The sequence below is a fragment of the Pseudomonas sp. 1912-s genome, assembly GCF_029269205.1.
Lineage (GTDB): Bacteria > Pseudomonadota > Gammaproteobacteria > Pseudomonadales > Pseudomonadaceae > Aquipseudomonas.
In genome coordinates this window covers 226,051-282,031 of record NZ_JARIXR010000007.1, presented here as the reverse complement: position 1 = coordinate 282,031, position 55,981 = coordinate 226,051, and the positions used below count along the sequence as shown (strand labels likewise).

Genomic DNA, 55,981 nt, shown 5'->3' with positions numbered 1-55,981 from the left:
GCCACGGCCTCTTCGCGCTTCAGGCGGTTGATGGCCTTCACACCCATGAAGATTGCAAACGCGACGATCACGAAGTCGATCACGCTCTGGATGAACTTGCCATACGCCAGCACCACTGCAGGCGCATCGCCCTGGGCGGCCTTGAGTGTGACGGCCAGGTCGCCGAAGTCCACACCACCGATCAACAGACCGATAGGGGGCATCACTACGTCGCCTACAAACGAGGAAACAATTTTCCCGAAGGCGGCGCCGATGATAATACCGACGGCCATGTCGACCACATTACCTTTGACCGCGAAGGCCTTGAACTCACTTAACACGCCCATAGGTTATTCCTTGTTACAGATGAGGAGGTAGAAGCCAGTGTAAGACAGTGTGGCGAGGCTTGCTCGACACAACTGCTAACAGTGTCCGTTTTTATCGACACATTAAAACGCAAATAGTTTGCAAAGTGCCACCAATCGCGCGCGGAATACCCGCTATTTCAGGGGGTTACCACACTATTTTCTTTATCGGGGTGGTACGGCTTTTCTATTTATCTTCTGACTCGCGGGTCACTAGCCTCTGGCAAGCACAACTCAATGTGCACTAAAAAAACCAGAGGATACCTCGATGAAAAACCCTATTAGCCGCGGGCCTGTTTCTGCGCGACGGGTGCTGCTTGTAATGGGCGCCAGTCTTCTTTCGCTGTCCGTACACGCCGCCAACCTCACCCGCGATAATGGCGCGGCGGTCGGTGACAATCAGAACTCGCAAACTGCCGGGGCCAATGGCCCGGTGCTGTTGCAAGACGTGCAACTGATCCAGAAGTTGCAGCGCTTTGACCGCGAACGCATTCCGGAGCGTGTGGTGCATGCCCGTGGCACCGGCGCCCACGGTACATTCACCGTCACCGACAACCTCAGCGACCTGACCAAGGCCAAGGTATTTGCCGCCGGTGAAGCCACGCCGGTGTTTGTGCGCTTCTCTGCGGTCGTTCACGGCAACCATTCGCCGGAAACCCTGCGTGACCCGCGCGGCTTTGCCACCAAGTTCTACACTGCCGAAGGCAACTGGGACCTGGTAGGCAACAACTTCCCGACGTTCTTTATTCGTGACGCCATCAAGTTTCCGGACATGGTTCATGCCTTTAAACCTGACCCGCGCACTAACCTGGATGACGATTCCCGTCGTTTTGACTTCTTCTCCCATGTTCCAGAGTCCACGCGCACATTGACCGAGTTGTACTCGGACTCCGGTACACCGGCCAGTTATCGCGAGATGGATGGCAACGGCGTGCATGCCTATAAGTTGATTAACGCCAAGGGCGAAGTGCACTACGTCAAGTTCCACTGGAAGAGCCTGCAAGGCATCAAGAACCTCGATCCCAAACAAGTGGTTGAAGTCCAGGGCCGCGATTACAGCCATATGACCAATGACTTGGTCACGCACATTAACAAGGGCGATTTCCCCAAGTGGGACTTGTATGTGCAAGTGCTGAAACCTGAGGACTTGGCCAAGTTTGATTTCGACCCGCTGGACGCCACAAAGATCTGGCCAGACGTGCCGGAGCGCAAAGTCGGGCAAATGGTGCTGAACCGCAACCCGGCCAACGTTTTCCAGGAAACCGAGCAAGTGGCCATGGCCCCGGCGAACCTGGTGCCGGGCATCGAGCCGTCGGAAGACCGCCTGCTGCAAGGCCGGGTGTTCTCCTATGCCGACACGCAAATGTACCGCTTGGGGCCAAACGCCCTGCAACTGCCAATCAACGCACCCCGGGTAACCGTCAATAACGGTAACCAGGACGGCGCGATGAACTTCGGCAAAACCACCACCGGCGTGAACTACCAGCCTAGCCGCCTGGTGCCACGGGAAGAGCCGCAAACCGCCCGTTACAGCCAGTCGGCCCTGTCGGGCAGCACCCAGCAGGCAAAGATCCAGCGTGAGCAGAACTTCAAGCAGGCCGGTGATTTGTACCGCTCGTTCAACAAGAAAGAGCGTCAGGACTTGATCGACAACTTTGGCGGCTCCCTGGCCACCACCGATGACGAGAGCAAGCACATCATCCTGTCGTTCCTCTACAAGGCTGATCCGGAGTACGGCACCGGCGTGACCAAAGTCGCCAAGGGTGACCTGGCCCGCGTCAAGGCGCTGGCTGAAAAACTGATGGACTGATGGGTTAGCCCCTGTCGGCGCCCGAGGGGGCGTCGACACCAGGCAGGAGAAACGCCATGCGTATCTACATCGCTTTATTCACCGCCTTGCTGGCTTTTACCGCTCATGCCGAGTCGTCCGACCCGGAAGGGGTGAAAACACAGCTCCAGGATTACTACTTCGACGCGGCCCGCCGTGGCGACGTGGACATGCTCAATACCTTCATCGAATCCGGCTATTCGCTGAACACCCAGGACGAAAAAGGCTACACCGCGCTGATTCTCGCGGCCTACCACGGCGAGGGTGCCTACGTGGACCGATTGCTCGCCGCCGGCGCCGATGCCTGCGTGCAGGACAAGCGCGGCAACACCGCGTTGATGGGGGCGATCTTCAAGGGAGAGCTGAAAATCGCCCAGCGTCTGCTTGCCACCGACTGCAACCCCGACCAGCGCAACGGCGCCGGACAAACGGCGGCCATGTATGCCGGGCTGTTCAAACGTGTGGAACTGCTGGACGAACTGAAAGCCAGGGGCGCCGATCTCAACGCCGAAGACCCGATCGGTAACAGCGCTTCACGTTTGGCCAGCGGTGAAATCCATACCCCGGCGCCGCGCTGAGCTATCATCGCGGTTTTTCGGTTGGAGGTTCTCAAATGGCAAAGGCCAAGCGCATGTATGGCTGCACGGAGTGCGGCGCGACCTTTCCCAAGTGGGCCGGCCAGTGCACTGAATGCGGTGCGTGGAACACCCTCACCGAAACCATGATTGAAAGTGGCGGCGCCGTGGCCCCCAGCGGCCGCTCCGGCTGGACCGGGCAACAAACCCAGATCAAGACCCTGGCTGAAGTCAGCGTCGAAGAAATCCCGCGTTTCTCCACAGCCTCCGGCGAATTGGACCGGGTGTTGGGCGGCGGCCTGGTGGACGGCTCGGTGGTGCTGATCGGCGGTGACCCGGGCATCGGCAAATCCACGATCCTGCTGCAAACCCTGTGCAGCATCGCCAGCCGTATGCCGGCGCTGTATGTCACCGGCGAAGAATCCCAGCAACAGGTGGCCATGCGCGCCCGCCGCCTGGGGTTGCCCCAGGACCAGCTGCGGGTGATGACCGAAACCTGCATTGAAAGCATCATCGCCACCGCGCGCCTGGAAAAGCCCAAGGTGATGGTGATTGACTCGATCCAGACGATTTTCACCGAACAACTGCAATCGGCGCCGGGTGGCGTGTCCCAGGTGCGGGAAAGTGCCGCATTGCTGGTGCGTTACGCGAAACAGAGCGGCACGGCGATTTTCCTGGTGGGCCATGTGACTAAAGAAGGCGCGCTGGCCGGGCCACGGGTGCTGGAACACATGGTCGACACCGTGCTGTATTTCGAAGGCGAGTCCGACGGCCGATTGCGATTGTTGCGGGCGGTGAAGAACCGTTTTGGCGCGGTCAACGAATTGGGTGTGTTTGCCATGACCGACCGGGGCTTGAAGGAAGTCTCCAACCCGTCGGCGATTTTTCTGACCCGCGCACAGGAAGAAGTCCCAGGCAGCGTGGTGATGGCAACGTGGGAAGGCACCCGGCCGATGCTGGTGGAAGTGCAGGCGCTGGTGGATGACAGCCACCTGGCCAACCCGCGTCGGGTCACGTTGGGCCTGGATCAGAACCGTCTGGCGATGTTGCTGGCGGTACTGCACCGCCACGGCGGCATTCCCACCCATGACCAGGACGTGTTCCTCAACGTGGTGGGCGGGGTCAAGGTGCTGGAGACCGCGTCCGACCTGGCGTTGATGGCGGCGGTGATGTCCAGCCTGCGCAACCGGCCGTTGCCCCATGACTTGCTGGTATTTGGCGAGGTGGGCCTGTCGGGTGAAGTGCGCCCGGTACCGAGCGGGCAGGAGCGCCTGAAAGAAGCGGCCAAGCACGGCTTCAAGCGCGCCATCGTGCCCAAGGGCAATGCCCCGAAAGAAATGCCGCCGGGGCTGCAGGTGATCGGAGTGACCCGCCTGGAGCAGGCGCTGGATGCCCTGTTCGAATAGTCGCCAGCCACACATCACCCCTGTGGGAGCCGGGCTTGCCCGCGATGGCGGTGTATCAGCTAATTGATATGCAAACTGACACACCGCCATCGCAGGCAAGCCAGCTCCCACATTTTCAGATCTCCAGCAAGGCGGCGAATTCCCGCTCCAGTTCTGCCTGATCGCCCAGGTTCAACTCGATTATCCGCCGCAGGTGGCTGATCGAGTCGAGGTCGATGTGCTCGCACACAAAGCCGAGCTGCCCATGATCGTCGTGGGTCAGCCGCACTTGCATCTTCACGTCGGTCTCGGCGTCCAGATGAATATCCACGTCAAACGACTCGTAGCGATGGCCCTGCCAGCCTTCGGGCCGTTGCACGAGCAATCCCTTGAGCGACAAATCCACCAGTTGCACCGGCCAGACATGGCCGTCTTGCGTGAGCTCGGTCTTGGCATCGAAGGCAATCCGTCGGAAACGGCGTCGGTCTGAAGGCTGTTCGCTCATGGTGAAACCCTCTGTGGATAAGAGAATTGTAGCCCTGCGCCATCATGGGGCGATTATTTCTGCTTTTTTCGCCCCGGCAAGGCTCTAGACCAACGTAGGGGGGTGGCCTTTAAGGCCAGTAGCGCTAAACTCGGGATGGCTGTCTTTCTGTCCACCCTGGCTGGAATATAAAAATGAAAAATAATAATAGCCTGCTACGCCATCTACCCTGGCTGCTGCTGGCAATCGTAGGAGCGTGCGCCCTGGGCGTAGTGGCCTTGCGCCGCGGCGAGGCGATCAACGCCTTGTGGATTGTGGTCGCAGCAGTGGCCATTTATCTGGTTGCTTACCGTTACTACAGTCTGTTCATCGCTAACCATGTGATGCAGCTCGATCCACTGCGGGCTACCCCCGCTGTGCTCAACAACGACGGTCTGGACTATGTGCCGACCAACAAACACATCCTTTTCGGTCACCACTTCGCGGCAATCGCCGGCGCTGGGCCTTTGGTCGGTCCGGTACTGGCGGCGCAGATGGGCTACCTGCCCGGCACGTTATGGCTGATCGCCGGCGTGGTGCTGGCGGGCGCGGTGCAGGACTTCATGGTCCTGTTCCTGTCCACCCGTCGCAACGGCCGTTCCCTGGGGGACATGGTCCGCGAAGAGATGGGCCGCGTGCCCGGGACCATCGCGCTGTTTGGCTGCTTCCTGATCATGATCATCATCCTCGCGGTGCTGGCGCTGATCGTGGTCAAGGCCCTGGCCGAAAGCCCGTGGGGCATCTTCACGGTGATGGCAACCATCCCGATCGCGATGTTCATGGGCATTTACATGCGCTACATCCGCCCGGGCCGCATCGGCGAGATCTCGATCATCGGCGTGCTGTTGCTGCTGGGCTCGATCTGGCTGGGCGGGCAGATTGCCGCTGACCCGGTATGGGGCAAGGCCTTTACCTTCACCGGCATCCAGATTACCTGGATGTTGATCGGCTACGGTTTCGTGGCGGCGGTGCTGCCGGTGTGGCTGATTCTCGCGCCACGCGACTACCTGTCTACCTTCCTGAAAATCGGCACTATCATCGCCCTGGCGATCGGCATTCTGGTGACCATGCCAGAGCTGAAAATGCCGGCGCTGACCCAGTTTATCGATGGCACCGGTCCGGTGTGGAAGGGCGGCCTGTTTCCGTTCCTGTTCATCACCATTGCCTGTGGCGCGGTGTCGGGCTTCCACGCGCTGATCTCCTCGGGCACTACGCCCAAGTTGCTGGCCAGTGAAGGGCACGCCCGTTACATCGGTTATGGCGGCATGTTGATGGAGTCGTTCGTGGCCATCATGGCAATGGTTGCCGCTTCGGTGATCGAGCCTGGCGTGTACTTCGCCATGAACAGCCCGGCCGCAATTGTGGGCGGTGACGTGGTGACCGTTGCGCAAACCGTCAGCAGCTGGGGGTTTGCGATTACCCCGGAAGCGTTGCAGGCAGTGGCGCATGACATCGGCGAGTCCACCATCCTGGCCCGTGCCGGCGGTGCGCCGACCCTGGCGGTCGGTATCGCGCAGATCCTGCACAGCGTACTGCCGGGTGAAAACACCATGGCGTTCTGGTACCACTTTGCGATCCTGTTCGAAGCGCTGTTCATCCTGACCGCAGTGGACGCCGGTACCCGTGCCGGTCGCTTCATGCTTCAGGACCTGCTCGGCTCCTTCGTACCGGCGCTCAAGCGTACCGAGTCCTGGACGGCCAACCTGATTGCCACCGCAGGTTGCGTGGCCATGTGGGGTTACCTGCTGTACCAAGGCGTGATCGACCCACTGGGCGGCATCAACACCTTGTGGCCGCTGTTCGGTATCTCCAACCAGATGCTGGCCGGTATCGCGCTGATGCTCGCCACCGTTGTGCTGATCAAAATGAAACGCCAACGCTACATCTGGGTGACTATGCTGCCGGCAGTCTGGCTGCTGATCTGCACCGTGACCGCAGGCTTCATCAAGCTGTTCGACGCCAACCCGGCGATCGGCTTCCTGTCGCTGGCCAAGAAATACAGCGATGCCCTGGCCGGCGGCCAGATCCTCGCACCGGCCAAGAGCATCGACCAGATGCAGCACGTGATCTGGAACGCCTACACCAACGCAACGCTGACGGCGCTGTTCCTGTTCGTGGTCTTCAGCATCCTGTTCTATGCGCTCAAGGTCGGCATCGCCGCCTGGGGCAAAAAGGAACGTACGGATAAAGAAGCGCCATACCAGGCCATCCCGGACGCTTGATAGAGGATTGCAATCATGTTCAATGACATCAGTCGCCTCGGTAAATACCTCGGTCAGGCCGCGCGCCTGATGGTCGGCATGCCCGACTACGACACCTACGTCGAGCATATGCAAACCAAACACCCGGACAAGCCGATGATGGACTACAAGGCGTTCTTCCGGGAACGCCAGGAAGCCCGTTACGGCGGCAAGGGCGGGCCCAAGTGCTGTTGAAGCACCGCATTTGAGCCCAACACCCTACTGTAGGAGCCCGGCTTGCCGGCGATAGCGATCTTCAGACCGCCATCGCCGGCAAGCCGGGCTCCTACATTTCTTTTAGCGCATGGGAGATCGTTGTTTTGTTAACCCCCATCCCCGTCACCGTCCTCAGCGGCTTTCTTGGCGCTGGCAAGACCACCTTGTTGCGGCACCTGCTCAAGGCCGAGCACGGCTTGAAAATCGCCGTGATCGAGAACGAATTCAGCGACGCCGGTATCGACACCCAATTGCTGGGCAGCGAGCCGGTGCAAGTCATGACCCTGTCCAATGGCTGCGTGTGCTGCACCATTCACACCGACCTGACCAAGGCCCTGTACCTGCTGCTGGAGCGCCTGGACAGCGGCGAGATCGCTTTCGACCGCCTGGTGATCGAGTGCACCGGCCTGGCCGACCCGGCCCCGGTAGCCCAGACCTTTTTCATCGATGAAGAACTGCGCGAGCGCTACATCCTCGACGGCATCATCACCCTGGTGGACGCGGCCCACGCCGAGCACCACCTGACCCAGACCATCGCCCAGGCGCAGATCGGGTTTGCCGACCGCCTGCTGGTGAGCAAGCGTGACCTGGTGGACGACGCCACCTTCGACGCCCTGAGCGAGCGCCTGACCCGCATCAACCGCCGGGCACCGATTCGTGTAGTGGAGCACGGCAAGATCGACCTCGCCGAACTGCTGGATGTGCGCGGCTTCAACCTGAACGCCGGGATGAGCCTGCGCCCGGTAAGCCAGGCGCCGTCCATCGACCGTATTTCCAGCCTTGTGCTGCGCACCGACCAGCCGCTGGATATCGACAAGCTCAGCGAGTTCATGAACCAACTGCTGGAAGACCACGGCAAGCAACTGCTGCGCTACAAGGGCGTGCTGAACATTGCCGGGGAAGACCGGCGCATGGTGTTCCAGGGCGTGCTGAAGCTTTACGGGTTCGATTGGGACACCGAATGGGCCGAAGGCGAGCCGCGGGAAAGTGTGATTGTGTTTATTGCCGACGAGTTGCCTGAAGAGAAGATCCGCGAAGGCTTTGCACGGGTTTACCAACCCTGAGTTGAAACACAGTCAAAATGTGGGAGCTGGCTTGCCTGCGATAGCAGTGTGTCAGTCACAGGTGTATTAACTGGCACACCGCTATCGCAGGCAAGCCAGCTCCCACACTTAACCGTATTTCAATTTGAAATCCGGCATAAAAAAGCCCGGCTCTTGAGCCGGGCTTTTCATTCAACCCACTGCAATCAAGCGCCGTATACCGGCAGCTTCTTGCAGATGGCCTTGACCTTCTCACGCACAGCGTCGATCACTGCTTCGTTGTTCAGGTCAGCCAGGATGTCGCAGATCCAGCCAGCCAGTTCCTTGCACTCTGCTTCCTTGAAGCCACGAGTGGTCACAGCCGGGGTGCCGAAGCGCAGGCCGGAGGTGACGAACGGCGAACGTGGGTCGTTCGGTACCGAGTTCTTGTTCACGGTGATGAAGGCTTTGCCCAGTGCGGCGTCAGCATCCTTACCGGAGATGTCCTGCTTGATCAGCGACAGCAGGAACAGGTGGTTTTCAGTACCGCCGGACACCACGTCAAAACCGCGCTCGATGAACACACCGGCCATGGCCTTGGCGTTTTTCACCACTTGCTGCTGGTAGGTCTTGAACTCAGGCTGCAGGGCTTCCTTGAAGCAGATCGCTTTGGCGGCGATCACGTGCTCCAGCGGGCCACCTTGGCCGCCCGGGAAAACGGCGGAGTTCAGCTTCTTCTCGATCTCGGCGTTGGCGCGCGCCAGGATCAGGCCGCCACGTGGACCGCGCAGGGTCTTGTGGGTCGTGGTGGTCACTACGTCAGCGAATGGCACCGGGTTCGGGTAGACGCCAGCGGCGACCAGACCGGCCACGTGGGCCATGTCGACGAACAGGTAGGCGCCGACTTTGTCAGCGATTGCGCGGAAGCGTGGGAAATCCAGGATCTGCGAGTAGGCAGAGAAACCGGCCACGATCATTTTTGGCTTGTGCTCAACCGCCAGGCGCTCGACTTCGTCGTAGTCGATCAGGCCGTTGCCGTCGATGCCGTACTGAACGGCGTTGTACAGCTTGCCGGAGGAGGAAACGCTGGCGCCGTGGGTCAGGTGACCGCCGTGGGCCAGGCTCATGCCCAGGATGGTGTCGCCCGCTTGCAGCAGGGCCAGGTAAACGGCGCTGTTGGCTTGGGAGCCGGCGTGTGGCTGGACGTTGGCGTAATCGGCGCCGAACAGTTCCTTGGCGCGGTCGATTGCCAGCTGCTCAACGATGTCGACGTACTCGCAACCACCGTAGTAACGCTTGCCTGGGTAGCCTTCGGCGTACTTGTTGGTCAGAACCGAACCTTGAGCCTCCATAACCGCAGGGCTGGTGTAGTTTTCCGAAGCGATCAGCTCAATGTGCTCTTCCTGGCGCACGGCTTCTTGCTCCATGGCGGCAAAGAGATCGGCGTCGTACTTGGCAATAGTCAAATCACGGCTGAACATGGCGGTCCTCAAGGATCGGGGGCAGAAAAGAAGCGCATTCTAACCCAATGGGTTTTAGATGGCATATGAAAGGACATCATGTCGCGGACAAGCGGGATTCACTTGGGGATGAGTGGTGCCCTTGTGGCGAGGGGGCTTGTCCCCCGTTGGGCTGCGCAGCAGCCCCATTCAGGGCTCACACGTTTATTCAGATAGATCGCGGTGGCAGGTTTTGGGGCTGCTTCGCAGCCCAACGGGGGACAAGCCCCCTCGCCACATAAGCCGCATCACACGCTCTTAGTCGAACATGAACAGCGCATCGTTGCTGAACTGCGCCTCAAACCGGTTCGCCGGCATCGGCCGCCCGAACAGGTAGCCCTGCACCTCGTCACAACCGTGCTCCCGCAGGAAGTCCAGTTGCTCATGGGTTTCCACGCCCTCGGCGATTACCGCCAGGTTCAGGCTGTGGGCCATCGCGATAATCGCCCGGGCAATCTGCGCATCCTGCTCACCCGACGGCAGGCCGTCGACAAAGGTGCGATCGATCTTCAGCACGTCGATGGGGAATTGCTTGAGGTAGTTCAGCGACGAATAACCCGTGCCGAAGTCGTCTACCGCAATGCTCAGGCCGAGGTTTTTCAGGCTGGCGAGGATCTGCATCGCTTCATTGACCTCGCGCATCAGGATACTTTCGGTCAGCTCCAGCTCCAGGCACGCCGGCGGCAGGCCGGTGTCCTTGAGGATGGTGGCGATGCGCTCCCCCAGTTGCCCGTCGGAGAACTGCCGGGCCGAGATGTTGACCGAGACCTTGGGCACCCGCACCTTGTTCTGGTGCCAGGTCTTGAGTTGACGGCAGGCTTCGCTGATCACCCAGTCGCCTACGTCCACCACCAGTCCCAACTCTTCCAGCACCGGGATGAAATCCCCCGGCGGCACCAGCCCGCGACGTGGATGGCGCCAGCGCAGCAGGGCTTCGGCGCCGGTCAGGCGTTTACCGTCGCCGCTGAACTGCGGCTGGTAATAGAGCACGAATTCGTTCTGTTCCAGGGCGTGGCGCAGGTCGCTTTCCAGCTCCAGCCGCTCCAGGGCGCTGGCGTTCATGTCGGCCTGGTAGAACTGGAAGTTGTTCTTGCCGCGCTCCTTGGCGTGGTACATCGCCGTGTCGGCGTTCTTCATCAACTGGCTCAGCTCGTTGCCGTCCTGCGGGCTCAAGGCGATGCCGATACTGGCGGTCACGAAGAACTCGCGGCCCTCCAGCACAAACGGCTTCACCAGGCTGGCCAGGATCTGCTCGGCCACGTGAATCGCGCGGTTCAGCGCCATTTCACGGTTGACCCGTGGCTGCAGCAGCAAGGTGAACTCGTCGCCGCCCATGCGCGCCACGGTGTCGTCTTCGGCCACGCAACCCAGCAGGCGGGTGGCCATTTCCTTGAGCATGCGGTCGCCGGCGGCGTGGCCGAGGGAGTCGTTGATCGGCTTGAAGCGGTCGAGGTCGAGGAACATCAGCACCACCCACGACTTCTGCCGTTCCGCCGACTGCAACGCGGTGTGCAGGCGGTCCTGGAACAGCGTGCGGTTGGGCAGGTGGGTCAGGGCGTCGTAGTAGGCCAGGCGGTGGATCCGCTGTTCGCTGGCCTTGCGCTCGCTGATGTCACTGAAGAAGCACACGTAGCTGGCCAGGTCGCCTTCGTCATCGAACACGGCAGTAATCCCGACCCAGGCCGGATAATGCTCGCCGTTGCGGCGCTTGAGCCACACTTCGCCTTCCCAGGTGCTGTGCTGGTGCAATTGCTTGAGCACGTAGCGCAGGTGGGCTTCCTGCTGTTCGTCGACGGTGAGCATGTTCGGCAACTGGTCGAGCACGTCCGCCACCGCATAACCGCTGACCCGGCTGAAGGCCTCGTTGGCCTGCACGATATAGCCGGCCGGGTCGGTGATCAGGATCGCCGAGGTGGAGTGTTCGAATACCGTGGCCGCCATGCGCAGGTCTTTTTCCGCGCGGCGTTGCTGGCTGATATCGCGACCCACGCCGAGGATGCCTTCGAATGCACCGTGCTCGTCCCACACCAGCACCAGGCGCAGCTCGATGGGGATCTTGCGCCCGTCGGCGCGCAGGCAGTCGAACAGGAACAACTGGGTCTGCACGTCGTTGCGCAAGGCCGCCAGGGATTCGGGTTGGTCCAGGGCGCGGCTGACTTGCTCCACCAGGGAGTAGATGCCGGTCAGTTGCTGCGGGTTGGCGATGGTCGATTGCCAGCCGTTTTCAAAGATCCAGTCAACGTCATAACCCAGCACCGCGTTCACCGAAGGGCTGACGTAGTTGAGGGCCAGCTTGCTGTCGGTGGAAAAGATCACGTCGCTGATGCTTTCGGCCAGCATGCGGTAGCGCTGTTCGCTGTCCCGCAGGGATTCGCTGGCCTCGATCTGGTCGGTGATGTCCTTGGCCACGCCGATAATACGCGTCACCTGGTCGGTCTTGTCCCGGGCCAGGGCCTGTTCGCGGATATCGAAGCGCCGCCATTGGTTGTTGCGGTGGCGAAAGCGCAGTTGGCACTGCAACTGGCTGAGGTAGCCGGCCTGGCGCTGTTGCTGACGCAGGTCGTGGTAGCGCTCGGCGTCTTCGGGGTGCAGCAGGATTTCCCAGAAATACTCGCCCATTTGCTGCAGTTCGGGCTTGTTGTAGCCCAGGGTGTGGCCAAGGTGGTGGTTGCTGAAAATCATCCGTTGGCTGATCACGTCCTGTACATACAGGTGATCGGGCACGGTGCGCACCACGTCCGACCAGAACCCCTCGCGCTCCACCAGCGACAGCTCGATCAGCTTGCGGCTGGTGATGTCGCTGATGCTCAGGATCACCGCCTTGAAGTCGTCCTGTTGCTCCGGCAGGCGCATCACCAGCCACAGGTATTGGTCGTTGCCTGCGACGTCGCTGAGCTGGATTTCCAGTTCGAGCTGTTTCTGTTGGGTCAGTACCGCGTCGATCACCTGGTGGCCGATGGCGGTAGGGCTCGACGGGCAGGCGTCGATCAGGCGTTCCCAGGCTTGCTCGCAAGAGGCGACATTCAGCAGGCGCACCGCCACCTGATTGACCTCGGTAATGCGCAGTTCCTTGAGCAATTGCTGGCGTTGCTCCGGGCTGTCTTGCAGTAACTGTTGCAACTGTTCGCGGGTTTGCAGTCGGGCTCTATCGAAGAAGGCACGCAGGCCAGACAGGTCCAGCACGCACAGCGCCACGCCGGTGCCTTCGAAAATATCCTGGTAGCGGCGCCGCCCCTCGTGCACCTGGCGCTGGCGGCGGCGCATGTTCAGCAGCACGATCACCGGGATCAGCGAGAAGGCCAGGCCCAGCAGGCATTTGCCAATAAAGGCCGGCAGCAGTTGTTCCAGCACGGCAGCGCGGTCGAACAGGCCGCGCAGTTGCCAGTCGCTCTTGCTCAGGGGTGTGACCAGTACACTTTTGTTCAATTCGTCCGGGGTCAACGACGAGGCCCATTGGGCCGGCATGCCGCTGTCACGGCTGACCACGCGGTGGTTGAGGCGGTTTTCGATGACCCACATGGGGCGCTGGCCCTGGCCGTCCTGGCGGGTCAGGTTGGCCAGGTAATTGGGCGCCAGGCGCAGGGCCCAGTACATCTTGGTGCCGCCGCTGGGCTGGTGCAGCAGCAGGTAGATGACGGTGCCGTCGTTGTTGTTGCTCAGGTAATAGGACTGGGCGTGGCTGCGCTTGACCAGTTCTTCAAGCCACGCGCTGTCCTGGCTGTCGCTGGCGCTGTCACTGATCATCGCGCCGCTGGGGGCGAGCAGGGCGACGCTGCGCAACTCCGGCAGGGAGCGTTGCAGGGTGCGCATCAGGATTTGTTGCTGTTCGGTGTCCCGGGGCGGCTCGACGATCGGTAGCAGGTTCAGGGCGATTTGCGCGCTGAGGGCCATGTTCAGGCTGATCTGTTCGGCCAGGTCGGCGCTGTAGTCGATGGTGTATTGCTGCTGGTTTTTCTGGTTTTGCTGCAACTGGTCCAGCAGTTGCCAGAACAATAACGCGAGCAGCAGCAGGACAAGCGTCGCCAATGCGCCCTTCAGGGTTCCGTGCAGGGGCGCTCCCGGCGCTATATGAGCGGCGCGCAGGGGAGTGGGCGGCGTGACGTTGGACAAACTGTGATCCTGCGGTTTGGCTGGACTGGCGCGCGACGTGCACTATAAGCCGGACGCCCGGAGGGCGGCTAGCATGCCTTGTGTTGTGGCAAAGTGCCAGCCCCGCCTGGCTGGACTGCCCACCCGCATTCAGGTAGCTTTGCCGGTTACGCGAGGGCGTTCCAGCCCCAGACAATCAGGCATCTACCGCACGCAGGCATTGATAGACATCAACGGCCCGCGCGGCGCATGGCCTGGCACGGGTTTCGCCCGCTTAATTCATCAGTCACTGACGCTAGGTTCACCATGGCTCAATACGTCTTCACCATGCATCGGCTGGGAAAAGTTGTTCCGCCGAAGCGGGAAATCCTGAAAAACATTTCTCTGTCCTTCTTCCCGGGCGCCAAGATCGGCGTGCTCGGTCTCAACGGTTCGGGTAAATCCACCCTGTTGAAAATCATGGCCGGCGTCGACACCGAATTCGACGGCGAAGCCCGCCCGATGCCCGACCTGAACATCGGCTACCTGCCGCAAGAGCCGATCCTGGACCCGACCAAGACCGTGCGTGAAGTGGTCGAGGAAGCCGTCAGCGTGATCAAGAACGCCCAGGCGCGCCTGGACGAGGTCTACGCGGCCTACGCTGAAGAAGATGCCGACTTCGACAAACTGGCGGCAGAACAGGCCAAGCTCGAAGCCATCCTGCAAGCCGCAGACGGTCACAACCTGGACCGCCAGCTGGAAGTCGCCGCCGACGCGCTGCGCCTGCCGGCGTGGGACGCCAAGGTTGAACACCTGTCCGGTGGTGAAAAGCGTCGTGTGGCCCTGTGCCGCCTGCTGCTGTCCGCCCCTGACATGCTGTTGCTCGACGAACCCACCAACCACCTGGACGCCGATTCCGTCGCCTGGCTGGAGCATTTCCTCCACGACTTCCCGGGCACCGTGGTTGCGATCACGCACGACCGGTACTTCCTGGACAACGTGGCCGGCTGGATTCTGGAACTCGACCGCGGTGCCGGCATCCCTTACGAGGGTAACTACTCCGGTTGGCTGGAAGCCAAGTCCGACCGTCTGGCGGCCGAATCCAAGCAGCAGTCGGCCCATGAAAAGGCCATGAAAGACGAGCTGGAATGGGTGCGTAAAGGCGCCAAGGCGCGTCAGTCGAAATCCAAGGCCCGTCTCGCGCGTTTCGAAGAGATGCAATCCCAGGAATTCCAGAAGCGTTCCGAGACCAACGAGATCTACATCCCGGCCGGTCCGCGCCTGGGTGACAAGGTCATCGAGTTCAAGAACGTCTGCAAAGGCTACGGCGATCGCGTGTTGATCGACAACCTGTCGTTCTCCATGCCCAAAGGCGCCATCGTTGGTGTGATCGGCGGTAACGGTGCGGGTAAATCCACGCTGTTCCGCATGCTGATGGGCAAGGAACAACCGGACTCGGGCACCATCGAAGTCGGCGAAACCGTGCAGTTGGCGTGCGTGGACCAGAGCCGCGACGACCTCGACGGCAGCAAGACGGTGTTCCAGCAGATTTCCGACGGTTCCGACCAGATCCGTATCGGCAACTATGAAATCCCGTCGCGCACCTATGTGGGTCGCTTCAACTTCAAGGGCGGCGACCAGCAGAAGTTCGTCAAGGACCTGTCCGGTGGTGAGCGCGGTCGCTTGCACCTGGCCCTGACCTTGAAAGAGGGCGGCAACGTCCTGCTGCTCGACGAACCGTCAAACGACCTCGACGTTGAAACCCTGCGTTCCCTGGAAGAAGCCCTGCTGGACTTCCCGGGCGCCGCCATTGTGATCTCTCACGATCGGTGGTTCCTTGACCGTGTGGCCACTCACATCCTGGCCTACGAAGACGACTCCCAGGCGGTGTTCTTCGAAGGCAACTACACCGAATACGAAGCCGATCGCAAGAAACGCCTCGGCGAAGCCGCTGCCCAGCCGCATCGTGTACGGCACAAGAAACTGGCCTGATTCGGGTTGGTGGTTTGAAAAAGCGGAGCCTTCGGGCTCCGTTTTTTTTTGCGTGTTTTCAGGTGGACCGCGTCGTCTGCATCGCAGGCAAGCCAGCTCCCACATTCGACCGCGTTGTCTTGAATGTACGCGGCCAGATGTGGGAGCTGGCTTGCCTGCGATAGCGGTTCATTTGTTGGTGCGAAACTTGGATTGAAATCCTCATTAAGGTGCAAAAACTGCCTTAATTTATATCAAATGCACCATTTAAATTCACAAAGGCGACATTTTGCCCTGTCGCGGTGCGGCATGAGTTGATAAAGTCCGGGACAAATCTCCTTTAACGACAATAAATTTGCCGAGACTTTTCATGATCGAATCCGTTGAATCCTTCCTTGCCCGCCTCAAAAAACGCGACCCCGACCAGCCCGAATTCCACCAGGCCGTGGAAGAAGTCCTGCGCAGTTTGTGGCCGTTTCTTGAGGCCAATCCTCACTACCTGAACTCGGGCATCCTGGAGCGCATCTGCGAGCCGGAGCGTGCGATTGTGTTCCGGGTGTCGTGGGAAGATGACCAGGGCAAAGTGCGGGTCAACCGCGGGTTCCGGATCCAGATGAACAGCGCCATCGGCCCTTACAAAGGCGGCCTGCGTTTCCACCCGTCGGTCAACCTGGGCGTGCTGAAATTCCTCGCCTTCGAGCAAACCTTCAAGAATTCCCTGACCTCGCTGCCCATGGGCGGCGGCAAGGGCGGTTCGGACTTCGATCCCAAGGGCAAGAGCGACGCCGAGGTGATGCGCTTTTGCCAAGCGTTCATGAGCGAGTTGTATCGCCATATCGGCTCGGACGTGGATGTGCCCGCCGGTGATATCGGCGTGGGCGCCCGCGAGATCGGCTTCCTGTTCGGCCAATACAAACGCCTGAGCAACCAGTTCACCTCGGTGCTCACCGGCAAGGGCATGAGCTACGGCGGCAGCCTGATCCGCCCGGAAGCCACCGGTTTTGGCTGTGTGTACTTCGCCGAGGAAATGCTCAAGCGCAATGGCGAGCGGGTCGAAGGCAAGCGCGTGGCCATCTCCGGTTCCGGCAACGTCGCCCAATACGCGGCGCGCAAGGTCATGGACCTGGGGGGCAAGGTGATTTCCCTGTCGGACTCCGAAGGCACCCTGTACTGCGAAAGCGGTTTGACCGAAGAACAATGGACCGCGCTGCTGGAGCTGAAAAACGTACAGCGCGGGCGCATCAGCGAACTGGCGGCGTGTTTTGGCCTGGAATTCCTTGCCGGCAAGGCGCCGTGGGAGCTGGCCTGCGATATCGCGCTGCCCTGTGCGACCCAGAACGAACTGGACGCCGAAGCGGCGCGCACCCTGTTGCGCAATGGCTGCGTGTGCGTGGCCGAAGGCGCCAACATGCCCACCACCCTGGAGGCGGTGGATATCTTTATCGAGGCCGGCATCCTGTTCGCGCCGGGCAAGGCATCCAACGCGGGCGGCGTGGCGGTGAGCGGGCTGGAAATGTCGCAGAACGCCATGCGCCTGCTGTGGACCGCCGGCGAAGTGGACAGCAAGCTGCACAACATCATGCAGTCGATCCACCATGCGTGCGTGCATTACGGCGAAGAGAACGGTCGGGTCAACTACGTGAAGGGTGCCAACATCGCCGGCTTTGTGAAAGTGGCGGACGCGATGCTGGCCCAAGGCATCGTTTAAGCCTCGGGCTCGATGCGCAGGATTTCGATCAACTGGTCACCGACGGGGCGCTTCCACAGCACCTCGTCACCCACCTGCGCACCCAGCAGCGCCCGGCCCAGGGGCGAGCCCCAGTTGATCAGGCCCACCGTGGCATCGGCCTGGTCTTCGCCGACCAACTGAATGCGCTGCTCTTCGTCCTGTTCATTGGCAAAGGTCACCCAACTGCCGATCTGCACCTTGTCGGTGGAGGTCGCCGGCGCCACCACCTGCGCGCTTTGCAGGCGCTGGTTGAAGTAACGCAAATCCCGCTCAAGGTCAGCCTGGCGCTGTTTATCGGCCTGTTCGCCCTTGGCGGACTCTTCACTGTGCTCGCTCTGCAACTGCGCCACCTTGGCCTGCAACTGCGCAAGCCCGCGGGCGGTGAGGTGATTGGGTTGCGCGCTGACCTGGCGTTCTACCGGTTGGCTGGCCTGGGCAGCGGCGCTGTCTTCATTGACGAACGCTCGACTCATGGGATTCTCCTGCTATGGAGTTTGGGCCATGGTCGCAGGGGTTAAGTTTCGCTGGATGTCTGAAAGCGACCTATGGCGAGCGAAAGGCCCGGGCGGCGTCGCGGTCCTTTTCCTGTTGCCAGGCGCGCTCGCGGTCGTCCCAGTGGCGGTTCTTATAGTCATTCAGGTCTTCGTTCTCGCGCATGGCCTTGCACTGGCGGAAGCCGTCATCCCAGCCTTCGGCGTAGGTGCGGTCCTTCAGATAGCGGGGGACGTTCTTGCGAAATTCCCCGGTGATCACCCCGGCGGCCTGGCGGCCGCTGCTGCAACCGTCGTCATAGCCGTCGGCGAAGGCGGGTGGGTAACCCTTGGCCAGCAAATCCTCATGGGTTGATTGGCAACCCGAGAGCAGGGCCAACACGCCCAGCATTACTGCGTACCGCCACATCGCATGCTCCCTGGCCGTTGAACGGCTGATGAGGGGAGTTTAGAAGGCGATTCGTTGGGGGGATGTGAAAGGGACGTGAGAAAGGCGTTGAGTTAAAGGGCCATCAACGACGATTCCCTTTAAATTGCAGGACGATTCCTAGAGAATCTCCACCCTATTGCGCCTTAGGGTTTGGGTCACTAGCCTCCTGACTTCGCTGTGAGAACAGCGAACGGGTTTAGCGGCCCGAACCACCAAGGCGCAACCTCTTTACACACTTGGCAGGCGGATTTTTTTGTCGGTCATATCGTGTTATGGCGGCTGTGCGCGGGAGATCTTCGGATCTGCCGGGTGTCTAGGTGACCGGTTCGCTAACCTGCGCACAGCTGCCACCCCTTCATGTTTAGCGACGTGTCGCGGTGGTCCCTTTTCTCACTTAGAAGAGACATCATGACTAAAATCGTTCCCGATCCACCGCTGTCCTCAATCATTACCCTCGGTGTAGTCACCTTCGGCGACTATGGCGAAAACGAGAAACCCCTGTTCCGCGTCAACGCAGGCATGCCGATTGGTGAGGCGCTGGAACATGTCTCCACACTGCTTCACTACTCCAAGACACTCGCAATGGAAGCCGCCATGGATGTACGAGGAGAGCAATATGCGTGGGCAGCACATTATCTATGCGAGATGGGCAAGGCAGTGGTAGACGACCTCACCCAAGCGATGACTCCCGTCACCTAGAGACTAATACTTTGTCCCTGTGGTGAGCGGGCTTGCCCCGCGTAGGGCTGCGTAGCAGCCCTCACCAACCTGCTTTCAGTCGTAGTAACCCACAGTTTTCTTCAGGTGGTCTGAGTACTCGTAAATCTCGTCAATCGACGAAATCGCATGTCGGGTTTCATTTTTCTCCTCGTCAAAAATCCCAATGTATTTCTGACTACGGTTGAAATGAAGGCGACAAATCGGCTTGCGATTATTGTCGTCCAGCAATATGCCAAAATAGCTCTGTGTATCTCGCTGCACGATTCGTTTGGCATCGACCACCGAGCGTACGACAGCCCTTACTATGTGATATCCCTCAAGTTCTTCCAGCGTGGTGAGAATTTTATCTTCTGACTCGTCGCGCTCTGTAACTTCGGTATTCGGGGCGGGAGAAGCGGGCAATGAGGCCAGAGTCGGCTGAATGGACCCACTCATAGCTGACTTGAGTCGATCATTGATCTGATCGTTGAGGAACTGGCTTAACGCCTTTCGAGTTAACTCAAAAAACTGCTCCCGAACTTTCTGTGTAATCACGCCTTCGTACACACGCGAAGCGAAAACTTTGACGAAATCGTCATCTGGCTTGACGACTTGTGCAGCGATCACTTTTTTGATTTGGCTGACGTATTTCAACTCTCCGGCAGCATTGATGATCGAATCTACGTCAAAGGCAGACTTCGTCAGCTTGATCAGTTCCGGTACTGAGTACTCGTCAATGTCTAGCAAATCCAACTCTAAAAATGGCTTTTCATCCATTTTGTTGGGAGCGTCCAGATCAGTAAAAAAGCGATAGACCTGGCCGTTGGTGAGAATCGAAATCCTCGCGCTTGTAACGTGGAAATAGCGAAACAGCTGTGACGCGTGATTGATGCTGAGTGACTCACCAATTTTTTTACATTCGATGAGTATTTGTACCTCTCCATTTTTCATGATGGCGTAGTCAATCTTTTCACCTTTTTTCGTCCCAATATCGCAGACAAACTCCGGCGTTACTTCCTGTGGATCAAATACGTCGTAGCCCAATACTGTATTTATAAATGGCATTACAAAAGCGTTTTTTGTGGCCTCTTCTGTTTGAATTGCAGGACCTTGTAGTCGGACTTTAGCCGCCAGACTGGTGAGCTTTTCAAAAAAATCCATATGAGCCTCTTACCTATTCAGATCCGTGTATAGACGTGGTGGCAATTTGATTGCCATCCGATACTAGACATTAATTCTGATAAAGAGAATGGAATAGAGCCGATTTGCAGTGGATGAAAAAAGCTAAAAAACCGTATGATTTTTCGCGCTTATTTATCAATGAGTTGAGAGGGGCAGGAAAATTTCTGAGCCGAGATGGTTGGTAGTGAGCTTGCTACTTCGAGGCGGACGCTGAACTTGTGGCGAGGGAGCTTGCTCCCGCTGGGGCGCGAAGCGGCCCCTGTGTTCAGGCTATTGAGATATTTCAGATAGGGTTGGGCCCCTGGTTTTGGGGCTGCTGCGCAGCCCAACGGGAGCAAGCTCCCTCGCCACAAGGTTATGGCGCGGCTGAGTTAAGTTTCAGGGCAGTGTGTTCTGCCAGTTCTTGCTGGATAAACGCTGCAATCATCGCCCTATAGACTTGCTCTGCGACGTCCGGGTTGGCGCCAACGGTGTGAGACAGCTCGCGAACCTTGGCGATCACCTGCTCAACCCGCTGCGGCGCTTTCACCCCGTCACTGTCTTTTTTGAACCGCGCAGCCTGGGAGACAAAGCCGCCCCGTTCGGCCAGCAGCGTAACGATCTGGCGATCAATACGGTCGATGTTCTCTCGGACTTGCTCAAGGCTGGTGCAGTTGACGGCCATGTCGGTTGACGCTCCTTATGGATTAATAGTGATACCACTTCACTTCCAGCATCACTTCATTCACCGGTGTCGCCAAGTGGCTGTATTCACGCTGGGCACTCAGTCTCAACCCCAGGTTGCGGGACAATTCCCACTGTTGATTCAGGCTGATACTGCGCCGTACTTCGCCATTGGTGAAGAAATCACCCTTGGCTTCCAGGCTCAGGTTGCCCAGCGGATTGCGCCACAGCACGCCGGTGTTGAAGCCGGCCGCCGGGGAGATGGCTTCGCCAAAGTCGCTGTTGTGTTCCACGCGCACGGTGCCGAGGGCGAAGCCCAGCATGTCGTCGCGCAGCTGCCAGGTGCCGCCGGCGCCGCCGTTGACGTGGCTGACCAGGGTTTCGTCGTCATGTTTGCCCGGCACGCGCTCGAGGCCGCCGGTCACTTGCCACGACCAGGGTTGCAGCAGCGCGTTGCGCGGGGTCAGTGAGCGGATGGTCGCCAGGTCCAGTTGCTGCAATTGCCAGTGGTTGCCTTCGTACTGGCGCAGTTTCATTTGCAGGATTTCGATCTGCGCGCCCAGCGGGAAGCCTTCGGCATTGTCGTTCAGGTCGTGATAGGCCATACGCAGGCCATATTCGCCGAAGGCCTTGTCGCCCCGGGTGCCGATGCCGGCTTGCCAGGTGCGGGATTCGTGGCCGTCTTCGGGCAGGCCGGGGCGTTCGATCTTCAGGTCCGGTGCCGGGTTCTGGTTGATCGCCCGCAGCAGTTCGAAGCTGCGCTGGGAGCGTTCGGTGTCGCGCTCCAGGCCGTTGGCGCGGTAGCGGCCGAGGCGGTAGGCGGCGTCGATGATCAGGGCCTGGCGGTCTTTGGCGATGGCCTTGAAGGCCGGCTCCTGCAGTTGTTTCTGGTCGTCGCTGATCTTCAGCACCCATTGCTGCTCATCACTGCTCAGCGGCTTGGCACGTTCCAGCAGTTCGCGTTCACGGGACGGGCGATAGTCGATTTTCTCCACCAGGCCGGCTTCTTTCACGGCTTTCACAGTGTCGGTAGGAATCGCGGTCAGCGGGAATTGTTCGGTCAGCCGCAGAGTTGGGCGGGCCACTTGCAGCAGTTCCAGCAGGCGATAGGAGCAGTTTTCGTCGAAGAAGAAGTAGTCGAACTGGATCTGTTTGAGTTCCCACACGTGCTCGACCATGCGCTCGGTCTCGACCTGGGTCAGGTTCAGGCGGTATTCCCACAGGTCGCGGTTCTCCAGGCTACGGTATTCGGAGAGTTTTTCCTGGTAGGGCACCAGCGCAAACAGGCCGGGATAACCGCCCATCAGGCCTTTCCAGGCGTAGAGGATGCTGTTGTCCGAGCCTTCGATATAGGCGCCAAAGTTGATCGCGTAGCTGAGCAGGGCGGTGTTGTTGCTCTGCACGTCAGCCTGGTCGATGCGCAGCAGGGTGTGGCCGAACATTGACGACGGGCTGTTGAGGTAAGCCGCCGGGAAGATCATCACCGCGCTGTGGGGGGCGACGTCCTTGAACCATTGCTTGAATTCCTTGCAGTCCAGCGCCGGCAGGTCAGTCAGGTGCAACTGGTCCTTGAGCCAACGGGTACGTGCGGGGTAAACGCATTGGGCGTGCTTTTCACCGAGGCTGGCCGGAGCATAGAGTGCTTCTACGGTGGCCTTCAGTTCCTGGTCCGGATGGTGGGCGCCATCGGGGGCGAGGAAGAATTTCTTGTCGCTGACATAACTGCGCCAGCCTTCGAACTTGCCGGATTCGTAATGCCCCAGCGAGAGCCAGAACGGCTCGTTGGCCAGTTGCTGCAAACGTTGATCATCAAGGTGCGGTGCCGCATACAGCGGGGCGCAGGCGAAGAGTGCCAGGTAGGCAAGGCGTTTGAGCATGTGGGCAACTTAAGTCGAGATAAAAAGACCCAAAGGGGAGGCAGGTCCAAAAATAATAAAACCCGTGCCTCGAAAGGCACGGGCGGGTCGAGCTTAAGCCTGGGTAGCGTATTTCGCCAGGCGGGTGTCGCCTTTCAGTACGGCCAGGGTGTTGTTGTGCACGTCATCAGCGGTTACGTCAGCTTTGCTGAAGATTTGCTGGAAGTGCTCGTGAGTCACCGCGGCAAAGTGCTCGCGGTCTTCAGGAGCAACGCCCAGTACCACGGCGTAGGTAGTCAGCGCTTCGCCGTTACCTTTGGCCATGTCTTCGGACAGCTCGTTCATCATGCCATTCATGGCAATCCACGATTTGCCACCGTAGGTCAGTGCGCTGTTGGTGTTACAGCCGTTGGTGCCCGAGGTCATGCCGAAGGTGGCGTTCCCCGAGGTACCGTTGGTGGTGGAAGCCAGGAAGTGAGCGGGAGTGCCGCGTTGGCCTTCGAACAACATGTTGCCCCAACCGCAGTTCGGGCCACCTGGCGCTTCAGCCATTGCATTGAGGGAGACTACGGTGAAGAGAGTACCGAGAAGGATCCGTTTCATAGCTTTGTTCTCTTTGTGTGCAAACCAATGGACAAGGGTTCAGGTGCCTGACAGCACCCTAGGGGTCGGTTATTAGTCCAACCCGCAGCAGGTTGGAGTTTAGGCACGATCCAAGGGTTCCGTTACTTTTTGTGAAACAAGCCGGAAACACTCGGTTTTTTTACAGCCTCAAAGCCGGGTCTATGCTTTCCCTAAGCCGTGCCTTGCCAGCCGGCCCAACCCGGCGCCAGAATGCCGTCATCTGCCCCGCCTGATGTAAGGAAGCCCGATGCCTGATCCTGTTGCTGCCAGCTTGCGTCTAGCGCCTGAAGCGCTGACTCGTCCTTTTTCCGCTGAACAGTTCAGCTTCTCGACCACCAATGATTTGGAGCCCTTTCGCGGTGTGCTTGGCCAGGAACGTGCGGTCGAAGCCTTGCAGTTCGGTGTGGCCATGCCACGCCCCGGTTACAACGTATTTGTGATGGGCGAGCCCGGTACCGGCCGCTTTTCGTTCGTCAAACGCTACCTCAAGGCCGAAGGCAAACGCCTGCAGACCCCGGCCGACTGGGTCTACGTCAATAATTTCGATGAGCCTCGCGAGCCCCGCGCGCTGGAGCTGCCTGCGGGCGGTGCTGCCGCGTTCATCAGCGATATCAACGGCCTGATCGACAACCTGGTCGCGACCTTTCCGGCGGTGTTCGAACACCCGACGTATCAACAGCGCAAAAGCGCCATCGACCGTGCCTTCAACCAGCGTTATGACCGGGCCCTGGATGTGATCGAGCGCCTGGCCCTGGAAAAGGACGTGGCGCTGTACCGTGACAGCAGCAACATCGCCTTTACCCCGATGCTCGACGGCAAGGCGCTGGACGAGGCCGAGTTTTCGCAGCTGCCGGAAGCCGACCGCGAGCGTTTTCACACCGATATTTCCGAACTGGAAGAACGCCTCAACGAAGAACTCGCCAGCCTGCCCCAGTGGAAGCGCGAGTCCAATAACCAGATGCGCCAGTTCAACGAAGAAACCATCACCCTGGCCTTGCAGCCACTGTTGGCGCCGTTGTCCGAGAAGTACGCGGAGAACGCGGCCGTCTGCGGTTACTTGCAGGCCATGCAGGTGTACCTGCTGAAAACCGTGGTCGAGCAGTTGGTGGATGACGCGAAAACCGACGCCCAGGCCCGCAAGTTGCTGGAAGAGCAGTACTGCCCGAGCCTGGTGGTGGGCCATCCGGTCAACGGTGGCGCGCCGGTGGTATTCGAGCCGCACCCGACCTACGACAACCTGTTCGGCCGCATTGAATACAGCACCGACCAGGGCGCGCTCTACACCACCTATCGGCAGTTGCGGCCGGGCGCGCTGCACCGGGCCAACGGCGGTTTCCTGATCCTCGAAGCCGAGAAAATGCTCAGCGAGCCGTTTGTGTGGGACGCCCTCAAGCGTGCCCTGCAGTCGCGCAAGCTGAAGATGGAATCACCGTTGGGCGAACTGGGCCGCCTGGCCACCGTGACCCTCAACCCGCAAGTGATCCCGTTGCAGCTCAAGGTCATCATCATCGGCTCCCGCCAGCTGTACTACGCGTTGCAAGACGCGGATCCGGACTTCCAGGAGATGTTCCGCGTGCTGGTGGATTTTGACGAAGACATTCCGATGGTGGATGAAAGCCTGGAGCAGTTTGCCCAGCTGCTGAAAACCCGCACCTCGGAAGAAGGCATGGCGCCGTTGACCTCGGACGCCGTGGCGCGGCTGGCGACCTACAGCGCGCGGCTGGCGGAGAACCAGGGGCGCCTGTCGGCGCGTATTGGCGATTTGTTCCAGTTGGTCAGCGAGGCGGATTTCATTCGCCACCTGGCGGGCGATGAACGCACGGATGCCGGGCACATCGAGCGTGCGTTAAAGGCCAAGGCCACACGCACCGGGCGGGTGTCGGCGCGGATTCTCGACGACATGCTCGCCGGGGTGATCCTGATCGACACCGCCGGTGCAGCGGTGGGCAAGTGCAACGGGCTGACAGTGCTGGAGGTCGGTGACTCGGCATTCGGTGTGCCGGCGCGGATTTCTGCCACGGTGTACCCGGGCGGCAGCGGCATCGTCGATATCGAGCGCGAAGTAAACCTCGGCCAGCCGATTCACTCCAAGGGCGTGATGATCCTCACCGGTTACCTGGGCAGCCGTTATGCCCAGGAATTCCCGCTGGCGATCTCGGCAAGTATCGCCCTGGAGCAGTCCTACGGTTACGTCGACGGCGACAGTGCGTCCCTTGGCGAGGCCTGCACCTTGATCTCGGCCCTGTCGAAGACGCCGCTCAAGCAGTGCTTTGCCATCACCGGTTCCATCAACCAGTTTGGTGAAGTGCAGGCGGTGGGTGGGGTCAACGAGAAGATCGAAGGTTTCTTCCGCCTCTGTGAAGCCCGCGGGCTGACCGGCGAGCAGGGCGCGATCATTCCCCAGGCCAACGTCGCGACGCTGATGCTTGATGAGAAGGTGTTGCAGGCCGTGCGGGACGGGCAATTCCACGTCTACGCCGTGCGCCAGGCTGACGAAGCCCTGAGCCTGCTGGTGGGCGAGCCGGCGGGGTCGCCGGACGAGGAGGGGCAATTCCCTGAAGGCAGCGTCAACGCGCGGGTGGTGGAGCGCCTGCGGGCGATCGCCGAGATGATCAGCGAGGATGATCTGAAGGAAGCCGAGAAGGAGTTGGCGCAGGAGGCGTTGGCTGAGACCAAGCCCGTGTGATGTTGATCGGATGAGGGGCGCGCCTTGTGGCGAGGGGGACAAGCCCCCTCACCACAGGGCAGTCGTCCGTTGGTCCCCCAGCCTTGGTTTGTACCGGGTTTCTTCTATTCTCAGCTCAAGGGATATCCACAGGAGTCGCTGGATAGAAACAGTCTTGCCCTGCGAGGCTGAATACCGGATCTACCGAGGGTCGCCGCCATGTCGCGCAACCTCTGCCTCACCCGCCAGTGCCTGGGCCTGGTCACCCGTATCGAATGTTCCATTCGCCCTCTCGCGGGGGATACCGGGATGTGGACCTTGTTGTTTGCCGCCGGAATGACTGGCGAACAGCCCTCCACCATCAAGTCTCAAGGCCCGTTTCACGGACCTTTCGTGGCACAAACCATCCTCGATTCGATTGTCGAAAGCCTGACCCTGCACGGGTACGAACTGGCCGACGACCCGCAGATCTGGTGCCTGCACCTCCAGGCGCACTTGCGACAGCTCAATGGCGGGCGGCAAACGGCGTTGAGTGATATCCGCTAAACATCGAAAACCCAATGTGTGGGTTTGTGTGGGAGCTGGCTTGCCTGCGATGCAGGCAACTCGGTCTTTCAGCTGGACCGAGGTGATGCTATCGCGGGCAAGCCCGGCTCCCACACCCGCCCGCTTGGCGCTTACGGCTTGGGGGCAGGTGCCGACTCGGGCTTGTCCAGCTTGACCTCAAACCCATACTGCACCGTGTTCAACCCGGTGCGCTGGTAGGTCTCCAATGCGCTCGGCTGGCCGTAGAAGTAATGCACGTCGAACAACGCCGTGCCGTACTCCTCGGCGCGGTGGCTGACGCCGAGAATTTCCTTCAGGTAGTTGCCGCTGGCGTCCTTGGCATAGAACCGCCAGCTGTCGGCGGGGAACAGCTTCTGATCGACAATCAGCGCGTTGTCTTTCAGTTCCAGGCCCTTGGGCAGTTGCCCGGCCGTGAGGTTGCCTTTTTCGATGGTGGCCAGGAACAGCGGCATTGAACCCACGGCAAACCCTGGGTTCTCGGGGAACAGGTTCAGGTCATAGGTAATGGTGGCGCGCCCCGGGTCGACCTCGTAGGCCTCGGCGGGCAGCTCGATCGGCTCGCCGAGCTTGCCTTCGTCGTTGGCCGTGAGAAAGGTCACGGGGGCATCGCCGCCGCCCCGGTCGTCGCCCAGCAGGTCGTCGTTGAAGGTGTAGGGGTGATCGAACTCGATGTGCGCCGCGCTGGCGTCATCCACCGACTGATTGATGGTGACGCTTTTCTTGAGTTGGTCTTCGGACAGTGTGGCGTCCTTCAGCCAGTCGGAGGCCTGGTCGTCATACACGGTGACGGGCATTGGCAGGGGCTGTACGGTTTTCTCCAGGCTGTTCTTGTCGAAGCGCCGCACGGGCAGGTCCAGGTCCTTGCGGGTTACGGTGGCTTGGGAAAAGTCGAGGACGCTGACTTGCACGTTGTCGATCAAGCCATTGAAGTACACCTTGGTGTAATGGCTGTCCTGCTTGTGTTCGAAGGCTTTCTGCTCGTCTTCCAGCTGTTTCTCGAAGGCATCGGACCAGGCCGTCTGCTTTTGCATTTCCGCCAGTTGCTTCTCGTAGAACGCCAGTTGGGCGGCGTTCTCGTTGATCGAGCCCGAACGCGAGAGAAATTGCCCGGTGGTATCGCGCGCCTGCACCAGCAGCGGGTTAGGCGATTCGTCGGCGACTTCCGGCGCGAGGGGGGCGCTGTTGGTCAGTTCGATCTCTGCGTAGTTCTTTTCCAGGGTCAGCAGGGTGACCGTGACGTTTTCTTCGGTGCGTTTGCGGCCCACGTCCTTCTTCGACAAGTCGAAGGTGAAGACTTTGCGCGGGGCGATCACTTCGACCCTGCCCTTGAGGGTGACGGGCTGCGGCTGGCTCTTGTTGTCAGTCTCGATGCCTTCGACGAACGGGTAGGTCACCGTCAGGTCATCGGGGTTGGTCAGGTTGGAACTGGTGGGGCTCAACTGGATGCCCGGGTCGGTTTCCGACCATTCCGGCTGGAAGGGGATGACCTTGTTGTTGCTCAAAGTGACCGACTGCCATTCCAGGCCGTGGGGGAACGGGAACTGGTCGGGCATGTTGAAGTTGAACGGGAAGATCGGCTGCAGGTCCGTCAGGTAGTCCGAATGGGACGCCTTGCGCAGCACAAACAGGCCATTGATGTAGGTATCAACCAGGGCCTGGGGCGTCGGGTAATGCTTGAGCAGCGCCAGGGCGTCTTCGCTGTACTCGGCCTCGATGGGCTTGGTGGCGAGCTTGACCCGCGCCCGCTCCAGCAACAGCAGCGAGCCACCGAGCTCGGACACGGCGTCCTTGAGCTTGGGGTCCTGGATGGCGTCCAGGGACTGTTCGAACTTGGCAGTTTTCTCTTCGAGGCTGGCTTGCTTGTGTTCATCGCTGGGGGAACAACCGCTGCCCATCAGCAACGCCGCACACAGGCCAATGCTGGCCAAAGGGGATCGCACATCCATTATCTGAGTTTTCCTGTCCGACATCATCGAGCCGAGTTGATGAGCTCGACACTAGCAGAAAAATTCTTTTACAGATGCCGTACAGATCAGTTTTCTCGACGGTTTCTGGCGTTTGGGAACGGCTGGTATACTCGGCGCCATTTTTAGCCAAGCTGTGTGAGATTCAATGGAACGCTTTATCGAAAATGCAATGTATGCCTCACGCTGGCTGTTGGCGCCGATCTATTTCGGTTTGTCCCTGGGCCTGCTGGCGCTGGGTCTGAAGTTCTTCCAGGAAGTGTTCCATGTGATTCCCATGGTGTTCTCCATGAGTGAGTCGGATGTGATCCTGGTGCTGCTGTCGTTGATCGACATGGCGCTGGTGGGCGGCCTGCTGGTGATGGTGATGATCAGTGGCTACGAGAACTTCGTCTCCCAGCTGGACATCGACGAAAGCAAGGAAAAGCTCAACTGGCTGGGGACCATGGACTCCTCGTCGCTGAAGATGAAGGTCGCGGCGTCCATCGTGGCGATTTCGTCGATCCACTTGCTGCGGGTCTTCATGGACGCCAAGAACGTCGACCCCGAGCACCTGAAGTGGTACGTGATCATTCACATGACCTTCGTGGTGTCGGCGTTTGCCATGGGCTACCTGGACAAAGTCACCAAGCACTAATGGACGGATGGCCGGTTTTCGCCTTGTGGTTCGAGGCGTTCCGGCCTATCTCTATAGCTCTGTCCTGGAGGTGCCGTCATGAACCTGCAAGAGCTGTATGCCTACGCCACGGTAGGCCGTATTGACCAATTGAGCCTGATCTCCCTCGAAGGCGGTATCTACGTGCTGGAAGCCCGCATGCAGGGCAGGGCGTACCCGTTGGGCGATGACCAGGGCAAAACCCTGCACCTGCGTTCGGTGGAGCACGCGCGCCAACTGCTGCACAAGCACGCGATGCCGAAAATGCCGTTTGAGCTGGTGCACACCTCGGTGCACGACGAAATGTGCGGCATGCCGCCCGGCGCCGAGGAAAGCCTGCGATTGCCGATCGCCATCCACTCCGCCTGGTAAGGGCGGGGGCTCATCATCGGTCGTTCTTGTGTGCTAGTCTGCTCGCCCTTTTAGTTCTGGGCGGTTCGGGAAATGTTGCAGTTTTCCGGCGCTGTCCTACAGCGGAGCAGTTCCATGTCCGAAGTTAACTTGTCCACCGACGAAACCCGCGTGAGCTACGGCATTGGCCGTCAGTTGGGCGACCAACTGCGCGACAACCCGCCACCGGGCGTGAGCCTGGACGCGATCCTGGCTGGCCTGACCGACGCTTTCGCCGGTAAGCCAAGCCGTGTGGACCAAGAGCAAATGGCCGCCAGCTTCAAGGTCATCCGCGAAATCATGCAAGCCGAAGCGGCTGCAAAGGCTGAAGCCGCTGCTGGCGAAGGCCTGGCTTTCCTGGCTGAAAACGCCAAGCGTGACGGCATCACCACCCTGGCTTCCGGCCTGCAATTTGAAGTGCTGACCGCAGGTTCTGGCGCCAAGCCAACCCGTGAAGACCAAGTGCGCACTCATTACCACGGCACCCTGATCGACGGCACTGTGTTCGACAGTTCCTACGAGCGCGGCCAGCCTGCAGAATTCCCGGTTGTCGGCGTGATCGCCGGCTGGACCGAAGCCCTGCAACTGATGAATGCCGGCAGCAAATGGCGTCTGTACGTGCCGAGCGAACTGGCTTACGGCGCTCAAGGCGTTGGCAGCATCCCGCCGCACAGCGTTCTGGTGTTCGACGTCGAGCTGCTCGACGTTCTGTAAGACCTTACCTGTAGGAGCGAGCCTGCTCGCTCCTACAGCGTTTTGCGCGGTTACTCATGGATGAAACTTGCCATTGAGATCCGTCACCGGGCGCAACGCCCGGGCATAGCAGAACAGAAACAGATTTCTCACCACCTCCTTCAACACTCCAGGTTCGCTGGAGCTCAGGCCATTGACGTCCAGGTCGCCCTGATCCTGCAGTTCACTCAGCGCTTCTTCTTCCAGCACCGCGCAGACTTCCCCGGTTTCCCGATGAAGGATTCGCAGGTAAGGGTGTGGGCGGTCCAGCCAGGCATCAATCAAATAAGTCATGGGTCGCATCTCCTTGATGGGTTTCAATGAGAATAATTCTTATTCAAGGAATAGCAAGTCCCTATTGGCGATTTCCGGACTTTTCTGTGTGGATATTGTTTTTGATCAAAAGGCCTGGCCTTTTGCCGGCAGTGCGGGAGTGACGCGGGGAGGGCGAAGCGCCATCCCGTGCAGGGCACGGGATGGAGGCAGCAGATTCAGACTTTGCGTACGAACTCGGACTTGAGTTTCATCGGGCCGATACCGTCGATCTTGCAGTCGATATCGTGGTCGCCGTCGCACAGGCGGATGTTTTTCACCTTGGTGCCGACCTTGACCACCAGAGAGGTGCCCTTGACCTTGAGGTCCTTGATCACGGTGATGGTGTCGCCGTCCTGCAGGACGTTGCCCACAGAGTCTTTTTTCACGGATTCATCGCTGGCAGCCTCGGCTTCGCCTCCGACGGCCCACTCATGGGCGCATTCCGGGCAAATCAGCTGGGCGCCGTCTTCGTAGGTGTATTCGGAATTGCATTTTGGGCAGGGTGGCAACGTGCTCACTAAAGCTCCTTTAGTTTCAGGATGGCTAAAAAGCGCACATTATATAGGGTTTTAGCCGGGCAGGGTGCAGCAACGCCAGAGAACGCTGTGGGAGCTGGCAAGCCAGCTCCCACATGAAGCAGAGCAGAATCAGTGGGTGCGGGCGACCGCAAACTCACTCAGCTCAACCAGGGCGTCCCGGTATTCGCTGGCTGGAAGGGCTTCCAGGCATTGGATGGCGCGAGCGACGTAGTCACGGGCCAGTTGCGCGGTGTATTCGAGGGAACCCGAGGCTTCCACGGCTTCACGGATGCTTTCCAGGTCTTCGATCCCGCCTTTCTGGATCGCCTTGCGCACCAGGGCGGCCTGTTCCGGCGTGCCTTCGCGCATGGTGTAGATCAGCGGCAAGGTCGGCTTGCCCTCGGCCAGGTCGTCACCGACGTTCTTGCCCAGGGTTTCGGCATCGCCGCGATAATCCAGCAGGTCGTCCACGAGCTGGAAGGCCACCCCCAGGTGATCGCCGAACGTGCGCAGGGCTTCGCTCTGCTCGGGCGTCGCTTCGCACAGGGCCGCGGCACTGTGGGTCGAGGCTTCGAAGAGCATCGCGGTTTTGCCGCGAATCACTTCCATGTAGGTTTCTTCGGTGGTGCTGGCGTCGCGAACCTTCGACAGTTGCAACACTTCGCCTTCGGCGATGATGCGCGTGGCCTGTGAAAGAATCTTCATCACCGGCATCGAGCCCAGCTCGACCATCATTTCGAAGGAGCGCGAGTACAGGAAGTCGCCCACCAGCACGCTTGGCGCATTGCCCCACATCGCGTTGGCCGTCTCGCGACCGCGGCGCATGCCGGACATGTCGACCACGTCGTCGTGCAGCAGGGTGGCGGTGTGCAGGAACTCGATGGTCGCGGCCAGCAGGCGCAGGTCATCGCCTTCGCGGCCGAGGGCCTTGCCACACAGCAACACTAATAAAGGACGCAGGCGTTTACCGCCGGCCGACGTAATGTAGTCGCCAATTTTGGAGACCAGCGGCACTTTAGAAGTCAGCTGCTTCTTGATGATGCCGTCGACGGCGCTAAAATCGTCCGCCACCGCGCGGTAGAAAGCTTGGGGTTGCATCAGCGACAGTCGCTCCAGAAGGGTTGCGCGGCATGCTAGGACCCACGTCCCGTAGTGTCAAGGCGCGATAGACGGCTACTTGCAACACCTCCATAGCTTGCGTACAATCGCGCACCCTGAACTTCCTGGGCAGCACCTGCCTTACGCAATTGCATTCGGGACGTCCATCCCATGCAGCCATGCCAGCCAATACCTCTTCTTATAAAGCGCTGGGTGAGCAGGATTATCGGAGAAATACCATGTCGTACGCAGTAATTGTTACTGGTGGCAAGCAATACAAGGTCGCCCCAGGTGAATACCTGAAGATCGAGAAGCTGGAAATCGCTACTGGCGAATCCGTTACCTTTGATCGCGTTCTGTTGGTCGCCAATGGCGATGACGTGAACATCGGCGCTCCAGTTGTTGCAGGCGCTACCGTTGTGGCTGAAGTGATCTCCCAAGGTCGTCACGATAAAGTCCGCATCATCAAGTTCCGTCGTCGTAAGCACCACATGAAGCGTATGGGCCACCGCCAGTGGTACACCGAGATCAAAATCACCGGTATTCAGGCTTAATTTCAGCCTAATTCCTCACTAGGAGAATTGACTCATGGCACACAAAAAAGCTGGTGGTAGTACCCGTAACGGTCGCGACTCAGAAGCCAAACGCCTTGGCGTGAAGATGTATGGCGGCCAGGTTATCATTCCGGGCAACATCATCGTGCGTCAGCGCGGCACCCAATTCCACGCCGGTTACGGTGTTGGCATGGGTAAAGATCACACTCTGTTCGCTAAAATCGACGGCGTGATCAAGTTTGAAGTAAAAGGCGCTTTCAACCGCCGTTACGTGAGCATTGTCCCGAAGACTGAAGTCGTCGCGGCATAATTACGTAGTTGCTGGAAAAGCCCTGTCTCGCGACGGGGCTTTTTCGTTTGTGGGGTGAGTCTCTTGCAAAGCTGTTTGTGATGGGTGAAAGCAGTGGATTTGCGGTCGTTGCTTGAGGTCGCTGCGCTCATTTTTGCAAGAGTCTTATGTCTTGGTTTCTTAAGCTCGTCCATGCGACGAGAGGCGTTTTGTTATGAAGTTCGTTGATGAAGTTTCGATCCGAGTAAAAGCTGGCGACGGCGGTAACGGTTGCATGAGTTTCCGTCGGGAAAAATTCATCGAAAACGGTGGTCCCAACGGTGGTGATGGTGGCGATGGCGGCTCGGTCTACATGGTCGCCGACGAAAACCTCAACACCCTGGTGGATTACCGTTACACCCGGCACTTTGATGCCGAGCGTGGCTCCAACGGCGGCAGCACCGACTGCACCGGTAAAAAAGGCGAAGAGCTGGTCCTGCGGGTTCCGGTCGGCACTACCGTGATCGACTCCGCTACCCAGGAAATCATCGGCGACCTGACCAAAGCCGGTCAGCGCTTGCTGGTGGCTCATGGCGGCTGGCACGGTCTGGGTAACACCCGTTTCAAATCCAGTACCAACCGTGCGCCACGCCAGACCACGCCGGGCAAGCCGGGCGAGCAGCGTGACCTCAAGCTGGAAATGAAGGTGTTGGCTGACGTGGGTCTGCTGGGCCTGCCGAACGCTGGCAAAAGTACGTTCATCCGCTCGGTGTCTGCTGCCAAGCCGAAAGTTGCCGATTACCCGTTCACTACCCTGGTGCCAAACCTGGGTGTGGTCAGTGTCGATCGCTGGAAAAGCTTCGTGGTCGCAGACATCCCGGGCCTGATCGAAGGTGCTTCCGATGGCGCGGGCCTGGGGATTCGTTTCCTCAAGCACTTGTCCCGTACCCGTTTGCTGCTGCACCTCGTCGACATGGCGCCGCTGGATGACACCAGTGCGCCGGACGCTGCAGAAGTGATCGTCAGCGAGCTGACCAAGTTCAGCCCGTCTCTGGCTGAGCGCGATCGTTGGTTGGTACTGAACAAGTGCGACCAGATCCTCGAGGAAGAGCACGAAGAGCGCGTCAAGGAAATCGTCGATCGCCTGGAATGGACCGGTCCGGTCTACGTGATCTCGGCCATTGCCAAAGAAGGCACTGAGCGCCTGACTCGCGACATCATGCGCTACCTCGAAGACCGTGCCGATCGCCTGGCGGCCGACCCTGTCTACAAGGCAGAGCTGGCCGAGCTGGATCAGCGCATCGAAGACGAAGCCCGTGCCCAGTTGCAAGCGCTGGATGACCAGCGTGCGCTGCGTCGCAGTGGCGTCAAGTCGGTCCATGACATCGGTGACGACGATTGGGACGAAGAAGACGTGGATGATGAAGATGGCCCGGAAATCATTTACGTGCGCGACTGATTCGTTGCAGTAAACTTAAGCGCCGCTCAATCGAGCGGCGTTTTGGTATCTGGAAATCGGTAGTCACGAATAACGTTATGGGCGGCGCTGGGTCGCGCGGCCCTCTATCTAAGGTTGAAGATGATGCGGAGCAAGGTGACAGGTGCGCAGCGTTGGGTCGTTAAGATCGGTAGCGCGCTGCTGACGGCGGATGGCAAGGGGCTGGATCGTGCGGCCATGAGCGTCTGGGTGGACCAGATGGTGGCGTTGCATGAGGCTGGCGTCGAGTTGGTGCTGGTGTCGTCCGGGGCAGTTGCCGCGGGCATGAGCCGTCTCGGCTGGACCGCGCGACCCAGCGCGATGCACGAGCTGCAGGCCGCTGCCGCCATCGGTCAGATGGGCCTGGTGCAGGCCTGGGAGTCCAGCTTTGCCGAGCACGGTCGCCACACGGCGCAGATTCTGCTGACCCATGACGACTTGTCTGACCGCAAGCGCTACCTGAATGCCCGCAGCACCTTGCGCGCCCTGGTTGAACTCAAGGTGATCCCGGTGATCAACGAGAATGACACCGTGGTGACCGACGAAATTCGTTTCGGCGACAACGACACCCTGGCCGCCCTGGTAGCTAACCTGGTTGAGGCTGACTTGCTGGTGATCCTCACGGATCGCGATGGCATGTTCGACGCTGACCCGCGCAATAACCCGGATGCCCAGCTGATTTACGAAGCCCGTGCAGATGACCCGGCGCTGGATGCGGTGGCCGGCAGTGTCGGTGGTGCCCTGGGGCGTGGCGGTATGCAGACCAAGCTGCGTGCGGCGCGGCTGGCGGCGCGTTCCGGCGCGCATACCATCATCGTCGGTGGCCGGATTGAGCGTGTACTGGATCGCCTGAAGGCGGGTGAGCGCATCGGTACGCTACTGTCGCCCGAGCGCGGCATGCTGGCGGCGCGCAAGCAGTGGCTGGCGGGGCATCTTCAGACGCGCGGTACCCTGGTGCTGGATGCGGGTGCGGTGTCTGCGTTGTCTCAAGGCAACAAAAGCCTCCTGCCGGTGGGCGTAAAATTGGTCCAGGGCAGTTTCCGTCGTGGCGAGATGGTGGTGTGTGTGGCGCCGGACGGTCGCGAGATTGCTCGTGGCCTGGCCAATTACAGCGCCCTTGAGGCGCAGAAAATCATTGGGCAGTCGTCTGAAGCGATTGTCGGTCTGTTGGGTTACATGGCTGAGCCGGAGCTGGTTCACCGGGATAACCTGATTCTGGTTTAAGTAAAAAGGAAGTCTCGATGCGCGTAATGAAGGGATTGCTCGGTTTGCTGTTGGCGATGCCGCTGCTGGCGTCGGCCGAAGAGATTGGCCAGGTGTCGACGGTGTTCAAGTTCGTCGGTCCCAATGACCGGATCGTGGTCGAGGCTTTTGATGATCCGAAGGTGGATGGCGTGACCTGCTACCTGTCTCGCGCCAAGACTGGCGGGGTGAAGGGTGGCCTGGGCCTGGCGGAAGATCGTGCCGAGGCGTCGATTGCTTGTCGTCAGGTGGGCGCGATTCGCTTCAAGGGCGAGCTGAAGGATGGGGATGAGGTGTTCAAGGAACGCACGTCCCTGGTGTTCAAGACCATGCAGGTGGTGCGTTTCCTCGACAAGAAGCGCAATACCCTGGTGTATCTGGTCTACAGCGACCGCTTGATCGAAGGCAGCCCGCAGAATGCGGTGACGGCGATTCCGATCCTGCCGTGGCCGACGGCGCAGTAAATCTCTAGAAGAGCCGGCATGCCGGCTCTTTTTTTGGCTTGCCCAAATTACAGGCAATAAAAAACCGACCCTGGGGTCGGTTTTTTAACAAGCTTATCGCTTAGGCTGCAGCAGCAAGGTTCAGAGCCTTGATGTGGCCATTCAGACGACCTTTATGGCGAGCAGCTTTGTTCTTGTGGATGATGCCTTTATCGGCCATACGGTCGATAACTGGCACGGCCAGAACGTAAGCAGCTTGAGCTTTTTCAGCGTCTTTTGCGTCAATGGCTTTAACTACATTCTTGATGTAGGTACGAACCATGGAACGCAGGCTGGCGTTGTGGCTGCGACGCTTCTCAGCCTGTTTTGCACGTTTTTTGGCGGAAGGTGTGTTGGCCACCGTCGAGCTCCTCGAAAGACTTTTTAGGAAATAGCAAACAAAATAGGCCGCGAATCATGCCGATGAGTTGAAGTCTTGTCAAGGGCGTGTGATGCGAACTGCTGAGTGGTCGATCTTAAGAGGCGGGTGATTTATTTCCGGCGCTTGACCTGTAAACTCGCGAGCTTTGGCTCTGTGCTTGTTGCAGGCGCGGAGTATCGCATATGTGGGCCGTTTGTTCGCCTGCTCTTTATCTATAGGCAAAAACTCTTTCAATGAACCTGCTCAAATCGTTGGCCGCCGTCAGCTCTATCACCATGATTTCCCGGGTTCTGGGGTTTGTGCGTGACACGCTGCTGGCACGTATTTTTGGCGCCAGCATGGCCACGGATGCCTTCTTTATTGCCTTTAAACTGCCCAACCTGCTGCGGCGGATCTTCGCCGAAGGGGCTTTTTCCCAGGCCTTCGTGCCGATTCTGGCGGAATACAAGGCCCAGCAAGGCGAGGAGGCGACCCGCACCTTTATTGCTTATGTTTCGGGTTTGCTGACGCTGGTGCTGACGCTGGTGACGATCGCGGGCATGCTCGCCGCGCCCTGGGTGATCTGGGCCACGGCCCCCGGATTTGCCAATACGCCGGAAAAATTCGCCCTGACCACTGACCTGTTGCGGGTGACCTTTCCTTATATATTGCTGATTTCCCTGTCGTCCCTGGCCGGGGCGATCCTCAATACCTGGAACCGCTTCTCGGTGCCGGCGTTCGTGCCAACCCTGCTTAACGTCAGCATGATTGTTTTTGCGCTGTTCCTGACGCCGTACTTCGATCCGCCCGTGATGGCTCTGGGCTGGGCGGTCCTGGCCGGTGGCCTGGCACAACTGCTGTATCAGCTGCCGCACCTGAAGAAGATCGGCATGCTGGTGCTGCCGCGCCTGAACCTCAAGGACACCGGCGTCTGGCGGGTGATGCGCAATATGCTGCCGGCAATCCTCGGGGTTTCCGTCAGCCAGATCTCACTGATCATCAACACCGCCTTCGCCTCGTTGCTGGTCTCGGGCTCGGTGTCGTGGATGTACTACGCCGACCGTCTGATGGAGTTGCCGTCCGGTGTGCTGGGTGTGGCGCTCGGCACCATCCTGCTGCCAACGTTGTCCCGTACCTACGCCAGCAAGGACCGTCACGAGTATTCGCGGATCCTCGATTGGGGCCTGCGCTTGTGCTTCGTGCTGGTGCTGCCGTGCGCCGTGGCCTTGGGGTTGCTCGCCGAGCCGCTGACGGTTGCGCTGTTCCAGTACGGCCAGTTCACCGCGTTTGACGCCTCGATGACCCAGCGTGCGCTGATTGCCTACTCCGTCGGGCTGTTGGGCATCATCGTGATCAAAGTGCTGGCCCCTGGCTTTTATGCTCAACAAAACATCCGCACCCCGGTAAAAATCGCGATCTTCACCCTTGTCGTGACGCAACTGCTCAACCTGGCGTTCATTGGCCCGTTGAAACATGCCGGGCTGGCGCTGGCGATCAGTGTGGGTGCCTGCATCAATGCCGGGCTGCTGTTTTATCAGCTGCGCAAACAGAAAATGTTCCAGCCGCAGGCAGGCTGGGGCTCGTTTGCGCTCAAGCTGGTGGTGGCCGTGGGCGCGATGGCGGCGGTGCTGCTGGGCCTTATGCACTTCATGCCCGCCTGGGATCAGGGCCATATGCTGGAGCGCTTCATGCGCCTCGGTGTGTTGGTGGTGGCTGGCGTAGCGGTGTACTTCGGCATGTTGCTGCTGATGGGCTTCCGCTTGCGGGATTTCAATCGCAAGTCGCTGAGCTAGAGACTTTTCGTCGATAAAGCGGTTGTTTTATCGATTCGCACAAATGGCCTGCGCTGTTGCCTGTCGTCCGGGGCCGGGTGTGGTTATAATCGACCACTTTATGAGCAAGAAGCGCGTTATGCAGCTGGTTCGAGGTCTCCACAACCTGCGCCCCCAGCATCGGGGCTGCGTCGCCACTATTGGCAACTTTGACGGTGTTCACCGTGGCCACCAGGCTATCCTGGCCCGCCTGCGTGAGCGTGCGGTTGAGTTGGGCGTGCCCAGCTGTGTGGTGATTTTTGAACCACAGCCCCGCGAATTCTTTACCCCGGAAACGGCGCCGGCACGTCTGGCCCGCCTGCGGGACAAGCTGCAACTGCTGGCGGAAGAGGGCGTGGACCGTGTCCTCTGCCTGGCTTTCAACCAGCGCTTGCGCAGCCTCAGTGCCGCCGAGTTCGTCGACCGTATCCTGGTGGACGGCCTGGGCGTGCAGCACCTGGAGGTCGGCGACGACTTCCGTTTCGGTTGCGACCGGGTAGGGGATTTCGATTTCCTGCAGCAGGCCGGCGTCACCCAGGGTTTTACCGTCGAAGCCGCGCAAACCGTCGAACTGGACGGCCTGCGCGTGAGCAGTACCCAGGTGCGTAACGCCCTGGCCGCTGCCGACTTCGCCTTGGCCGAGCGTTTGCTCGGTCGCCCGTTCCGGATTGCCGGGCGGGTCCTGCACGGCCAGAAGCTGGCGCGCCAACTGGGCACGCCAACCGCCAACGTGCAACTCAAGCGCCGTCGTGTGCCGCTGACCGGGGTTTACCTGGTGAGTGTCGACATCGACGGCCAATCGTGGCCCGGAGTCGCCAACATAGGCGTCAGGCCCACGGTTGCAGGTGATGGCAAAGCCCACCTGGAAGTTCACCTTTTGGATTTTGCCGGTGATCTGTATGACCGGCGTTTGACGGTGGCTTTCCACCAAAAGCTGCGTGAAGAGCAGCGTTTCGCCTCCCTGGAGGCGTTGAAAACGGCGATCAATGCGGATGTCGCCGCCGCCCGTGCACTAGCCGCACCTAGCGCCCATCGCTAATGAAGAGCCTTAAATGACCGACTATAAAGCCACGCTAAACCTTCCGGACACCGCCTTCCCAATGAAGGCCGGCCTGCCACAGCGCGAACCGCAGATCCTGCAGCGCTGGGACAGTATTGGCCTGTACGGAAAGTTGCGCGAGATTGGCAAGGATCGTCCGAAATTCGTCCTGCACGACGGCCCTCCTTATGCCAACGGCACGATTCACATCGGTCATGCGCTGAACAAGATTCTCAAGGACATGATCGTCCGCTCGAAAACCCTTTCGGGTTTTGACGCGCCTTATGTTCCGGGTTGGGACTGCCACGGCCTGCCGATCGAACACAAAGTCGAAGTGACCTACGGCAAGAACCTGGGCGCGGATAAAACCCGCGAACTGTGCCGTGCCTACGCTACCGAGCAGATCGAAGGGCAGAAGTCCGAATTCATCCGTCTGGGTGTGTTGGGCGACTGGGCCAACCCGTACAAGACCATGGACTTCAAGAACGAGGCCGGTGAAATCCGTGCCTTGGCCGAAATCGTCAAGGGCGGTTTCGTGTTCAAGGGCCTCAAGCCCGTGAACTGGTGTTTCGACTGCGGCTCGGCCCTGGCCGAAGCAGAAGTGGAATACGAAGACAAAAAGTCCTCGACCATCGACGTGGCCTTCCCGATCGCCGACGAGGCCAAGCTGGCCGAAGCGTTCGGCCTGGCGAGCCTGGCAAAGCCTGCCTCCATCGTGATCTGGACCACCACCCCGTGGACCATCCCGGCCAACCAGGCGCTGAACGTGCACCCGGAATTCACCTACGCCCTGGTAGACGTCGGTGACAAGCTGCTGGTGCTGGCTGAAGAGCTGGTTGAGTCGTGCCTGACCCGCTACAACCTGCAGGGCTCGGTGATCGCGACCACTACCGGCTCCGCGCTGGAGCTGATCAACTTCCGTCACCCGTTCTACGACCGTCTGTCGCCAATCTACCTGGCCGAGTATGTTGAACTGGGCGCCGGCACCGGTGTGGTTCACTGCTCGCCTGCCTATGGCGTAGACGACTTCGTGATCTGCAAGCAGTACGGACTGGTCAACGACGACATCATCAATCCAGTGCAAAGCAACGGCGTGTATGCGCCGTCCCTGGAATTCTTCGGTGGCCAGTTCATCTTCAAGGCGAACCCTGCGATCGTCGACAAGCTGGCTGAAGTCGGTGCGCTGCTGCACACCGAAACCATCACCCACAGCTACATGCACTGCTGGCGCCACAAGACCCCTCTGATCTACCGCGCCACCGCGCAGTGGTTTATCGGCATGGACAAAGAGCCGACCAGCGGCGAAACCCTGCGCAAGCGTGCGATCAAGGCGATCGAAGACACCAAGTTCGTCCCGGCCTGGGGTCAGGCGCGCCTGCACTCGATGATCGCCAACCGTCCGGACTGGTGCATCTCCCGCCAGCGCAACTGGGGCGTGCCGATCCCGTTCTTCCTGAACAAGGAAAGCGGCGAGCTGCACCCACGTACCGTCGAGCTGATGGAAGTGGTTGCCCAGCGCGTTGAGCAAGAGGGTATCGAAGCCTGGTTCAAGCTGGATGCCGCCGAGCTGTTGGGCGACGAAGCGCCGCTGTACGACAAGATCAGCGACACCCTCGACGTGTGGTTCGACTCGGGTACCACCCACTGGCACGTATTGCGTGGCTCGCACCCTATGGGTCACGAGACCGGCCCGCGCGCCGATCTGTACCTGGAAGGCTCCGACCAACACCGTGGCTGGTTCCACTCCTCGTTGCTGACCGGTTGTGCGATCGACGATCACGCCCCGTACCGCGAGTTGCTGACCCATGGTTTTACCGTCGACGAGAACGGTCGCAAGATGTCCAAGTCTTTGGGCAACGTGATCGCGCCGCAAAAGGTCAACGACACCCTGGGCGCCGACATCATGCGCCTGTGGGTGGCCTCTACCGATTATTCGGGCGAGATGGCCGTGTCCGAGCAGATCCTGCAGCGCAGCGCCGATGCCTACCGCCGGATCCGTAACACCGCACGCTTCATGTTGTCGAACCTGACCGGTTTCAACCCGGCCACCGACATCCTGCCGGCCGAGGACATGCTCGCCCTGGACCGTTGGGCCGTGGACCGTACCCTGTTGCTGCAGCGCGAGTTGCAAGAGCACTACGGCGAATACCGCTTCTGGAACGTCTACTCGAAGATCCACAATTTCTGCGTGCAGGAGTTGGGTGGTTTCTACCTCGACATCATCAAGGACCGCCAGTACACCACCGGTGCCAACAGCAAGGCCCGCCGTTCGGCGCAGACCGCGCTGTACCATATCTCTGAAGCGCTGGTGCGCTGGATCGCGCCGATCCTGGCCTTCACCGCCGACGAGCTGTGGGAATACCTGCCGGGCGAGCGTAACGAGTCCGTGATGCTCAACACCTGGTACGAAGGCCTGACCGAACTGCCGGCCGACTTCGAGCTGGGCCGCGAGTACTGGGAAGGCGTGATGGCGGTCAAGGTTGCGGTGAACAAGGAGCTGGAAGTGCAGCGCGCGGCGAAGGCCGTTGGCGGCAACTTGCAGGCCGAAGTCACGCTGTTTGCCGAGGAAGGCCTGACCGCCGACCTGGCCAAGCTGAGCAACGAACTGCGCTTTGTCTTGATCACGTCCACCGCCAGCCTGGCGCCGTTTGCTCAAGCCCCTGCGGATGCCGTTGCGACTGAAGTCCCGGGCCTCAAGCTCAAAGTGGTCAAGTCGTCCTTCGCCAAGTGCGCCCGTTGCTGGCACTGCCGTGAAGATGTCGGTGTGAACCCGGAGCACCCGGAAATCTGCGGTCGCTGCGTCGACAACATCTCTGGTGCTGGCGAGGTTCGTCACTATGCCTAAAGCCAGTCGTTTTGGACGCCTGGGCTTGCTCGTACTGAGCGTGCTGGTGCTGGTCATTGACCAGCTCAGCAAGGCTCATTTCGAAGGCGCCTTGCAGATGTACCAGCAGATCGTGGTGATTCCCGACTACTTCAGCTGGACCCTGGCCTACAACACCGGCGCTGCGTTCAGCTTCCTGGCTGACAGCTCCGGCTGGCAGCGCTGGCTGTTTGCCTTGATCGCCGTGGTGGTCAGTGCGGTGCTGGTGGTCTGGCTCAAGCGCCTGGGGCGCGATGACACCTGGCTTGCCGTCGCGTTGGCGCTGGTGCTGGGTGGCGCATTGGGCAACCTGTACGACCGCATCGCCCTGGGCCATGTGATCGACTTCATTCTGGTGCATTGGCAGAACCGCTGGTACTTCCCGGCGTTCAACTTTGCTGACAGCGCCATCACCGTCGGTGCAATCATGCTGGCGTTGGATATGTTCAAAAGTAAGAAAACCGGAGAGACCGTTCATGACTGAACAGGTATTGGCTGAGCAACGCATCGGCCAGAACACGGAAGTCACCTTGCATTTCGCATTGCGCCTGGAGAATGGCGACACGGTCGACAGCACGTTCGACAAGGCCCCGGCGACCTTCAAGGTCGGTGACGGCAACCTGCTGCCGGGCTTCGAAGCGGCCCTGTTCGGTTTCAAGGCCGGCGACAAGCGCAACCTGCAGATCCTGCCGGAAAACGCCTTTGGCCAGCCCAACCCGCAAAACGTGCAGATCATCCCGCGTTCGCAGTTCCAGGACATGGAGCTGTCGGAAGGCTTGCTGGTGATCTTCAATGATGCGGCGAATACCGAGCTGCCAGGTGTGGTGAAAGCCTTTGATGACGCGCAAGTGACCATCGACTTCAACCACCCGTTGGCCGGGAAAACCTTGACCTTTGATGTTGAAATCATCGACGTTAAAGCGCTCTGACTGACGAAGCCGGCGCTGGTAAACGGCGCCGCAATGTTCCAATTTCTTGCGTTGCAAGACACGAGGCACAGCATGCAAATCAAACTCGCCAACCCCCGTGGCTTCTGCGCCGGCGTGGACCGGGCGATTGAAATCGTCAACCGCGCCCTGGAAGTCTTCGGGCCGCCGATTTATGTGCGTCATGAAGTCGTCCACAACAAATTCGTGGTCGAAGACCTGCGCAGTCGCGGCGCCATCTTCGTTGAAGAACTGGACCAGGTGCCGGACGACGTTATCGTCATCTTCAGCGCCCACGGTGTTTCCCAGGCGGTGCGTACTGAAGCTGCAGGCCGTGGCCTGAAAGTGTTCGACGCTACCTGCCCGCTGGTGACCAAGGTGCACATCGAAGTTGCGCGCTACAGCCGTGATGGTCGTGAATGCATCCTGATCGGCCACGCCGGTCACCCGGAAGTCGAAGGCACCATGGGCCAGTACGACGCCAGCAATGGCGGCGCGATCTACCTGGTAGAGGATGAAAAAGACGTCGCCGCCTTGCAGGTGCACAACCCTGAAAAGCTGGCCTTCGTCACCCAGACCACCTTGTCCATGGATGACACAAGCCGCGTCATCGATGCCTTGCGCTCGCGTTTCCCGGCCATCGGCGGGCCACGCAAGGATGACATCTGCTACGCCACGCAAAACCGCCAGGATGCGGTCAAGCAATTGGCTGACGAATGCGACGTAGTATTGGTGGTGGGCAGTCCGAACAGTTCCAACTCCAATCGCTTGCGTGAACTGGCTGAGCGTATGGCCACTCCGGCCTACCTGATTGATGGTGCCGAAGACATGCAGCGCAGCTGGTTCGACGGTGTCGAGCGCATTGGTATCACTGCGGGTGCCTCGGCCCCGGAAGTGCTGGTGCGTGGCGTGATTCAACAATTGCAGGCCTGGGGCGCAACCGGTGCCGATGAGCTGGCTGGTCGTGAAGAGAGCATCACTTTCTCCATGCCCAAGGAGCTGCGGGTTCGTTCGCTGCTCTGAGTCCCAGGGTGCCGGCATAGCCTCGGCACAACGCCTGCTCGGTCTTGTTACTGCGCAGGCTGATGCGCCCGCTGGCTGCCAGCACTATCTGATACAGGCTCAATTGCTGGTCCGTGGCACACACGTGAACCGTGCCAGCACTGAACGCCCCTGCTGACAGCAGCGGTTCACCCAGGCCGCTGAAGCGTATCTGGGTTCTCACCGGGGTATTCCCCACAATCGGTATCTGCCCACTGTCCTGGCGCTCCAGCAGCACCGGGTTGTCGTCGTCCAGATGGCCGCGACCGTTCAGGTCCAGTATCACCCTCCATCCCCGGCTCCAGTCATCGTCCAATGCATGGATGACCACCGTGCGATTGCGTGCGATGGCTTCCGTGCGCGCATAACGCACCCCGCTGGCGAGGGATTCGGCGGCGCCCTGGCGTCGTTGCGACTCAAGCAGCCCCTTGAGGCTCGGCACTGCCAGATTGGCCAGGATGCCGCTCAGGAACAGGCCCAGTATCAGCTCGATCAGCGAGAAACCTCGTTGTTTCATGTGCCGTCCCTCCGTGGACGCGGTGTGCTTTTCAGTCGGTGCCGGATGGCAGACATAGTTATAGCCTCCGGGTCGGGGCGTCGAATGGTGGCCATGTAGTCCAAAGTATTTCGCTTTGTTCCGGGGTGCAGCGCTTGGACAAGACCGGCGCTAGTCTTGCGTCGCACTGCGGATTTCCCGCTGCTTTTTTGACGACCTTCGACATGGATGGCGACGGTAATGAATACGTGCCCTGCAATATTTCACCCTCGACCGACCCAAGTCGGGATGACCCTGATCGAGGTTTTGGTGTCTGTACTGATCCTGGCCATTGGCCTGCTGGGGGCGGCGGTGATTCAGCTCAATTCGTTGAAATACACCGACAGTTCCAGGATGACCAGTCAGGCCAGTTTCATTGCGTACGACATGCTTGACCGGATCCGTGCCAACTCCGGCGCCGATTATTCGTGGGCACAGAGCGAGCGCGCGCCTGCGAGTACTTCGGTCGCGAGTGTCCGTGATCTGGATCTGCACGATTTCGAAGCGAACATCGCAGGATTTGCCGGGGAGAGCGCCAAGGGTTCGGTGGTGGTCAATCAGCGCGAGGTGACGATCAGTATCAGTTGGGACGACTCCCGTGGCGCGAAGGCTCAAGGGGCCCGGGAAACATTTACCCTGACCAGTCGGGTTGCCGTCGACCCGAGGGCGCGGCCATGAGAGGCCCTGATCGCGGTTTCAGCCTGGTGGAGATGCTGCTGGCATTCGCCCTCGGCCTGGTGCTGATCCTGGGGGTGACGCAGATTGCGCTCAGCTCCCGAATCACTCATGCCAGTCAGCGTGCAGCTTCGCTGCTGCAGGATGATGCACGGTTCGTCCTCGGCAAGCTGATTCAGGAGATACGCCAGGCGGGCATGTTCGGTTGCCTGTCCACGGCCTCGATCAGCAACGTGCCTGCAGGTTTCGATCGGCCCATCGGATGGAGTACCACCGGCAGCTCCCGGTCTCTGACGCTGGTGACCGCTGACGTCGGAGAGGGCGGCAGCAAGCCCGATTGGACAGTGCTCTCCGACTGTACCGCTTTTGCCCAAGCCTATGCGGGGAGCGCGCCGGCACCCGCGCCTGGGCAGATCCGCTTTCCACTGCGCAGGCTGACGTACACCTTCGAGGGCGGGCAATTGAAGTTCAGCACGCTGGCGGCCCCGAGCAAGGCGGTGCTTGTGGATAACGTGAGGGCGTTCGATATCAGTTTCGGGGTGGCCGGGAAGGCGGGCTCAGCGGTTGTCACCCGATATGACCCCAACCCCGGCGATGAGTCGCTGATACGTAGCGTGCGGATTTTACTGACCCTTCAGGATCCGGCGGGGTTGGTGAAAGACCAGACCTATAGCGTTGTAGCAGCGCTGCGTAATCGTCTGGAGTAGCGGGCTCATGGTTTATGACTTCTCCCGTTCAAGGCAGGCAGGCATGGTGTTGCTGATCAGCCTGGTCTTTCTGCTGCTGTTGGCGCTGCTGGGGTTGTCTTCGATGGAGGGGGCAATCTCGCAAGAAAAAATGACCGGCGGTGTTCGCCAGCGCAACCAGTCGTTTCAACTGGCCGAAAGCGGCCTCAGGCTTGGCGAGTCTGTGGTGCAGGCGCCCGGGTTTGCCCTGCACCCTTGTCGCTCGATTGCCGCGTGCGCGCCACCTGCCGAGTCGGTTTCGGTCGCGGGGCCCGGTACGAACCCCGTGTCGACGGTCACTTGGATCGGGATGAAGGATGGCATCTACGGTATTCAAAACCTGGGGCCGGGGACGGGCTTGGCCCATCTCCCGGCAGACATTCAGGCCACTCTCTATCGCGTGACGTCGGTGGGTGTCAGTGGTCACTCGCGATCGGTCCTGGAATCTGTGTATGCGCGCGTCGGCAGCGGCCCCGATGAGCGTTTTCGAAGAATCATGTGGCGGCAACTTCAATAGGTGAACAGCATGATGAGCAAGGATTGCACAGGCTTCACCCTGATCGAATTATTGATCGCCGTGGCGATCATCGGCCTCCTGGCCGGGGTTGCCTATCCCGGGTATGCCAGCCATATGAAAAAGGTCTATCGTGCGGAAATTGCCGGGTTGCTGACTGAACAGGCCCAGCTCCTTGAGCGCTATTACGCGAGGAACGGCACTTTTATTGATGCGACCGGCGTCATCGCCGGCAACGATCGCTATAGAATCACCCCTGCATTGAACCCTCAGGATTTCGTTCTGCTTGCCACGCCGGCGATTGACTCGGTGATGGCGGGTGATCCCTGTGCCGCCTTCAGCCTGAGCAGTACCGGTGCGCGAAGCAATCCGGGAGCCGCGCCTGATATGAGCCGCAAGGCGTGCTGGGGGCAATGATGAGGAAGCTGGACGATTGGGCGCCGGGCGTGCCTTTTTCTTTTTATCGGCTGGATCGAACAATGGCTAAGCAACAGCAAGTAGTGGTTGTGGGTGGTGGGGTAATCGGGTTGTTGACGGCGTTCAACCTGGCGACCCAGGGGCAGGCGGTGGTGCTGCTGGATCGTTCGGCGGTCGGGCAGGAGTCTTCGTGGGCAGGCGGCGGCATTGTTTCCCCACTGTACCCGTGGCGCTACAGCCCGGCGGTAACTGCCCTGGCGCATTGGTCCCAGGACTTTTACCCGCAACTTGCGGAGCGTCTGTTTGCCGCGACTGGCGTTGATCCGGAAGTTCACACCACGGGCCTGTATTGGTTGGATCTGGACGATGAAGCCGAGGCGCTTGCCTGGGCCGCCCGCGAAGGCCGTCCGTTGAGCAAGGTGGATGTTTCAGCTGCCCATGATGCTGTGCCGGTGTTGGGCGCCGGGTTTTCCCAGGCGATCTATATGGCGGATGTGGCCAATGTGCGTAATCCGCGGTTGGTCAAATCCCTCAAGGCGGCCTTGTTGGCCCTGCCTGGCGTGACGATTCACGAGCAGTGCGCGGTTGATGGGTTTATTCAGGAAGGCGGGAAGATTGTTGGCGTGAACACGGCGCTTGGGCCGATCCGTGGTGATCAGGTAGTGCTCGCCGCCGGGGCCTGGAGCGGTGAGTTACTGGGCAGCCTGGGGTTGGCGTTGCCGGTGGAGCCGGTCAAGGGCCAGATGATCCTGTACAAATGCGCATCGGACTTTTTGTCGTGCATGGTCCTGGCCAAGGGTCGTTATGCGATTCCCCGGCGCGACGGGCACATTCTGATCGGCAGCACGCTGGAGCATGAAGGCTTCGACAAGACCCCCACCGATTCCGCGCTGGAAAGCCTGAAGGCCTCTGCCGTCGAGTTGATCCCGGCCCTGGCCGATGCTCAAGTGGTGGGACATTGGGCCGGCTTGCGGCCCGGCTCGCCGGAAGGCATTCCCTATATTGGCAAGGTGCCCGGGTTTGAAGGGCTGTGGCTCAACTGCGGGCATTACCGCAATGGCCTGGTGCTGGCGCCGGCGTCCTGCCAGTTGTTCGCCGATTTATTGCTGGAGCGTCAGCCGATCATTGATCCGACACCGTACGCGCCGGCAGGCCGAATCAGCGCTGGATAGCCTTCGGCCCTTGCTCCAGATGCGCCTGGGTGCAATACCATTCCTGGCGCAGGCTCAAGGCTCGGTCCTGTGGCAGGTGAAGACCGCAGTGGGCGCAACGCACCATCTGGATCGTGCCGGGTTCGCTGGGCCGCTGCTGTTTGGCGGCCGGGCTCTTGAATTTGCGCCAAAACCATACCGCGGCAGCAATAACGGCAATCCAGAACAGTAGACGAACCATGGTGGGCAGCTTCTCGACAAGGAATTCGGCAGTTTAGCCAAGGACGTGACAGGCGCACAGCGGAATTAAATTGCAGGCAAAAAAAGGGAGACCCGAGGGTCTCCCTTTTTGCATCGCAGCGAACAATCAGTCAAAGATACCGAAAGTCATGTAGCTGAACCACGAGCGGTCTTCGTTGTTGCCCAGGGCTTGAGGCCCTTGCTCTTCGATAATGTCGCCGTTTTCGTCACGAGGCTTGAGGTCCGATGGAATCGAATCCTTGGCGTCCTGGTATTGCTTGATGATGTCCTGGTTGGCGCGGGTTTCGCCCGGCGGCAGCGGTGGACGGGACTCGATCAGGCCCAGGGTGTATTTGCTCAACCACGAGCGGTTGTCCGCTTCGGCTACCTGCGGTACGAACTGGCCGTCCTTCAGGCTTGGGTGGTCCGGGTAGTTGAGTTTCAGGGTTTCCAGGCTGGTAGCGGCCAGGGCGTCCAGGTGCAGGCGCTGGTAAGCCTCGGTCATCACGGCCAGGCCGTCACCCACGGACGGGGTTTCCTGGAAGTTTTCCACTACATAGCGGCCACGGTTCGCGGCAGCGACATACGCCTGACGGGTCAGGTAGTAGTGGGCTACGTGGATCTCGTAGGAAGCCAGCAGGTTGCGCAGGTAGATCATGCGCTGCTTGGCGTCAGGCGCGTAGCGGCTGTTGGGGTAGCGGCTGGTCAGCTGGGCGAACTCGTTGTAGGAGTCGCGGGCAGCGCCCGGGTCACGCTTGGTCATGTCCAGCGGCAGGAAGCGCGCCAGCAGGCCAACGTCCTGGTCAAACGAGGTCAGGCCCTTGAGGTAGTAGGCGTAGTCCACGTTCGGGTGTTGCGGGTGCAGGCGGATAAAACGCTCGGCGGCGGACTTGGCAGCTTCCGGCTCGGCGTTCTTGTAGTTGGCGTAGATCAGCTCGAGCTGGGCCTGGTCGGCGTAGCGCCCGAACGGATACCGCGACTCCAGTGCCTTCAGCTTTGCCGTGGCGCTGGTGTAGCTGTGGTTGTTCAGGTCGGTCTGAGCTTGTTGGTACAGCTCGACCTCGCTCAGGTTTTCGTCGACGACTTCCTTTGTTGACGAGCAAGCAGCAGTCATGGCGAGGATGGCGATCAGCAGCAGGTGTTTCACTTGCATGGCGGCTTGCGTCCCTATGACGGCCGCTGTCTTGGGCGGGGCCGTCCTGTTATGATGAGCGCCCCTTGGAAAGCCTCGGGGCAAAAGACGCCGTATTTAACCACAAGCGCGCAGCCGAAACCAAAGGCTGTGCCACGCCTAGTCTGAGCATGTCCGATAAAATTGAACTTCGCGCAGAGGTGCCGTCCGAATTGGGCGGCCAACGCCTCGATCAAGTCGCCGCACAATTATTCGCTGAGCACTCGCGCTCGCGCCTTTCCGCCTGGATCAAAGACGGCCGCCTGACTGTGGATGGAGCGGTTATCCGCCCGCGAGACATAGTCCATGGTGGTGCGATTCTTGAGCTGACTGCCGAGCAGGAAGCCCAGGGAGAATGGATCGCCCAGGACATTGAACTGGACATCGTCTACGAAGACGACGACATCCTGGTGATCAATAAACCCGCAGGCCTCGTGGTTCACCCGGCCGCCGGGCACGCTGATGGCACCCTGCTCAATGCGTTGCTGCACCACGTGCCGGACATCATCAATGTCCCGCGCTGCGGCATCGTGCACCGTCTGGACAAGGACACCACCGGCCTTATGGTGGTGGCCAAGACCATTCAGGCGCAGACGCAGCTGGTCACACAACTGCAGAGCCGCAGCGTCAGCCGGATCTACGAGTGCATCGTGATCGGCGTGGTAACGGCGGGAGGCAAAATCAATGCCCCGATCGGTCGCCACGGCCAGCAGCGCCAGCGCATGGCGGTGATGGAAGGCGGCAAGCAGGCCGTCAGCCACTACCGTGTGCTTGAGCGTTTCCGCTCCCACACCCACGTGCGGGTGAAGCTGGAAACCGGTCGTACCCACCAGATTCGGGTGCACATGGCGCACATCAACTTCCCGTTGGTCGGAGATCCGGCCTACGGTGGCCGCTTCCGTATTCCGCCTGCGGCCAGTGCAACCATGGTTGATTCGCTGAAGACCTTCCCGCGCCAGGCGCTGCACGCCCGCTTCCTGGAGCTGGATCATCCGACGAGCGGTAAGCGGATGAGCTGGGAATCGCCACTTCCAGACGATTTTGTCTGGTTGTTGTCGCTGCTCAAGCAGGATCGCGAGGCGTTTATCGGATGAGTGACTGGCTGATTCCTGACTGGCCCGCGCCGGCCGGGGTGAAAGCCTGTGTTACCACCCGTGCGGGCGGCGTTAGTGTGGCGCCGTTCGACAGCCTCAACCTTGGCGATCATGTCGAGGACAGTCTCGACGCCGTCCTTGAAAATCGCCGTCGCCTTACCGAAGCCTTCAATATTCAGCCGGCCTGGTTGCGACAGGTTCATGGTGTCGTTGTGGTTGAGGCGGACCCTGGCCGGACTGCCGAAGCAGATGGCAGTTGGACCAGCACTCCTGGCATCGCCTGCACATCAATGACGGCAGATTGCCTGCCTGCCTTGTTTTGCAATCGCGCCGGCACCCGCGTCGCCGCAGCTCATGCCGGTTGGCGTGGCCTGGCCGCTGGCGTATTGGAAGCGACCGTTGAAAGCCTGGATACCGAGCCTGCCGACGTACTGGTCTGGCTGGGCCCGGCGATTGGCCCGCAAGCCTTTGAAGTCGGTCCGGAAGTGCGTGAAGCCTTTATGCAGCAACTTCCGGAAACGATTGCGGCTTTCGTCCCCAGTCAGAATCCGGGCAAGTTCATGGCTGACATTTATCAGTTGGCCCGCCTGCGTCTCGCAGTCCGTGGCGTTACTGCTGTCTACGGTGGCGGCTTGTGCACCGTGACCGATTCCCGCTTCTATTCCTACCGCCGCAGCCCGCGCACGGGGCGGTTTGCCTCCCTTATCTGGCTTGAACGCTAGACTCCCTTGACTTGGGTCAATCCTGACGCAAGTCAGCAATAGCCCGCTTGAATCTTCCAGAATCCACCCCATCTATAAGGGTATCTGGCAGGTTTCTTCATTCAGGATGTGTTTGTTCATAGCTCCGGCCTGCTCAAAAGGAAGGTGACTAATGCGTATTGATCGTTTAACCAGCAAATTGCAGTTGGCTTTATCTGACGCCCAATCTCTGGCGGTTGGCCTGGACCATCCGGCCATCGAGCCTGCGCACTTGATGCAAGCGCTTCTGGAGCAGCAAGGCGGTTCCATCAAACCCTTGCTGATGCAGGTGGGCTTTGACGTTAACAGCCTGCGCAAAGAGTTGAGCAAAGAGCTCGACCAACTGCCGAAAATCCAAAATCCGACTGGCGACGTGAACATGTCCCAGGACCTGGCGCGCCTGTTGAACCAGGCCGACCGTCTGGCCCAGCAGAAGGGTGACCAGTTCATCTCCAGTGAAGTGGTGTTGCTCGCCGCGATGGACGACAACAGCAAACTCGGCAAACTGTTGCTAGGCCAGGGCGTGAGCAAGAAAGCCCTGGAAAATGCCATCAACAACCTGCGCGGTGGCGAGGCGGTCAATGACCCTAACCACGAGGAGTCTCGCCAGGCCCTGGACAAATACACCGTCGACCTGACCAAGCGCGCCGAAGAAGGCAAGCTCGATCCGGTGATCGGCCGTGACGATGAAATTCGTCGCACCATCCAGGTCCTGCAGCGTCGCACCAAGAACAACCCGGTGCTGATCGGCGAACCTGGCGTGGGTAAAACCGCGATTGCCGAAGGCCTGGCCCAGCGCATCATTAATGGTGAAGTGCCGGATGGTCTTAAAGGCAAGCGCCTGCTGTCCCTGGACATGGGGTCGCTGATTGCCGGTGCCAAGTTCCGTGGCGAGTTCGAAGAGCGCCTGAAATCCCTGCTGAACGAACTGTCGAAGCAGGAAGGGCAGATCATTCTGTTTATCGACGAACTGCACACCATGGTCGGCGCCGGCAAAGGCGAAGGCTCGATGGACGCGGGCAACATGCTCAAGCCGGCACTGGCCCGAGGCGAGTTGCATTGCGTCGGTGCGACCACACTGAACGAATATCGCCAGTACATCGAGAAAGATGCGGCCCTTGAGCGCCGCTTCCAGAAAGTACTGGTGGAAGAACCGAGCGAAGAAGACACCATCGCGATCCTGCGTGGCCTGAAAGAGCGGTATGAGGTCCACCATAAAGTGGCGATCACCGACGGGGCGATCATTGCGGCGGCGAAACTGAGCCATCGCTACATTACTGACCGTCAGTTGCCGGACAAGGCCATCGACTTGATCGACGAGGCTGCCAGCCGCATTCGGATGGAGATCGATTCGAAACCCGAAGTGCTGGACCGTCTGGATCGGCGCCTGATTCAACTGAAGGTTGAGTCCCAGGCCCTGAAGAAAGAAGAGGACGAGCCGGCGAAGAAACGCCTGGAAAAACTCCAGGAAGAAATTGTTCGTCTGGAGCGCGAGTATTCGGACCTCGAAGAAATCTGGACCTCGGAAAAAGCTGAAGTACAGGGTTCTGCACAGATCCAGCAAAAGATTGAGCAGTCCCGTCAGGAACTGGAAGCAGCCCGCCGTAAAGGCGACCTGAACCGCATGGCCGAGTTGCAGTACGGGGTGATCCCGGACCTGGAGCGCAGCCTGCAGATGGTCGACCAGCACGGCAAGCCTGAGAACCAGTTGCTGCGCAGCAAGGTGACCGAGGAAGAAATCGCCGAAGTCGTCTCGAAGTGGACCGGTATCCCTGTGTCGAAAATGCTCGAAGGCGAGCGCGACAAGCTGCTGAAAATGGAAAGCCTGTTGCACCAGCGCGTCATCGGCCAGGAAGAGGCGGTGGTTGCGGTGTCGAATGCGGTACGGCGTTCCCGGGCCGGGTTGTCCGACCCGAACCGTCCGAGCGGCTCGTTCATGTTCCTCGGCCCGACCGGCGTGGGTAAGACTGAACTGTGCAAGGCCTTGGCCGAGTTCCTCTTTGATACCGAAGAGGCCATGGTGCGGATCGATATGTCCGAGTTCATGGAGAAACATTCCGTGGCTCGCCTGATCGGGGCGCCACCAGGCTATGTCGGGTACGAGGAGGGCGGTTACCTGACCGAAGCGGTACGGCGCAAGCCTTACTCGGTGATCCTCCTGGACGAGGTCGAGAAGGCCCACCCGGATGTGTTCAACGTGTTGCTGCAAGTGTTGGAAGATGGCCGGCTGACGGACAGCCACGGGCGTACCGTGGATTTCCGTAATACGGTGATCGTGATGACCTCCAACCTGGGCTCGGTACAGATCCAGGAACTGGTGGGTGATCGTGAAGCCCAGCGTGCAGCCGTGATGGACGCGCTGACCAGCCACTTCCGGCCGGAGTTCATCAACCGGGTCGATGAAGTGGTGATCTTCGAGCCTTTGGCGCGGGATCAGATCGCGGGCATCACCGAGATCCAGTTGGGCCGCCTGCGCAGCCGCCTGGCGGAGCGCGAGTTGTCTCTGGAGCTGAGTCGCGAGGCGTTGGACAAGCTGATCGCCGTCGGTTACGACCCGGTGTATGGCGCACGGCCGTTGAAGCGTGCTATCCAGCGCTGGATCGAGAACCCGCTGGCACAGCTGATCCTGTCGGGCAGCTTTATGCCGGGCACCAGCGTCGAGGCGACGGTGGAGAACGACGAAATCGTCTTCCACTGAGTTCAGGCTGTAGCGCTGTAACAAGAGGCCCCGCATTGCGGGGCCTTTTTTTTCGATAGGGCGTTGAACTGTAAGGCAAAGGCTTGTAAAGTGCTGCCCCGCAGCAACGTCAGCCCAACGGTTTCTTCTCCCCAAGGAGAAATCAGAAAGAAGCGCAAATCCTTGTCTTAAAAGCAATTTAAAGGGTTGACAGAGGTTTTTAAGATTGTAGAATAGCGCGCCTCAGAGGCACTAACGTAGCGATACGGAAGCGTCGAAGAGAAGGTAACAAGCAACAACGTAACACTTTGAAATATGTAGTTCCGTGATAGCTCAGTCGGTAGAGCAAATGACTGTTAATCATTGGGTCCCAGGTTCGAGTCCTGGTCACGGAGCCAATTTCAAACCGGGGTATAGCGCAGTCCGGTAGCGCGCCTGCTTTGGGAGCAGGATGTCAGGAGTTCGAATCCCCTTACCCCGACCATATTTGGGTCGTTAGCTCAGTTGGTAGAGCAGTTGGCTTTTAACCAATTGGTCGTAGGTTCGAATCCCACACGACCCACCATTTTTGAGACCAGTTAACGCTGGAATCGAATCTTAAGATCAGAGGCCAAAAGCGCTGATCGAAGAAGGCGACTGAGAGGTCGCCTTTTTTTTACCGGGGTATAGCGCAGTCCGGTAGCGCGCCTGCTTTGGGAGCAGGATGTCAGGAGTTCGAATCCCCTTACCCCGACCATATTAAAAATCCTCGTATCGAAAGATACGGGGATTTTTTTTGCCCGCGCAATCCCGGCCGCACCACAAAACAAATGTGGGAGCGGGCTTGCTCGCGAAAGCGGTGTGTCAGTCAGTACATCTGGCACTGAACCACCGCTTTCGCGAGCAAGCCCGCTCCCACACTGACCGAGTCCTATCCCGGAACGTGCTGTCAGTGCAGTTTCAGGCGCGGCTCGGTCCCGCGTCCAATCTTGCTTCCCAGCATCAGCATCGCCGTGCGGAAGAAGCCATACAGCGCCATCTGGTGCATGCGGTACAGCGACACATAAAACATCCGTGCCAGCCAGCCTTCCAGCATCACGCTGCCGGTCAGGTTGCCCATCAAGTTACCCACAGCCGAAAAACGCGAAAGCGAGATCAGCGAGCCGTAGTCGGTGTACTTGTACGACGGCAGGTCCTTGCCCTCAATCCGCAGTTTCAGCGACTTGGCCAGCAACGATGCCTGCTGGTGAGCCGCCTGGGCCCGCGGTGGCACATTGCGGTCGGTGCCGGCTTGTGGGCAGGCTGCGCAATCGCCAAAGGCGAAGATATTCTCGTCGCGGGTGGTTTGCAGGGTCGGCAGCACTTGCAGCTGGTTGATACGGTTGGTTTCCAGGCCATCGATGTCCTTGAGGAACCCTGGCGCACGAATCCCGGCAGCCCAGACCTTGAGGCTGGCCGGAATGACCTGGCCGCTGCTGGTGATCAGGGCGTCGGCAGTCACCTCGCTCACGGCGGAGTTGGTCAGTACAGTCACCCCGAGTTTCTCCAGGGTTTTATGCACAGGCCCGCCAATTCGCTCCGGCAGGGCGGGCAACACCCGTGGACCGGCTTCTATCAGGGTGATGTGCATGTTTTCCGGCTTGATCTTGTCCAGGCCGTAGGCCGCCAGTTCATGGGCAGCGTTATGCAGCTCGGCGGCCAACTCGACCCCGGTGGCGCCAGCGCCGACGATGGCGACGCTGATCTGCTC

The 55,981-nt window shown here is 59.8% G+C and carries 52 protein-coding genes and 4 tRNA genes (2 of these 56 running past the window's edge); 37 read left to right on the top strand and 19 right to left on the bottom strand.

The window, feature by feature from the left end; translation table 11 throughout:
- Positions 1-326 carry the 5' portion of a large-conductance mechanosensitive channel protein MscL gene (mscL, locus tag P3C29_RS12100; RefSeq protein ID WP_010174913.1) on the bottom strand. It extends 91 nt beyond the left edge of the window, so the window shows 326 of its 417 coding nt (coding positions 1-326); its start codon is at positions 324-326; its stop codon lies beyond the left edge, outside the window.
- 286 nt (positions 327-612) lie between these two features.
- Here mscL and katB point away from each other — a divergent pair, with 286 nt between their 5' ends.
- Genes katB through radA form a run of 3 tightly spaced genes read left to right on the top strand, consistent with a single transcriptional unit; the run spans position 613 to position 4,153 of the window.
- Positions 613-2,154, top strand: a complete 1,542-nt coding sequence (katB, locus tag P3C29_RS12095) for a catalase KatB (RefSeq protein WP_275964602.1) — start codon at positions 613-615, stop codon at positions 2,152-2,154.
- Positions 2,155-2,210: 56 nt separating this feature from the next.
- The gene (locus P3C29_RS12090) at positions 2,211-2,750 is read left to right on the top strand and encodes an ankyrin repeat domain-containing protein (protein WP_275964601.1); all 540 of its coding nucleotides are present in this window, start codon (positions 2,211-2,213) and stop codon (positions 2,748-2,750) included.
- Between the two features lie 35 nt (positions 2,751-2,785).
- The gene (radA, locus tag P3C29_RS12085; protein WP_003215821.1) at positions 2,786-4,153 is read left to right on the top strand and encodes a DNA repair protein RadA; all 1,368 of its coding nucleotides are present in this window, start codon (positions 2,786-2,788) and stop codon (positions 4,151-4,153) included.
- A 115-nt stretch (positions 4,154-4,268) separates the two neighbouring features.
- On the opposite strand, the gene P3C29_RS12080 is transcribed toward radA, so the two are convergent.
- Positions 4,269-4,637: a PilZ domain-containing protein gene (locus P3C29_RS12080; protein ID WP_177043363.1), complete on the bottom strand. Its 369-nt coding sequence runs from the start codon at positions 4,635-4,637 to the stop codon at positions 4,269-4,271.
- Positions 4,638-4,810: 173 nt separating this feature from the next.
- On the opposite strand from P3C29_RS12080, the gene P3C29_RS12075 reads away from it, so the two are divergent.
- The 3 genes from P3C29_RS12075 (at position 4,811) to yjiA (ending at position 8,175) form a co-directional block, all read left to right on the top strand.
- Positions 4,811-6,877 (top strand): carbon starvation CstA family protein, encoded by a 2,067-nt coding sequence (locus P3C29_RS12075; RefSeq protein ID WP_010174921.1) that lies wholly within the window; start codon positions 4,811-4,813, stop codon positions 6,875-6,877.
- A 15-nt stretch (positions 6,878-6,892) separates the two neighbouring features.
- A complete protein-coding gene (locus P3C29_RS12070; protein WP_003176208.1) occupies positions 6,893-7,090 on the top strand; it encodes a YbdD/YjiX family protein in 198 nt (65 codons plus the stop codon).
- A 125-nt stretch (positions 7,091-7,215) separates the two neighbouring features.
- Positions 7,216-8,175, top strand: coding sequence for a GTPase (yjiA, locus tag P3C29_RS12065; RefSeq protein WP_275964600.1), 960 nt, complete (start codon positions 7,216-7,218; stop codon positions 8,173-8,175).
- Between the two features lie 185 nt (positions 8,176-8,360).
- Here yjiA and glyA read toward each other — a convergent pair whose 3' ends face one another.
- Positions 8,361-9,614: a serine hydroxymethyltransferase gene (glyA, locus tag P3C29_RS12060; protein WP_010174925.1), complete on the bottom strand. Its 1,254-nt coding sequence runs from the start codon at positions 9,612-9,614 to the stop codon at positions 8,361-8,363.
- A gap of 276 nt (positions 9,615-9,890) precedes the next feature.
- Positions 9,891-13,742, bottom strand: a complete 3,852-nt coding sequence (locus tag P3C29_RS12055) for a bifunctional diguanylate cyclase/phosphodiesterase (protein WP_169386346.1) — start codon at positions 13,740-13,742, stop codon at positions 9,891-9,893.
- Positions 13,743-14,027: 285 nt separating this feature from the next.
- On the opposite strand from P3C29_RS12055, the gene ettA reads away from it, so the two are divergent.
- Positions 14,028-15,692, top strand: a complete 1,665-nt coding sequence (ettA, locus tag P3C29_RS12050) for an energy-dependent translational throttle protein EttA (RefSeq protein WP_003215833.1) — start codon at positions 14,028-14,030, stop codon at positions 15,690-15,692.
- Between the two features lie 349 nt (positions 15,693-16,041).
- Positions 16,042-17,379 (top strand): NADP-specific glutamate dehydrogenase, encoded by a 1,338-nt coding sequence (gene gdhA, locus P3C29_RS12045; protein WP_275964599.1) that lies wholly within the window; start codon positions 16,042-16,044, stop codon positions 17,377-17,379.
- Here the strand turns inward: gdhA and P3C29_RS12040 are convergent.
- Both P3C29_RS12040 and P3C29_RS12035 read right to left on the bottom strand, forming a co-directional pair.
- Positions 17,376-17,873, bottom strand: coding sequence for a GreA/GreB family elongation factor (locus P3C29_RS12040; protein WP_177113485.1), 498 nt, complete (start codon positions 17,871-17,873; stop codon positions 17,376-17,378). The genes gdhA and P3C29_RS12040 overlap by 4 nt on opposite strands.
- A 70-nt stretch (positions 17,874-17,943) precedes the next feature.
- Complete coding sequence (locus P3C29_RS12035) at positions 17,944-18,300, bottom strand: hypothetical protein (protein ID WP_169386343.1); 357 nt, start codon at positions 18,298-18,300, stop codon at positions 17,944-17,946.
- Positions 18,301-18,729: 429 nt separating this feature from the next.
- Between P3C29_RS12035 and P3C29_RS12030 the strand changes: the two genes are divergently transcribed.
- Positions 18,730-19,020, top strand: coding sequence for a DUF3077 domain-containing protein (locus tag P3C29_RS12030; RefSeq protein WP_275964598.1), 291 nt, complete (start codon positions 18,730-18,732; stop codon positions 19,018-19,020).
- Positions 19,021-19,095: 75 nt separating this feature from the next.
- Here the strand turns inward: P3C29_RS12030 and P3C29_RS12025 are convergent, their stop codons facing one another.
- The 4 genes from P3C29_RS12025 to P3C29_RS12010 all read right to left on the bottom strand — a co-directional run bounded on the left by P3C29_RS12025 (position 19,096) and on the right by P3C29_RS12010 (position 23,324).
- On the bottom strand, positions 19,096-20,181 hold the full coding sequence (locus P3C29_RS12025) for a type I restriction endonuclease (RefSeq protein WP_275964597.1): 1,086 nt from the start codon (positions 20,179-20,181) through the stop codon (positions 19,096-19,098).
- A gap of 376 nt (positions 20,182-20,557) precedes the next feature.
- Positions 20,558-20,866, bottom strand: a complete 309-nt coding sequence (locus tag P3C29_RS12020; protein WP_275964596.1) for a chorismate mutase — start codon at positions 20,864-20,866, stop codon at positions 20,558-20,560.
- Between the two features lie 22 nt (positions 20,867-20,888).
- Positions 20,889-22,742 carry a DUF4105 domain-containing protein gene (locus P3C29_RS12015; RefSeq protein ID WP_201125407.1) on the bottom strand — a complete coding sequence of 618 codons (1,854 nt, stop codon included), beginning with the start codon at positions 22,740-22,742 and terminating at the stop codon, positions 20,889-20,891.
- Between the two features lie 93 nt (positions 22,743-22,835).
- Positions 22,836-23,324: a DUF3015 domain-containing protein gene (locus P3C29_RS12010; protein ID WP_010174937.1), complete on the bottom strand. Its 489-nt coding sequence runs from the start codon at positions 23,322-23,324 to the stop codon at positions 22,836-22,838.
- A 268-nt stretch (positions 23,325-23,592) separates the two neighbouring features.
- Between P3C29_RS12010 and P3C29_RS12005 the strand changes: the two genes are divergently transcribed.
- Positions 23,593-26,031 (top strand): ATP-binding protein, encoded by a 2,439-nt coding sequence (locus P3C29_RS12005; protein WP_010174939.1) that lies wholly within the window; start codon positions 23,593-23,595, stop codon positions 26,029-26,031.
- Positions 26,032-26,229: 198 nt separating this feature from the next.
- Entirely contained in the window at positions 26,230-26,556 is a 327-nt protein-coding gene (locus P3C29_RS12000; protein ID WP_076014017.1) for a hypothetical protein, read from the top strand.
- Positions 26,557-26,687: 131 nt separating this feature from the next.
- On the opposite strand, the gene P3C29_RS11995 is transcribed toward P3C29_RS12000, so the two are convergent.
- Positions 26,688-28,523, bottom strand: coding sequence for a hypothetical protein (locus P3C29_RS11995; protein WP_275964595.1), 1,836 nt, complete (start codon positions 28,521-28,523; stop codon positions 26,688-26,690).
- A gap of 166 nt (positions 28,524-28,689) precedes the next feature.
- Between P3C29_RS11995 and P3C29_RS11990 the strand changes: the two genes are divergently transcribed.
- The 3 genes from P3C29_RS11990 to P3C29_RS11980 all read left to right on the top strand — a co-directional run bounded on the left by P3C29_RS11990 (position 28,690) and on the right by P3C29_RS11980 (position 30,300).
- Entirely contained in the window at positions 28,690-29,178 is a 489-nt protein-coding gene (locus P3C29_RS11990; RefSeq protein WP_010174946.1) for a TIGR00645 family protein, read from the top strand.
- Positions 29,179-29,256: 78 nt separating this feature from the next.
- Positions 29,257-29,568, top strand: a complete 312-nt coding sequence (locus tag P3C29_RS11985; RefSeq protein ID WP_201125406.1) for a DUF6482 family protein — start codon at positions 29,257-29,259, stop codon at positions 29,566-29,568.
- Between the two features lie 114 nt (positions 29,569-29,682).
- The gene (locus P3C29_RS11980) at positions 29,683-30,300 is read left to right on the top strand and encodes an FKBP-type peptidyl-prolyl cis-trans isomerase (protein WP_275964594.1); all 618 of its coding nucleotides are present in this window, start codon (positions 29,683-29,685) and stop codon (positions 30,298-30,300) included.
- A 54-nt stretch (positions 30,301-30,354) separates the two neighbouring features.
- On the opposite strand, the gene P3C29_RS11975 is transcribed toward P3C29_RS11980, so the two are convergent.
- From P3C29_RS11975 to P3C29_RS11965, 3 genes are all read right to left on the bottom strand, one after another.
- Positions 30,355-30,612 (bottom strand): hypothetical protein, encoded by a 258-nt coding sequence (locus P3C29_RS11975; RefSeq protein WP_003215856.1) that lies wholly within the window; start codon positions 30,610-30,612, stop codon positions 30,355-30,357.
- Positions 30,613-30,809: 197 nt separating this feature from the next.
- Positions 30,810-31,151 carry a zinc ribbon domain-containing protein YjdM gene (locus P3C29_RS11970; protein ID WP_003215858.1) on the bottom strand — a complete coding sequence of 114 codons (342 nt, stop codon included), beginning with the start codon at positions 31,149-31,151 and terminating at the stop codon, positions 30,810-30,812.
- 129 nt (positions 31,152-31,280) lie between these two features.
- Entirely contained in the window at positions 31,281-32,249 is a 969-nt protein-coding gene (locus tag P3C29_RS11965) for a polyprenyl synthetase family protein (RefSeq protein WP_003215860.1), read from the bottom strand.
- Between the two features lie 239 nt (positions 32,250-32,488).
- Here P3C29_RS11965 and rplU point away from each other — a divergent pair, with 239 nt between their 5' ends.
- From rplU to P3C29_RS11940, 5 genes are all read left to right on the top strand, one after another.
- Positions 32,489-32,803 (top strand): 50S ribosomal protein L21, encoded by a 315-nt coding sequence (gene rplU / locus P3C29_RS11960; protein WP_003176051.1) that lies wholly within the window; start codon positions 32,489-32,491, stop codon positions 32,801-32,803.
- A gap of 34 nt (positions 32,804-32,837) precedes the next feature.
- The gene (gene rpmA, locus P3C29_RS11955) at positions 32,838-33,113 is read left to right on the top strand and encodes a 50S ribosomal protein L27 (protein WP_003215862.1); all 276 of its coding nucleotides are present in this window, start codon (positions 32,838-32,840) and stop codon (positions 33,111-33,113) included.
- 193 nt (positions 33,114-33,306) lie between these two features.
- Entirely contained in the window at positions 33,307-34,530 is a 1,224-nt protein-coding gene (cgtA, locus tag P3C29_RS11950) for an Obg family GTPase CgtA (protein WP_010174956.1), read from the top strand.
- A gap of 123 nt (positions 34,531-34,653) precedes the next feature.
- Positions 34,654-35,772 carry a glutamate 5-kinase gene (gene proB, locus P3C29_RS11945; RefSeq protein WP_010174957.1) on the top strand — a complete coding sequence of 373 codons (1,119 nt, stop codon included), beginning with the start codon at positions 34,654-34,656 and terminating at the stop codon, positions 35,770-35,772.
- A 17-nt stretch (positions 35,773-35,789) separates the two neighbouring features.
- Positions 35,790-36,254: a CreA family protein gene (locus P3C29_RS11940; protein WP_008432835.1), complete on the top strand. Its 465-nt coding sequence runs from the start codon at positions 35,790-35,792 to the stop codon at positions 36,252-36,254.
- A 100-nt stretch (positions 36,255-36,354) separates the two neighbouring features.
- On the opposite strand, the gene rpsT is transcribed toward P3C29_RS11940, so the two are convergent.
- Positions 36,355-36,633, bottom strand: coding sequence for a 30S ribosomal protein S20 (rpsT, locus tag P3C29_RS11935; RefSeq protein WP_003215870.1), 279 nt, complete (start codon positions 36,631-36,633; stop codon positions 36,355-36,357).
- Between the two features lie 254 nt (positions 36,634-36,887).
- On the opposite strand from rpsT, the gene murJ reads away from it, so the two are divergent.
- From murJ to ispH, 6 genes are all read left to right on the top strand, one after another.
- Positions 36,888-38,426 (top strand): murein biosynthesis integral membrane protein MurJ, encoded by a 1,539-nt coding sequence (gene murJ / locus P3C29_RS11930; protein WP_201125405.1) that lies wholly within the window; start codon positions 36,888-36,890, stop codon positions 38,424-38,426.
- A 118-nt stretch (positions 38,427-38,544) separates the two neighbouring features.
- On the top strand, positions 38,545-39,483 hold the full coding sequence (ribF, locus tag P3C29_RS11925) for a bifunctional riboflavin kinase/FAD synthetase (RefSeq protein ID WP_076014011.1): 939 nt from the start codon (positions 38,545-38,547) through the stop codon (positions 39,481-39,483).
- A gap of 13 nt (positions 39,484-39,496) precedes the next feature.
- A complete protein-coding gene (ileS, locus tag P3C29_RS11920; RefSeq protein WP_010174961.1) occupies positions 39,497-42,328 on the top strand; it encodes an isoleucine--tRNA ligase in 2,832 nt (943 codons plus the stop codon).
- The gene (gene lspA, locus P3C29_RS11915) at positions 42,321-42,830 is read left to right on the top strand and encodes a signal peptidase II (protein ID WP_010174962.1); all 510 of its coding nucleotides are present in this window, start codon (positions 42,321-42,323) and stop codon (positions 42,828-42,830) included. Before ileS ends, lspA begins: the two co-directional genes overlap by 8 nt.
- Positions 42,831-42,837: 7 nt before the next feature.
- Positions 42,838-43,275, top strand: a complete 438-nt coding sequence (gene fkpB / locus P3C29_RS11910; protein WP_003215879.1) for an FKBP-type peptidyl-prolyl cis-trans isomerase — start codon at positions 42,838-42,840, stop codon at positions 43,273-43,275.
- A gap of 72 nt (positions 43,276-43,347) precedes the next feature.
- On the top strand, positions 43,348-44,295 hold the full coding sequence (gene ispH / locus P3C29_RS11905) for a 4-hydroxy-3-methylbut-2-enyl diphosphate reductase (protein ID WP_275964593.1): 948 nt from the start codon (positions 43,348-43,350) through the stop codon (positions 44,293-44,295).
- Here the strand turns inward: ispH and P3C29_RS11900 are convergent.
- Positions 44,249-44,830 carry a GspH/FimT family pseudopilin gene (locus P3C29_RS11900; protein WP_169386339.1) on the bottom strand — a complete coding sequence of 194 codons (582 nt, stop codon included), beginning with the start codon at positions 44,828-44,830 and terminating at the stop codon, positions 44,249-44,251. The genes ispH and P3C29_RS11900 overlap by 47 nt on opposite strands.
- Positions 44,831-45,049: 219 nt before the next feature.
- Here P3C29_RS11900 and pilV point away from each other — a divergent pair, with 219 nt between their 5' ends.
- From pilV to thiO, 5 genes are all read left to right on the top strand, one after another.
- A complete protein-coding gene (pilV, locus tag P3C29_RS11895) occupies positions 45,050-45,526 on the top strand; it encodes a type IV pilus modification protein PilV (RefSeq protein WP_275964592.1) in 477 nt (158 codons plus the stop codon).
- Entirely contained in the window at positions 45,523-46,230 is a 708-nt protein-coding gene (locus tag P3C29_RS11890) for a prepilin-type N-terminal cleavage/methylation domain-containing protein (RefSeq protein WP_201125402.1), read from the top strand. The genes pilV and P3C29_RS11890 overlap by 4 nt, the downstream gene beginning before the upstream one ends.
- Positions 46,231-46,237: 7 nt before the next feature.
- Positions 46,238-46,765, top strand: a complete 528-nt coding sequence (locus P3C29_RS11885; RefSeq protein WP_010174970.1) for a PilX N-terminal domain-containing pilus assembly protein — start codon at positions 46,238-46,240, stop codon at positions 46,763-46,765.
- A 12-nt stretch (positions 46,766-46,777) separates the two neighbouring features.
- Entirely contained in the window at positions 46,778-47,179 is a 402-nt protein-coding gene (locus tag P3C29_RS11880; RefSeq protein WP_201126239.1) for a type IV pilin protein, read from the top strand.
- Between the two features lie 62 nt (positions 47,180-47,241).
- Positions 47,242-48,351: a glycine oxidase ThiO gene (thiO, locus tag P3C29_RS11875; RefSeq protein WP_201125401.1), complete on the top strand. Its 1,110-nt coding sequence runs from the start codon at positions 47,242-47,244 to the stop codon at positions 48,349-48,351.
- On the opposite strand, the gene P3C29_RS11870 is transcribed toward thiO, so the two are convergent.
- Positions 48,338-48,571 (bottom strand): PP0621 family protein, encoded by a 234-nt coding sequence (locus tag P3C29_RS11870; protein ID WP_010174976.1) that lies wholly within the window; start codon positions 48,569-48,571, stop codon positions 48,338-48,340. The genes thiO and P3C29_RS11870 overlap by 14 nt on opposite strands.
- A gap of 126 nt (positions 48,572-48,697) precedes the next feature.
- Entirely contained in the window at positions 48,698-49,723 is a 1,026-nt protein-coding gene (locus P3C29_RS11865; RefSeq protein WP_008432851.1) for an outer membrane protein assembly factor BamD, read from the bottom strand.
- A gap of 149 nt (positions 49,724-49,872) precedes the next feature.
- Here P3C29_RS11865 and rluD point away from each other — a divergent pair, with 149 nt between their 5' ends.
- The 7 genes from rluD to P3C29_RS11830 all read left to right on the top strand — a co-directional run bounded on the left by rluD (position 49,873) and on the right by P3C29_RS11830 (position 54,988).
- The gene (gene rluD / locus P3C29_RS11860) at positions 49,873-50,835 is read left to right on the top strand and encodes a 23S rRNA pseudouridine(1911/1915/1917) synthase RluD (RefSeq protein ID WP_003215899.1); all 963 of its coding nucleotides are present in this window, start codon (positions 49,873-49,875) and stop codon (positions 50,833-50,835) included.
- Complete coding sequence (gene pgeF / locus P3C29_RS11855) at positions 50,832-51,557, top strand: peptidoglycan editing factor PgeF (protein WP_201125400.1); 726 nt, start codon at positions 50,832-50,834, stop codon at positions 51,555-51,557. The genes rluD and pgeF overlap by 4 nt, the downstream gene beginning before the upstream one ends.
- A 151-nt stretch (positions 51,558-51,708) precedes the next feature.
- Complete coding sequence (gene clpB / locus P3C29_RS11850; protein WP_169386332.1) at positions 51,709-54,273, top strand: ATP-dependent chaperone ClpB; 2,565 nt, start codon at positions 51,709-51,711, stop codon at positions 54,271-54,273.
- Between the two features lie 301 nt (positions 54,274-54,574).
- Positions 54,575-54,650, top strand: a tRNA-Asn gene (locus P3C29_RS11845).
- Between the two features lie 9 nt (positions 54,651-54,659).
- Positions 54,660-54,736 (top strand) — tRNA-Pro (locus P3C29_RS11840).
- Between the two features lie 5 nt (positions 54,737-54,741).
- Positions 54,742-54,817 (top strand) — tRNA-Lys (locus P3C29_RS11835).
- A gap of 94 nt (positions 54,818-54,911) precedes the next feature.
- Positions 54,912-54,988: transfer RNA gene (locus tag P3C29_RS11830), tRNA-Pro, on the top strand.
- A gap of 192 nt (positions 54,989-55,180) precedes the next feature.
- Here P3C29_RS11830 and P3C29_RS11825 read toward each other — a convergent pair.
- Positions 55,181-55,981, bottom strand: the 3' portion of a protein-coding gene (locus P3C29_RS11825; protein ID WP_169386331.1) for an NAD(P)/FAD-dependent oxidoreductase. Its footprint extends 498 nt past the window's final position; only the last 801 of its 1,299 coding nucleotides appear in the window; its start codon lies off the right edge, out of view; the stop codon is at positions 55,181-55,183.

What these genes read in the sequence shown, in the direction of transcription:
- katB (WP_275964602.1), top strand. Translation starts at nt 613, where the DNA reads ATGAAAAACCCTATTAGCCGCGGGCCTGTTTCTGCGCGACGGGTGCTG.
- P3C29_RS12090 (WP_275964601.1), top strand. Translation starts at nt 2,211, where the DNA reads ATGCGTATCTACATCGCTTTATTCACCGCCTTGCTGGCTTTTACCGCT.
- radA (WP_003215821.1), top strand. Translation starts at nt 2,786, where the DNA reads ATGGCAAAGGCCAAGCGCATGTATGGCTGCACGGAGTGCGGCGCGACC.
- P3C29_RS12080 (WP_177043363.1), bottom strand. Translation starts at nt 4,637, where the DNA reads ATGAGCGAACAGCCTTCAGACCGACGCCGTTTCCGACGGATTGCCTTC.
- P3C29_RS12075 (WP_010174921.1), top strand. Translation starts at nt 4,811, where the DNA reads ATGAAAAATAATAATAGCCTGCTACGCCATCTACCCTGGCTGCTGCTG.
- P3C29_RS12070 (WP_003176208.1), top strand. Translation starts at nt 6,893, where the DNA reads ATGTTCAATGACATCAGTCGCCTCGGTAAATACCTCGGTCAGGCCGCG.
- glyA (WP_010174925.1), bottom strand. Translation starts at nt 9,614, where the DNA reads ATGTTCAGCCGTGATTTGACTATTGCCAAGTACGACGCCGATCTCTTT.
- ettA (WP_003215833.1), top strand. Translation starts at nt 14,028, where the DNA reads ATGGCTCAATACGTCTTCACCATGCATCGGCTGGGAAAAGTTGTTCCG.
- gdhA (WP_275964599.1), top strand. Translation starts at nt 16,042, where the DNA reads ATGATCGAATCCGTTGAATCCTTCCTTGCCCGCCTCAAAAAACGCGAC.
- P3C29_RS12040 (WP_177113485.1), bottom strand. Translation starts at nt 17,873, where the DNA reads ATGAGTCGAGCGTTCGTCAATGAAGACAGCGCCGCTGCCCAGGCCAGC.
- P3C29_RS12035 (WP_169386343.1), bottom strand. Translation starts at nt 18,300, where the DNA reads ATGTGGCGGTACGCAGTAATGCTGGGCGTGTTGGCCCTGCTCTCGGGT.
- P3C29_RS12030 (WP_275964598.1), top strand. Translation starts at nt 18,730, where the DNA reads ATGACTAAAATCGTTCCCGATCCACCGCTGTCCTCAATCATTACCCTC.
- P3C29_RS12025 (WP_275964597.1), bottom strand. Translation starts at nt 20,181, where the DNA reads ATGGATTTTTTTGAAAAGCTCACCAGTCTGGCGGCTAAAGTCCGACTA.
- P3C29_RS12020 (WP_275964596.1), bottom strand. Translation starts at nt 20,866, where the DNA reads ATGGCCGTCAACTGCACCAGCCTTGAGCAAGTCCGAGAGAACATCGAC.
- P3C29_RS12015 (WP_201125407.1), bottom strand. Translation starts at nt 22,742, where the DNA reads ATGCTCAAACGCCTTGCCTACCTGGCACTCTTCGCCTGCGCCCCGCTG.
- P3C29_RS12010 (WP_010174937.1), bottom strand. Translation starts at nt 23,324, where the DNA reads ATGAAACGGATCCTTCTCGGTACTCTCTTCACCGTAGTCTCCCTCAAT.
- P3C29_RS12005 (WP_010174939.1), top strand. Translation starts at nt 23,593, where the DNA reads ATGCCTGATCCTGTTGCTGCCAGCTTGCGTCTAGCGCCTGAAGCGCTG.
- P3C29_RS12000 (WP_076014017.1), top strand. Translation starts at nt 26,230, where the DNA reads ATGTCGCGCAACCTCTGCCTCACCCGCCAGTGCCTGGGCCTGGTCACC.
- P3C29_RS11995 (WP_275964595.1), bottom strand. Translation starts at nt 28,523, where the DNA reads ATGGATGTGCGATCCCCTTTGGCCAGCATTGGCCTGTGTGCGGCGTTG.
- P3C29_RS11990 (WP_010174946.1), top strand. Translation starts at nt 28,690, where the DNA reads ATGGAACGCTTTATCGAAAATGCAATGTATGCCTCACGCTGGCTGTTG.
- P3C29_RS11985 (WP_201125406.1), top strand. Translation starts at nt 29,257, where the DNA reads ATGAACCTGCAAGAGCTGTATGCCTACGCCACGGTAGGCCGTATTGAC.
- P3C29_RS11980 (WP_275964594.1), top strand. Translation starts at nt 29,683, where the DNA reads ATGTCCGAAGTTAACTTGTCCACCGACGAAACCCGCGTGAGCTACGGC.
- P3C29_RS11975 (WP_003215856.1), bottom strand. Translation starts at nt 30,612, where the DNA reads ATGACTTATTTGATTGATGCCTGGCTGGACCGCCCACACCCTTACCTG.
- P3C29_RS11965 (WP_003215860.1), bottom strand. Translation starts at nt 32,249, where the DNA reads ATGCAACCCCAAGCTTTCTACCGCGCGGTGGCGGACGATTTTAGCGCC.
- rplU (WP_003176051.1), top strand. Translation starts at nt 32,489, where the DNA reads ATGTCGTACGCAGTAATTGTTACTGGTGGCAAGCAATACAAGGTCGCC.
- rpmA (WP_003215862.1), top strand. Translation starts at nt 32,838, where the DNA reads ATGGCACACAAAAAAGCTGGTGGTAGTACCCGTAACGGTCGCGACTCA.
- cgtA (WP_010174956.1), top strand. Translation starts at nt 33,307, where the DNA reads ATGAAGTTCGTTGATGAAGTTTCGATCCGAGTAAAAGCTGGCGACGGC.
- proB (WP_010174957.1), top strand. Translation starts at nt 34,654, where the DNA reads ATGCGGAGCAAGGTGACAGGTGCGCAGCGTTGGGTCGTTAAGATCGGT.
- P3C29_RS11940 (WP_008432835.1), top strand. Translation starts at nt 35,790, where the DNA reads ATGCGCGTAATGAAGGGATTGCTCGGTTTGCTGTTGGCGATGCCGCTG.
- murJ (WP_201125405.1), top strand. Translation starts at nt 36,888, where the DNA reads ATGAACCTGCTCAAATCGTTGGCCGCCGTCAGCTCTATCACCATGATT.
- ribF (WP_076014011.1), top strand. Translation starts at nt 38,545, where the DNA reads ATGCAGCTGGTTCGAGGTCTCCACAACCTGCGCCCCCAGCATCGGGGC.
- ileS (WP_010174961.1), top strand. Translation starts at nt 39,497, where the DNA reads ATGACCGACTATAAAGCCACGCTAAACCTTCCGGACACCGCCTTCCCA.
- lspA (WP_010174962.1), top strand. Translation starts at nt 42,321, where the DNA reads ATGCCTAAAGCCAGTCGTTTTGGACGCCTGGGCTTGCTCGTACTGAGC.
- ispH (WP_275964593.1), top strand. Translation starts at nt 43,348, where the DNA reads ATGCAAATCAAACTCGCCAACCCCCGTGGCTTCTGCGCCGGCGTGGAC.
- P3C29_RS11900 (WP_169386339.1), bottom strand. Translation starts at nt 44,830, where the DNA reads ATGAAACAACGAGGTTTCTCGCTGATCGAGCTGATACTGGGCCTGTTC.
- pilV (WP_275964592.1), top strand. Translation starts at nt 45,050, where the DNA reads ATGAATACGTGCCCTGCAATATTTCACCCTCGACCGACCCAAGTCGGG.
- P3C29_RS11890 (WP_201125402.1), top strand. Translation starts at nt 45,523, where the DNA reads ATGAGAGGCCCTGATCGCGGTTTCAGCCTGGTGGAGATGCTGCTGGCA.
- P3C29_RS11885 (WP_010174970.1), top strand. Translation starts at nt 46,238, where the DNA reads ATGGTTTATGACTTCTCCCGTTCAAGGCAGGCAGGCATGGTGTTGCTG.
- P3C29_RS11880 (WP_201126239.1), top strand. Translation starts at nt 46,778, where the DNA reads ATGAGCAAGGATTGCACAGGCTTCACCCTGATCGAATTATTGATCGCC.
- thiO (WP_201125401.1), top strand. Translation starts at nt 47,242, where the DNA reads ATGGCTAAGCAACAGCAAGTAGTGGTTGTGGGTGGTGGGGTAATCGGG.
- P3C29_RS11870 (WP_010174976.1), bottom strand. Translation starts at nt 48,571, where the DNA reads ATGGTTCGTCTACTGTTCTGGATTGCCGTTATTGCTGCCGCGGTATGG.
- P3C29_RS11865 (WP_008432851.1), bottom strand. Translation starts at nt 49,723, where the DNA reads ATGCAAGTGAAACACCTGCTGCTGATCGCCATCCTCGCCATGACTGCT.
- rluD (WP_003215899.1), top strand. Translation starts at nt 49,873, where the DNA reads ATGTCCGATAAAATTGAACTTCGCGCAGAGGTGCCGTCCGAATTGGGC.
- pgeF (WP_201125400.1), top strand. Translation starts at nt 50,832, where the DNA reads ATGAGTGACTGGCTGATTCCTGACTGGCCCGCGCCGGCCGGGGTGAAA.
- clpB (WP_169386332.1), top strand. Translation starts at nt 51,709, where the DNA reads ATGCGTATTGATCGTTTAACCAGCAAATTGCAGTTGGCTTTATCTGAC.